The organism is Serratia sp. GW822-FHT06E05 (assembly GCF_058799445.1).
Map to the genome: position 1 here is coordinate 1 of NZ_JBXALM010000007.1, position 57,671 is coordinate 57,671.

Genomic DNA, 57,671 nt, shown 5'->3' on the forward strand with positions numbered 1-57,671 from the left:
TTGGTGGGTCGTGCAGGATTCGAACCTGCGACCAATTGATTAAAAGTCAACTGCTCTACCAACTGAGCTAACGACCCAATTTCCTTGCTGCTTTAACATCTTGCAAGATGTCTTGGCAACGGCGGCATATATTACTAATTTATCTTGGCAGCGCAACCTAAATTTTTGAACAAGGGGTTCAACTGCTTGTTCTTCACGCGAATGAGCCCAGAAAGCGGTCAAATCGACTAACTTCTGGGCTCATTATTTTTTCTGACTAACCGGCTACGCGACTTTTCGCCTGTTTGGCCGCCGCACTGGTTGGGTATTGTTTAATCACCTGCTGGAACACGGCTTTGGCTTTATCGGCCTGCCCTTTCTCCTGCATGATGATACCTACCTTGTACATGGCGTCCGGCGCCTTGGGTGACTTTGAGTAATTCTTCACCACGACCGCATAATAGTAAGCCGCATCGTCTTTCTTACCCTTGTTGTAATACAACTGGCCCAGCCAATAGTTGGCATTAGGCTGGTAAGTAGACTTTGGGTACTGTTTTACGAAGGTCTGAAAAGCAGAAATTGCCTGGTCATACTGTTTTTTTTCCAGCGCCAATGAAACAGCGGCATTGTAGTCGCTGTTTTCATCACCCTTGCTGGCCGGCGCTGCTGCTGTAGCGCCCGCAGACGCACTGTCAGCACCGTCGGAGGACGCAGCCGCTGCTGCTCCACCCGCGGCACCCGCTGCGGCAGCAGAGCTCTGAGCGCCGCCCTGGCTGATGCTATCCATCTGCTGATAGATTTGCTTTTGGCGTTCAACGACCTGATTCAGTTGATATTGGCTTTCCTGGATTTGCCCGCGGAGCGAGTCAATATCGCGCTGATTGTCAGAGAGTTGTTGCTGGAGTTGGTTTAAAAGCTGGCCTTGAGCATTGCTGATGCGCTCAAGCGAGGTGACACGGTCTTCGACCGAGCCGGAGCCGACATTACTGATTGGCGCTTGGGCAGTAGCGGCCCATGGGACCGCTACGCCAACCAGTAACGACAGACTCAACAAGTGACGTCTGAAGTTACTGTTCATGCGATTCTCTTAGTAAACCAGAACTGCACGACGGTTTTTAGCATAAGCCGCTTCGTCGTGGCCCAGTACTGCTGGTTTTTCTTTACCGTAAGAAACGATAGAGATTTGGTCAGCTGAAACGCCTTTACCTTGCAGGTACATTTTCACGGAGTTAGCACGACGCTCACCCAGGGCAATGTTGTATTCCGGCGTACCGCGCTCATCCGCGTGGCCTTCTACGGTCACTTTGTAAGACGGGTTGTTACGCAGGAATGCAGCGTGCGCGTCCAGCATCTGAGCGAACTCAGAGCTCACGTCATACTTGTCCAGACCGAAGTAAACAATGTTGTTCTTCTGCAGTTCTTGCATCTGCAGACGAGCTTGTTCTTCAGAAGACAGGTTGCTGCTGCCGTTTTCTGTACCAGTGCCAGCGCCCAGACCAGATTGGTCGTTGTTTGCGCTTTTGTTAGAACTACAAGCTGCTACAGCCAGGACTGGCAGTGCCAGCAGAAGCCCTTTCAGCACTTTGTTCAGTTGCATTTCTTTAATCCTTTTATAGTTTGCCATACATATTTACACATGCATCACAGATACGGCGACCAGGCAGGGAATTTGACCTGTCCATCAGTTGCCGGAAGACGCGCTTTAAAACGCCCATCAGTCGATACCAGTTGCAACACGGAGCCCATACCTTGCGTGGAGCTATAGATCACCATGGTGCCGTTTGGCGCAATACTAGGCGTTTCGTCCAGGAAGGTGCCGGTCAAAACTTGAACTGCACCCGATCCGAGATCTTGTTTGGCGATATGCTGAGCACCATTGTTTGAGCTCACCATCACCAGGAATTTACCATCAGAGCTGACTTCAGAATCCTGATTCTGAGAGCCTTCCCATGTCAGACGCTGTGACGCACCGCCACTGGCACTGACTTTATAAATCTGTGGCCGGCCACCCTGATCGGAGGTATACGCCAGAGACTGGCCATCCGGGAACCAGGTCGGTTCGGTATTGTTGCTGCGCCCGTCGGTGATTTGAGTGATCTGGCCAGAGCCCAGATTCATCACGTACAGGTTCAGGCTGCCGCTTTTAGACAGCGCGAAGGCCAGACGACTGCCGTCCGGTGAGAACGCCGGTGCACCGTTGTGGCGCGGGAACGAGGCGATCTGACGGATAGCACCGTTAGCCAGGGTCTGAACCACCAGCGCAGAGCGGCCGCTTTCAAAGGTCACGTACGCCAGTTTGCTGCCGTCCGGCGACCAAGCCGGGGACATCAGTGGTTCCGGTGAACGGTGTACCACAAACTGGTTGTAGCCGTCGTAATCCGCTACGCGCAGCTCGTACGGGAATTTCCCGCCGTTGGTCTGCACAACGTAAGCGATACGGGTACGGAATGCGCCCTTGATACCGGTCAGCTTTTCAAACACTTCGTCACTGGCGGTGTGAGCAGAATAACGTAACCACTGCTTGGTCACTTTATACTGGTTCTGCGCCAATACGGTGCCTGGAGAACCTGAAGTGTCCACCAGTTGATAAGAGATCAGGTAGCCGCCGTCCGCACCAGGTTGAACCTGGCCGACCACGACTGCGTCAATGCCCAATGCAGTCCAGGCCGCCGGCGTCACTTCAGACGCGGTGGTCGGTTGCTGCGGCATGCGCGCTACGTCAATTGGGTTGAATTTGCCGCTGTTGCGCAGGTCTGCGCCGACAATCTTGCCAATATCTTCCGGAGGCGTGCCTGGGCCAGCCCATTTAAACGGCACCACACCAATCGGGCGAGCGGAGTCGACCCCTTGGGTGATTTCAATGCGAACTTCCGCGTGAAGAACGGAGGCCCACAGTATTAAAAAACCTAACGCTACTCGAAATGCCTGCTTCATCTCATCTCCCTTATCCAGGCGGGATGCCTGCGATAAATTAGCAGAATTTTAACAAACCAACGCAAACAAAACTACATAATCCCTGTTGGTTACCTTAGTACATCCCTGCGATATGACTTAGCTAATCAACCGTTATTGTGGCTTAAATACAAGGGTCGAATTCTTAAAGTGCTGATAAACGGCATCGCTCGGTGGTTTCGGGATCTTCGCCTGATTCGCAGCAGCTACAGCCGCCTGGCACAGGGCAGGATCGCCACCTACCGATTTCACGTCAATCAAAAAGCCATCAGGCCCCAGCTTGATGCGTAGGTCACAGGTCTTACCGACAAACGAACTGGCATCATAAAACTTATTCTGAATTGCTGTGCGAATCTGCCCAGCATAGCCATCAATATCGGCACCACTGGCCCCTGCAGCCTTGGCATTGCCCTGACCGGCCGGTTTACCGTCACCCTTCGCTTTAGCCCCGCCGCCTTTCGGCGCGTTTTTACCGTCCGCCAGGTCGCCAAACAGATCATTGACGTCCGAAGACTGAGCTGCCGCTGCGGCAGCCGCTTTCTTCTTGGCGTCTGCGGCTTTCTTGGCAGCAGCTTTCTCAGCGGCCGCTTTTTCGGCAGCGGCGGCTTTTTTCTCAGCTTCTGCAGCCGCTTTCTTCTCGGCATCAGCCGCGGCTTTTTTCTCGGCTTCTGCTGCAGCTTTCTTCTCGGCTTCGGCAGCGGCCTTTTTCTCTGCAGCTTCGGCAGCAGCGGCTTTCTTCGCTTCTTCCGCCTGTTTCTTGGCGGCAGCGGCAGCAGCCGCTTCTTTCTTGGCTTCAGACTCCGCTTTCTTCTGCGCGTCGGCCTGTGCTTTAGCGACTTTATCTGCCTCGGCCTTGGCCTTGGCGGCGGCCGCTTCCGCTACTTTCTGCTGTTCTTTGGCTTTCGCCGCGGCGTTCTCGGCCGCTTTTTGCTGTTCAGCAGCCTGCTTTTGTTGCTCCGCCGCCTGTTTTTGCTGCTCTGCGGCCTGCTTCTGCTGTTCAGCCTGTTCTTTTGCGTCCTGCGCCGCTTTTTCCTGCGCAGACAAACGCTCTTTCTCCAGCTCTTTCAGGCGCTGTTGCTCCGCCGCTTGCTTCTGCTGAAGTTCTTCGGCTTGTTGTTCCGCTTTTTTCTGGCGCTGCTTTTCAGCACGCTGCGCGTCGTTACTCTGCTGTTGCTGGCGGTTGTACTGCTCCACCACTGCCCCGGGATCGACCATCACTGCACCGACGACAGAACCTTCGCCACCGCCGCCGGCACTGTTCATGTCGACGTTTTCTTGCAGCGATCCCCAAATCAGCAGGGCAATCAATACAAAGTGCAGAACGACCGAAACAATAACGGCGCGGTTCAGCTTATCGTTTTGCTCAGTTGCCTTTACCAAAATAGATTCCCAAAAACTGGTGTTGCTTATACGGGGTTCCTGAGCCAATGGCACAGGAACCGGGTTGCCACTGACCTTAGGGTCAGATTGGCTGGGTCATTAGCCCCACGGAAGCCACGCCCGCCTGATGGAGAATATTCAATGCCTTGATAATCTCATCGTACGGTACTTCCTTCGCCCCACCGATCAAAAAGACCGTTTTCGGGTTAGCCGCTAAACGCGACTTGGCTTCGGCGGCAACCTGTTCCGGCGGCAGCAGCTCCATGCGGTTGTGATCCACCACCAGGGTGTATTGACCCACGCCTGAAACCTCAAGGATCACCGGCGGGTTATCATCGCTGGACACCGTCTTGGAATCGGTGGCGTCCGGCAGATCAACCTCAACGCTCTGCGTGATAATCGGCGCCGTTGCCATAAAGATCAGCAACAGCACCAGCAACACGTCGAGCAACGGAACGATGTTTATTTCGGACTTCAGCTCGCGCCGATTACGTCCACGAACTCTCGCCATGCTACCTCCTACTTATTTGCTGTCGCTGGAGAAGGCCTGACGATGCAGAATAGCGGTGAACTCTTCCATAAAGTTGTCGTAATTCTGCTCAAGCTTGTTGACGCGCTGGTTGAGGCGGTTATAGGCCATAACGGCCGGAATAGCGGCGAACAAACCGATGGCGGTTGCGATCAGTGCTTCAGCGATACCCGGTGCTACCATTTGCAGCGTGGCCTGCTTCACCGCGCCCAGTGCGATAAAGGCGTGCATAATCCCCCACACGGTGCCGAACAGACCGATATACGGACTGATCGAACCCACGGTGCCGAGGAAAGGAATGTGGTTTTCCAGCGTTTCCAGCTCGCGGTTCATCGAGATACGCATGGCGCGTGACGCCCCTTCGATCACCGATTCCGGCGCATGGTTGTTAGCGCGGTGTAAACGAGCGAACTCTTTGAAACCAGAGTGGAAAATTTGCTCTGAGCCGGTCAGGCTATCGCGACGCGCCTGGCTTTCCTGGTACAGGCGAGAAAGCTCGATGCCGGACCAGAATTTGTCTTCAAAGGCTTCGGCGTCACGCGTGGCCGCATTCAGGATGCGGGTGCGCTGGATGATGATCGCCCAAGAGGCCACTGAGAAGCATATCAAAATCAACATGATAAGCTTAACCAGCAGGCTCGCCTTCAAGAATAAATCTAGGATGTTCATGTCAGTCACTGCTTAAACTCCGCGACAATAGACTTAGGAAGCGCTATCGGCTTCATTTGGTGTGGATCAATGCATGCAATCAACACATCGGCCTGACTCAAGAGAGTCCCGTCAGAATTGACAATGCGTTGGGCAAACGTGAGAGAGGCCCCGCGCATTGAGGTGATTTCACTCTGCACTTCCAGCTGTTCGTCGAGACGAGCCGGAGCCAGGTAATCCACCGTCATGCGCCGAACCACGAAAGCGACATGTTCACTGAGCAGCTGCTGTTGATGAAAGTTGTGATGACGCAGCATCTCGGTGCGCGCTCTTTCAAAAAAGGCGACATAGCGGGCGTGATAGACCACACCACTGGCATCGGTATCCTCGTAGTAAACGCGAACCGGCCATCGAAACAACGTATTACTCACTCTACTTCCCAGCAATGCAATTTAACGGTGCTACTATACGCAAGACAGATCGGGTTGGGAATGGGTTACAAGAGGGGAACGAAAATAATTATGGGCCGGAAGGGCCCATAACTCGGGGTTATAACGGAGATTATAAAGAAACGTAAAGTAATCCTGCGGCGAGGATCACAATTGCCGGAAGTGGCGCGAAAAAAGCGCGCCATAACGTCCGTTGCGGTTTGAAGCCAACGCCGTGAACCACCCCGGCGCAAACTGCCCAAATCAGCAGCAGCCCTTCCCAAATCTCCAGCGAGCTGGTCTTCGCCGCAAAGCGGGTCGGATCCCAAAAAATACAGCCCGCCAAAATCAACGCCAGCACCAGTGAAAGGGCCCGGACAGGGCCCTTGTCAGTCATGGCGTACAGCTTGTCAGTTAATGACGAACTCATCACTTACCGTCTTGCTGTGCTTTTGAATCTTCGTGGTGCTCAAGCGCCAGCGCCGTGATGATACCGAAGGCACAGGCAAGAAGCGTTCCGAGAATCCAGGCAAAATACCACATGGTTTAGCTCCCTATCCTTAATACAGCGAATGCTTGTTGTTCTCGACGAAGTTTTTGTCGAGACGGCCGAACATTTTGTAGTACGACCAGCTGGTGTACCCCAGAACGATAGGCACGAAGATCGCCGCGACAACGGTCATCACTTCCAACGTCAACAGACTGGAGGTGGCATCCCACATGGTCAGGCTGATGTTAGGCACGGTGCTTGACGGCATCACGAACGGGAACATGGTCACACCGGCAGTCAGGATCACGCAGGCAATGGTCAGTGACGAAGTCACGAACGCCAGCGCGTCTTTCGACATGCGGGAGAACAGCACCGTAAACAGCGGCAGCACCACACCCAGGGCAGGCAATGCCCACAGCAGCGGATACTTGTTGAAGTTGATCAACCAGGCACCGGCCTGATGAGCCACTTCTTTACGCATCGGATTAGACTCCGCCATGGTATCCAGCGCCGAGGTAATCACATAACCATCGATGCCTTTCACCAGCCAAATGCCACCCAACAGGAAGAACACCGCCATCACCAACGTGGAGATCTGCGCCGCGGCACGTGCACGCAGGTGGATCTCACCGCTAGTACGCATCTGCAGGTAGGTTGCCCCCTGGGTCACCAGCATGGTCAGGCTGACAACACCCGCCAACAGGCCAAACGGATTCAGCAGTTGGAAGAAGTTGCCGGTGTAGAACAGACGCATGTATTCGTCCATGTGGAACGGCACGCCCTGCAGCAGGTTGCCGAACGCCACGCCGAACACCACCGCCGGCACAAAGCTGCCGATGAAGATGCCCCAGTCCCACATGTTGCGCCAGCGGCTGCTCTCCAGCTTCGAGCGGTAGTCAAAACCGACCGGGCGGAAGAACAAGGCGGACAGCACCAGGATCATGGCGACGTAGAAACCGGAGAACGCCGCCGCATAGACCATTGGCCAGGCGGCGAACAACGCACCACCGGCCGTGATCAGCCACACCTGGTTACCGTCCCAGTGCGGCGCGATGGAGTTGATCATCACCCGGCGCTCGGTATCGGTTTTACCGATAATGCGCACCAGGATGCCGACCCCCATGTCGAAACCGTCGGTGACGGCGAAACCGATCAGCAGTACGCCAATCAGGACCCACCAGATAAATCGCAGTACTTCATAATCAAACATACGTGGACTCCTGTTTAGCGCGCTTCCTGCACGGCGGCAGTCGGTTGTTCAAAGTGGTAGCGGCCAGTTTTCAGGCTGCTTGGACCCAGACGTGCAAATTTGAACATCAGGTACATTTCAGCCACCAGGAACAGGGTGTACAAGCCGCAAATCAGCCCCATCGAGAACAGAATGTCGCCCGCAGTCAGTGAAGAGTTGGCAACCGCAGTCGGCAGCACCTCACCAATCGCCCAAGGTTGACGACCGTATTCAGCCACAAACCAGCCGGCTTCGATGGCAATCCACGGCAGCGGCAGGCCATACAGCGCCGCACGGTGTAGCCACTTTCTCTGGCCAATGCGGCCACGAAGCACGCTCCAGAACGACAGACCGATAATCAGTAACATCAGCACGCCACAGGCCACCATGATACGGAAGGCGAAGTACAGCGGTGCTACGCGTGGGATAGAGTCTTTGGTCGCCTGCTGGATCTGCGTTTCCGTCGCGTCGGTGACGTTCTGGGTATAGCGCTTCAGCAGTAAACCGTAGCCCAAGTCTTGCTTGGCTTTATTGAACTCGGCGCGAACCGCCGGATCGGTATTGCCACTGCGCAACTCTTCCAGCAGTTGGTAGGCTTTCATCCCGTTGCGGATACGCACTTCATGCTGCGCCATCAGATCTTTCAGGCCGGTGACCTGAGTATCCGTTGAGCGGGTGGCAATCAGGCCGAGCGCATAAGGAATTTGGATCGCGTAGGAGTTTTCCATTTTATCCTGATTCGGAATACCGAACAGGGTAAAGGAAGCCGGAGCCGGTTGAGTGTCCCACTCGGCTTCGATGGCGGCCAGTTTGGTTTTCTGCACGTCACCCATTTCGTAGCCGGATTCATCACCCAGTACGATTACGGACAGTACGGCAGCCATACCGAAGCTGGCAGCGATTGCGAAGGAACGTTTGGCAAAGGCAGTATCACGGCCTTTCAACAGGTAGTAAGAGCTGATACCCAGTACGAACATCGCACCACAGGTGTAGCCGGCAGCTACGGTGTGAACGAACTTAACCTGCGCAACCGGGTTGAGCACCAGTTCGGAGAAGCTGAGCATCTCCATGCGCATGGTTTCGAAGTTGAAGTCCGAGGCGATAGGGTTCTGCATCCAGCCGTTGGCCACCAGGATCCACAGCGCGGAGAAGTTTGAGCCCAGTGCCACCAGCCAGGTTACGGCCATGTGCTGCACCTTGCCCAGACGATCCCAGCCGAAGAAGAACAGGCCGACCAGCGTCGATTCAAGGAAGAACGCCATCAGACCTTCGATGGCCAGAGGGGCCCCGAAAATATCACCGACGTAGTGTGAGAAATATGACCAGTTGGTCCCGAACTGGAACTCCATGGTCAAACCGGTGGCCACACCCAGAGCAAAGTTAATTGCAAATAACTTGCCCCAGAATTTGGTCATATCTTTATAGATTTGTTTGCCTGACAGTACATATACCGTTTCCATAATTGCCAGCAAAAACGCCATGCCTAGCGTTAATGGGACAAATAAGAAGTGGTACATCGCCGTTAAAGCAAACTGTAAGCGCGACAGTTCGACAATATCAAACATCTTGACTCCTTGCTCCTCGCAGGAAGACTCCGACATGCGGTTATCGATATGACTTCGGGTGAAGCTACCGGTAACGCCCCGCAGTGAATGCCCTTAAACACAACAAAAATTTGATCCAGCTTCTCCGCTTTCAACCATGCATTCGACGCGGGCCGTACTGGCCAGTGTACTAAACACACCACTGAAAACCGACAACGGGTAACAAATGCAACAAGATCAACCATCCATATTCACCATGGATGATACTCGCCCAATCCCACACAATAAATAGGTTTTTACGTGATATGGGTTAGACTTTTGGTTACAGGTCAAATTTTAGCCCAAAGAGGTACTCAGCCCTAATTTGATCTGGAACAATTTAAGCCTATCTGAATTTTATTTCCAGATTCAGCTCACAATTTCTCATAATTATCTTGTGGTTATGTTACATAATGGTTTCGTAGTCTATCTAGGTACTTTTTGTGTTAAATAGATGTGATATTTAATGGTTATCTGTATTTAAATGAAGTCTCGAGTGTGAATGATGTTAACGCTTATTAACCTGCTAATAGGACAAGCTTAGCTTATTTTTTTACTCTGATAATTGTAGGCAATAAAAAGAATAATTATCGATAAAGCAGCGCTTAAATACGTCCGCCCATCCCCCCCCTTTAATTGATGCCGCTAACGCTCACCACGGCCACCGCAATGCCCTATTCCCTCTCGTGCAGGCAAAAAAAAACAGGGCCAGACACTTGGTCTGACCCTGCTTGAATACGGACTACCGCAGATTAAATTAGCGGTTCAGAACCGCTTTAACTGCCTCGCCGATGTCAGCCAGGCTGCGCACGGTTTTAACCCCTGCCGCTTCCAGCGCTGCGAACTTCTCGTCCGCAGTGCCTTTGCCGCCGGCAATGATGGCGCCGGCATGGCCCATACGCTTGCCTTTAGGCGCGGTAACACCCGCGATGTAGCCAACTACCGGCTTGGTCACGTGTTCTTTGATGTACGCCGCTGCTTCTTCTTCTGCGCTGCCGCCGATTTCACCGATCATGACGATCGCTTCAGTTTGCGGATCTTCCTGGAACAACTTCAGGATATCGATGAAGTTAGAACCTGGGATCGGGTCACCGCCGATGCCTACACAGGTAGACTGGCCCAGACCGGTATCGGTGGTTTGCTTCACCGCTTCGTAGGTCAGGGTGCCGGAGCGGGAAACGATGCCCACTTTTCCTGGCAGGTGGATGTGGCCTGGCATGATGCCGATTTTGCACTCGCCCGGGGTGATAACGCCTGGGCAGTTCGGGCCAATCATACGCACGCCGGCTTCATCCAGCTTCACCTTGACGGTCAGCATATCCAGCGTCGGTATGCCTTCGGTAATGGTGATGATCAGTTTGATGCCTGCATCGATAGCTTCCAGAATGGAGTCTTTGCAGAATGGTGCCGGTACGTAGATAACGGACGCCGTGGCGCCGGTCGCTTCTACCGCTTCACGCACGGTGTTGAACACCGGCAGGCCCAGGTGCTGAGTGCCGCCTTTGCCCGGCGTCACGCCACCGACCATTTTGGTGCCGTAAGCGATAGCTTGTTCGGAGTGGAAGGTCCCCTGGCTACCGGTGAAACCCTGACAGATAACTTTGGTGTTCTTATCGATTAAAATGGACATTATTTACCCTCCACTGCCGCAACAACTTGCTGAGCCGCATCAGTCAGGCTGGTCGCAGCAATGATATTCAGACCGCTGTCCGCCAGTTTCTTGGCGCCCAGTTCGGCGTTATTCCCTTCCAGACGCACCACCACCGGGACGTTAACGCCCACTTCGGCTACTGCGCCAATGATACCGTCAGCGATCAGGTCGCAGCGCACGATACCACCGAAAATGTTAACCAATACCGCTTTCACCTTGTCGTCGGACAGGATGATTTTGAAGGCTTCGGTCACGCGCTCTTTGGTTGCACCACCGCCTACGTCGAGGAAGTTGGCTGGCTCACCGCCGTGCAGCTTAACGATGTCCATAGTCCCCATCGCCAGGCCTGCGCCGTTAACCATGCAGCCGATGTTGCCGTCGAGAGCAACGTAGTTCAGCTCCCACTGTGCCGCACGGGATTCACGCTCGTCTTCCTGAGACAGGTCGCGCATTTCACGCAGCTCAGGTTGACGGAACAGTGCGTTACCGTCAGCGCCCAGTTTACCGTCCAGACAGATCAGATCGCCCTGCTTGGTCACCACCAGCGGGTTAATCTCAACCATCGCCAGGTCGCGCTCCAGGAACAAGGTCGCCAGGCCCATGAAGATCTTGGCGAACTGGCCAACTTGCTTGCCGGTCAGGCCCAGTTTGAAGGCCAGTTCACGGCCCTGGTAAGGCTGTGGGCCTGCCAGTGGGTCGATGGTCATTTTGTGGATCAGTTCCGGCGTTTCTTCCGCAACTTTCTCAATCTCAACGCCACCCTCGGTGGATGCCATGAACACTACACGACGGCTGGCACGGTCTACTACCGCGCCCAGGTACAGTTCTTTATCGATGTCGGTCGCGGCTTCTACCAGGATCTGGTGAACCGGTTGACCCAGCGCGTCAGTCTGGTAGGTCACCAGACGCTTGCCCAGCCAGGCTTCAGCGAAAGCGCGGATATCTTCTTTGCTGTTTACAACTTTAACGCCGCCAGCTTTACCGCGGCCGCCAGCATGAACCTGACATTTAACCACCCACGGGCCGGAGCCGATTTTGGATGCGGCTTCTTCCGCTTCACGCGGTGTGGTACAGGCGTAACCGGTTGGTGCCGGCATGCCATACCGAGCAAACAGCTGTTTTGCCTGATATTCGTGTAAATTCATGATGTTCTATCCATTCAGTTCTGAAGGTTTTAGCCGAGTCATTTTGGCGGAAAACCGCATGACTTTCGTCGGCCACATAGCACAGAGTGTGGGCGCGGCAATCTCTGTCATCCTTAAAGCTGCATCTTTGTTGGCTGCCTTCTCTCACCCCAGTCACATAGTTGACTATGCTCCTGGGGATTCGCTCCGTTGCCGCCGCGATGCAACTTCAATGATTTAAGATATACGCGCCCATCAGGGTTATACGTCCAGCAGCAGACGAGCCGGATCTTCCAGCATCTCTTTTACCGTCACCAGGTAACCGACGGATTCTTTACCGTCGATCAGGCGGTGATCGTAAGACAGTGCCAGATACATCATTGGCTGGATCACAACCTGGCCTTTAACCGCCATTGGGCGATCTTTAATGGCGTGCATGCCCAGGATGGCGCTCTGCGGTGGGTTGATGATCGGGGTAGACATCAGTGAACCGAATACGCCGCCGTTGGTAATGGTGAAGTTACCGCCGGTCAGCTCTTCCACAGTCAATTTGCCGTCACGGCCTTTAACTGCCAGCTCTTTGATTTTCTTCTCGATGTCCGCCATGCTCATGGTGTCTACGTCACGCAGTACCGGGGTTACCAGGCCACGTGGGGTAGATACCGCAATGCTGATATCGAAGTAGTTGTGGTACACCACGTCGGTACCGTCGATGGAAGCGTTCACTTCCGGGAAGCGTTTCAGGGCTTCAACCACCGCCTTGATGTAGAAGGACATAAAGCCCAGACGTACACCGTGACGTTTTTCGAAAGCTTCACCGTACTGCTTGCGCAGGTCCATGATCGGCTGCATGTTGATTTCGTTGAAGGTGGTCAGCATCGCAGTGCTGTTCTTCGCTTCCAACAGGCGCTCGGCCACGCGTTTGCGCAGGCGGGTCATCGGCACGCGTTTTTCGCTGCGGCTGCTCAGAGCAGGCTGCGGTGCGGCTTCGACGGCGGCAGCGGCAGGTTTGTCGGCTTTTTTGCCGTTAGCCAGGTGCGCTTCCACGTCTTCACGGGTGATACGGCCACCCACGCCGCTGCCTTTGATGGCGGCAGCATCGAGATCGTGTTCGGCAATCAGGCGGCGGATCGCCGGGCTGAGCGCGTCGTTGCTCTCTTCTTCCAGGCTGGCAGTCGCGCGCTGTGCAGGCGTGGCTTCTTTCTCCTGGCTCTTCTCAGCGGTCGGCTTGCCGGAGCTGTCGCCCGGGCGGATGCGGCCTAGCAGTTGGCGAGAAAGCACGGTTGCGCCCTCTTCTTCCACGATCGCATCGAGGATCCCAGCTTCACTTGCCGGAACTTCCAGAACCACTTTGTCAGTTTCGATTTCAACCAGAACTTCGTCACGCTGGACGCTGTCACCTGGTTTCTTGTGCCAGGTGGCTACGGTCGCATCCGCAACCGATTCAGGAAGGTCAGGTACCAGAATATCTACGCTACTCATTTAGCTTTCCCTTAATCTTTAACAATATTCAGCGCGTCATTAACCAGAGCCTGCTGCTGCTTCTGGTGTACGGACATGTAACCGACTGCCGGAGAGGCAGAGGCTGGACGTCCTGCGTAACGTAAAGAAGCCCCGAACGGCACCACTTCACGGAAGTTGTGTTGGCTGCAGTACCAGGCGCCCTGGTTCAGCGGCTCTTCCTGACACCAGACGAAATCATGCACGTGAGCATACTTCTCCAGCACCGCCTGAACGGCCTGATGCGGGAACGGGTACAACTGCTCGATACGGATGATAGCCACGTCTTTCTGGTCGTTCTTGCGGCGTTGTTCCAGCAGATCGTAATAGACCTTACCGGAGCACATGACCACGCGTTTGACCGCTTTCGGATCCAACTCATCGATCTCGCCGATAGCCGGCAGGAAGGTGCCGTTAGCCAGCTCTTCCAGAGACGAGGTTGCCAGCGGGTGACGCAGCAGAGATTTCGGCGACATCACCACCAACGGACGGCGCATACCGCGCAGCGCCTGACGACGCAGCATATGGTAGACCTGTGCCGGAGTGGAGGGGATGCACACCTGCATGTTCTGCTCAGCACACAGCTGCAGGTAACGTTCCAGACGCGCAGAAGAGTGCTCTGGACCCTGGCCTTCGTAACCGTGCGGCAGCAGCATCACCAGGCCACACATACGGCCCCATTTCTGCTCGCCGGAGCTGATGAACTGGTCGATCACCACCTGAGCGCCGTTGGCGAAGTCACCGAACTGCGCTTCCCAAATGGTCAGGGTGCGCGGTTCTGCGGTGGCGTAACCATATTCGAACGCCAGTACGGCTTCTTCCGACAGTACGGAGTCCCACACTTTGAACTCGCCCTGCCCGCTGTGAACATTGGCCAGCGGAACGTAGACCGAACCGTTTTTCTGGTTGTGCACCACTGCATGGCGGTGGAAGAAGGTACCGCGACCGGCGTCTTCGCCGGAAAGGCGAATCGGGATGCCTTCATCGACCATGGTGGCATAGGCCAGCGTTTCCGCCGCGCCCCAGTCGAACGCTTTGTTGCCTGCCGCCATCTCTGCGCGGTCTGCGTAGATTTTCGCTACGCGTGACTGCATTTCGATCGCTTCCGGCACGGTGCTGATGCGGCGGGCCAGTTCCTGCAGGCGCTTCATCTCAACCTTGCTTGGGTACTCTTCATCCCATTCGTGGTTAAGGTACGGCGACCAGGTAAAGCTATGCAGGTTCATCGGACGCCACTCTTCAACCACGCAATCGCCGCGGTCGAGTGCATCACGATACAGGTTGACCATTTCCGTGGCATCTTCCAGGCTGGCGACTTTTTGTTCGGTCAGCACGTCAGCATAAAGCTTGCGCGGCGTAGGGTGTTTTTTGATCTTCTGGTACATCATCGGCTGGGTTGCACTTGGCTCATCGGCCTCGTTATGCCCATGGCGACGGTAGCAGACCAGATCGATCATCACGTCACGTTTGAAGGTGTTACGGAAATCCAACGCCAGGCGGGTCACAAAGGCCACCGCTTCCGGATCGTCAGCATTTACGTGGAAGATCGGCGACTGCACCATCTTGGCGATGTCAGTACAATATTCGGTAGAACGCGCATCCAACGGGTTGGAGGTAGTGAAACCAACCTGGTTGTTGATCACGATACGCACCGTGCCGCCCACTTCGTAGCCGCGAGCCTGCGACATGTTCAGGGTTTCCTGAACCACGCCCTGGCCGGTAATGGCGGCGTCACCGTGGATGGTGATTGGCAGTACCATATTGCTGCGCGCTTCGTCCAGACGGTCACGACGAGCACGAACTGAGCCCATGACCACCGGGCTGACGATCTCCAGGTGCGACGGGTTAAACGCCAGCGCCAGGTGAACCATGCCGCCTTCGGTTTCTACGTCGGAGGAGAAGCCCTGGTGATATTTAACGTCACCGGTGCCGAGGTGCTCTTTATGCTTGCCGGCAAACTCGTCGAACAGGTCGGCAGGTTTTTTGCCCAGTACGTTGATCAACACGTTCAGACGGCCGCGGTGGGCCATGCCCAATACCACTTCGCGCGTGCCGTTCTTGCCAGCGTGACGCACCATCTCTTTGAGCATCGGTACCAGCGCATCGCCACCTTCCAGCGAGAAGCGTTTCGCCCCTGGGAATTTGGCACCGAGGTAACGCTCCAGACCTTCCGCTGCGGTCAGTTCGTTCAGGAAGCGGCGTTTCTCATCATCGGTAAAGCTGGCGTGCCCCACCACCGATTCAATACGCTGCTGGATCCAGCGTTTCTCTTCAGTGTTGGTAATGTGCATGTATTCCGCACCGATCGAGCCGCAGTAAGTCTGCTTCAGCGCGGCATACAGGTCGCCCAGCTTCATGGTTTCTTTGCCGATAGCGAAAGAACCCACGTTGAAGGTTTCCTGGAAGTCGGCTTCGGTCAGGTTGTGATAGGCGGGTTCAAGGTCAGGAACTTGCTCACGCTGCCACAGACCGAGCGGATCGAGGTTGGCATGCTGATGTCCGCGGAAACGGAAGGCGTTAATCAGCTGCAGTACCTTGACCTGTTTGGCATCGGTGTCTGGGTCGTTGATGGTGGTGTTGTAACGCGCGGAGTCTTTCGCCAGGCGGCGGAAGTAGTCACGCGTTTGAGAGTGAAGCTGATCGGGTTTTACACCCGCGGTTGGTAGCTGTTGAAAAATGGAACGCCAGCTATCTTCAACGGAGCCCGGATCGGTTAAGAAGTCTTCATAGAGCTGTTCTATGTAAGACTGGTTCGCGCCCGCCAGATAGGAGGAATCCAGCCAGGCCTTCATTGCGCCGTTCTGCATCATGATCCCTTAAGCTTTGAAGCTTTAGTTTTCGCCGTGGTTAACATAATTACCGTGATGGATACGGTTTGCCGTAGAAACGGTTCACTCGACGTACTTTTACGGTACGTTCTGCTATGGACCTTGCGGTCCCTTACAAGGAACCTCTAAAAACCGGCGGGCGAACCTGGCTGCATAGTGCCGCAGCCACGGGTCAGTTTTTAGAGGCTCCCTCCTTTGTGATGTGCGCCGGAAACTGCCCGGCGCAGCATCTCATTCCACTTATGCGCCGCGTTGCAGCAGCATAGACTTGATATGACCGATAGCACGCGTCGGGTTCAAGCCTTTAGGACATACACTGACACAATTCATAATGCTATGGCAGCGGAAAACACTGAAAGCGTCGTCTAGATCGTCTAAACGTTCTTCGGTTTCCGTGTCGCGGCTGTCAATCAGGAAACGGTATGCCGCCAGCAGGCCAGCCGGGCCAATGAATTTGTCCGGGTTCCACCAGAATGACGGGCAAGAGGTCGAACAACAAGCGCATAAAATGCACTCATAAAGTCCGTCCAGCTTGGCGCGCTGCTCTGGCGATTGCAGGTGTTCACGCGCCGGCGGGTTCTTGCCGTCGTTCTGCAGGTAAGGTTTGATCTTTTCATACTGGGTGTAGAACTGACCCATATCCACCACCAGATCGCGCACTACCGGCAAGCCAGGCAGCGGGCGGATCACAATCTTGTTGTTGCCTTTACGCAGCGACGAGATCGGGGTGATGCACGCCAGGCCGTTTTTACCGTTCATGTTGATCCCGTCGGAACCACACACGCCTTCGCGGCAGGAACGACGGAACGACAGGCTAGGATCTTTTTCTTTCAGCAGGATCAAGGCATCCAGCAACATCATGTCGCGACCTTCTTCCGCTTCCAGGCTGTAATCCTGCATGTGCGGAGCGTCATCAACATCCGGATTGTAGCGATAAATTGAAAATTCGAGTTTCATCAATCGATCTCCGCAATTAGTAAGAACGCACTTTCGGCGGGAATGCCGGGCGCAGCTTCGGTTGCATGTTCACTTCACGACGCGTCATGCTTTCCGATTGCGGCTGATACAGCGAGTGACACAGCCAGTTGGCGTCATCACGTTCCGGGAAGTCGAAGCGGCTGTGTGCGCCACGGCTTTCGGTACGGAAGTTGGCCGACACGGCGGTGGAAAACGCGGTCTCCATCAGGTTATCCAACTCCAGGCATTCGATGCGCTGGGTGTTGAACTCGCTGGAGGTATCGTCCAGACGTGCGTTCTTCAGACGTTCACGGATCACTTTCAGCTCTTCCAGGCCTTTCGCCATCGCATCGCCTTCGCGGAATACCGAGAAGTTGTGCTGCATGCAGGCTTGAAGCGCCTTACGGATTTCGACCGGATCTTCACCGGAACGGGTGTTGTTCCAGCGGTTCAGACGATCCAGCGACGCCTCTACATCAGAATCGCTGGCATCACGGCTTTCGCCCTGCTCCGCCAGAGACTCATGCAAATGCATGCCGGCGGCACGACCGAATACCACCAGGTCCAGCAACGAGTTGCCGCCCAGACGGTTGGCACCGTGCACTGAAACGCAGGCAATTTCGCCCACGGCGAACAGACCCGGGATCACCACGTCTTCGCCTTTTTCGTTCACGGTCAACGCCTGGCCGGTCACTTTGGTCGGAATACCGCCCATCATGTAGTGGCAGGTTGGGATAACCGGAATCGGCTCTTTCACCGGGTCGACGTGCGCGAAGGTGCGCGACAGTTCCAGAATGCCCGGCAGACGGGATTCCAGCACTTCTTTGCCCAGGTGATCCAGCTTCAGCTTGACGTGTGGGCCCCATGGACCGTCACAGCCGCGGCCTTCGCGGATTTCAATCATGATAGAACGGGCTACGACGTCACGGCCCGCCAGGTCTTTGGCGTTCGGCGCATAGCGCTCCATGAAACGCTCGCCGTGTTTGTTCAGCAGATAACCGCCTTCGCCACGGCAACCTTCGGTCACCAAGACCCCGGCGCCGGCGATGCCGGTCGGGTGGAACTGCCACATTTCCATGTCCTGCACCGGCACGCCGGCGCGCAGCGCCATGCCGACACCGTCGCCGGTGTTGATATGGGCGTTGGTGGTGGACTGGTAAATACGGCCCGCACCGCCAGTCGCCAGCACGGTGGCCTTGGCTTTGAAGTAAACCACTTCACCGGTTTCGATGCAGATAGCCGTGGTGCCAACCACTGCGCCATCCTGGTTTTTCACCAGATCCAGCGCATACCACTCGGAGAAGATAGTAGTGTGGTTTTTCAAATTCTGTTGGTACAGGGTGTGCAGCAACGCGTGACCGGTACGGTCAGCCGCCGCAGCGGTGCGTGCCGCCTGTGCGCCACCGAAGTTCAGTGACTGGCCGCCGAACGGACGCTGATAAATGCGGCCTTCGTCCGTACGGGAGAACGGCAGGCCCATATGTTCCAGCTCCAGAACCGCTTCCGGGCCGGTTTTACACATATATTCAATGGCGTCCTGGTCACCGATATAATCGGAACCTTTCACCGTGTCATACATATGCCATTCCCAGTTATCATCGTGGTTGTTACCCAGCGCAACGGTGATACCGCCCTGCGCAGACACGGTATGGGAACGGGTCGGGAATACTTTGGACAGCAGGGCACAGCTGGAGCCTGCTTGAGAAATTTGCAGTGCCGCGCGCATACCTGCGCCGCCTGCACCGATAACTACAGCATCAAATTCTCTGATCGGCAGTTTCATCTTATGCACCCCACACTACGATTGTTCCGTACAGTAAATAGACCAGCAACACGACAACAATCGCCAGTTGCAACACCAGACGTACCGCCAAAGGTTTGACGTAATCCGTCAATACCTGCCACAAACCGACCCAGGCGTGAACCAGAATCGACAGCAGCGTCAGCAGAGTGAACACTTTCGTAATAGAGGTGGCGAAGAAGCCGCGCCAGATTTCGTAGGTGAGATCCGGAGCCGTAACGAAGAAGCCCAGGATATACAGAACATACAGGGTGATGACGATAGCGGAAGCACGCAGTAACAACCAGTCGTGTACGCCGTTGCGTCCTAATGCAGAAACATTGTTTACCATACGAGGACTCCAGCCAGAACTGACAGCACGACGGTCAGACCGATCGCCACCTGGGCAGAACGGGTACCGGCAGCTAAACTCTCTTCGATATAGCCAAAATCCATTAACAAGTGGCGAATACCACCGCAAATGTGATAGGCCAGCGCCGTGAGGATGCCCCAGAATATGAATTTGACAACGAAGCTATTCATGATGGCGGCAGCCTGCATGAACCCCTCTTGGGAAGAGAGAGACAGGCCCAGCAGCCAGAGGAGGATACCCACGGCAACGAAGGTAATTACGCCAGAGACTCGGTGTAAGATGGACGCTATCGCAGTTACGGGAAACCGGATCGTTTGCAGATCCAGGTTGACAGGTCTTTGTTTTTTCACGTTTTTGCCCACACAGCTCTTATTATTTTCCTTCCTCCGGCCTGGGCGGGGATCAGACAGCGTTAAGAGCCAAAACCCTCACACGTCACGCGCTCAAACAACAACATCCTCTGTGCTTAAACGGCGCGTAGTTATAACGCTGGGTGCTCCTACTTCAGGGTATCCCGGAGACCTGGCGGCAGTATAGGAGGATCACATTCTGATTACAATTCCCATACAATCCCTTTGGTAACATTTCCCCCGAACAGTGATTTAGATCACGAATTTCACAATTGGCACAAAATTAATTATCTGATTTGACAAGAGATCAACAATTCCATTACATATAGGGGCACAAACGGTCCTATGATGCGCTATAGGTCAGCAGATACACTTCCCCCTGTGTTCAAGATATGCAACAGTGTATTTGGCAGAACCTATCCCAATGGCGGTTTTTGCCGGACATGTTTGCAGCAGTTCGCCGCAGATTAAACAAAATAAGGCATATAAAACAGTTTATTGGGATAGGTTCAACAACCCCCGAACACGTCGTAGGTAAGATTAACAGAATATAACGAATTCCGATGAATCGTTAACAACTGGTCACCCGCCTCGTTCGCCTGGTTAGCACTCTGTACCCTACCCGCGCATTTGCGCAGTCGCTCACAGAGTTAGCGTCCGCACCATTTTTTGCGGGCAACCTGAGGAGAATTAAGGTATTTCAGTTGTTAGAGGTTTTTAAAATAAGGCGCTAAGGAGACAGTAAATGACTGATAAGAAAGCGACGCTAACCATTAATGATGGTGAAGCTCCAATCGAACTGGGCGTATTATCCCCGACACTGGGCCCCGATGTCCTCGATGTCCGCGCCCTGGGCTCCAAAGGTTATTTCACGTTTGATCCCGGCTTTACCTCTACCGCTTCCTGCGAATCAAAAATCACCTTTATCGACGGTGACAAAGGCGTGCTGCTGCACCGCGGTTTCCCGATTGAACAGCTGGCGAAAGAGTCTTCTTACCTGGAAGTGTGCTACATCCTGCTGTACGGCGAGACCCCAACCGCAGAAGAGTTCGAAACCTTTAAAACAACCGTAACCCGCCACACCATGATCCACGACCAGATTACCCATCTGTTCCGTGGTTTCCGCCGCGACTCGCACCCAATGGCAGTACTGTGCGGCGTGACCGGTGCCCTGGCGGCGTTCTACCACGATGCGCTGGACGTCAACAACGAGCGTCACCGCGAGATCACCGCGTTCCGCCTGCTGTCCAAAATGCCTACCGTGGCGGCCATGTGTTATAAATATTCCCTGGGCCAGCCGTTCGTTTACCCACGTAACGACCTGTCCTACGCCGGTAACTTCCTGCACATGATGTTCGCAACCCCGTGTGAAGAATACGTGGTGAACCCTGTGCTGGAACGCGCAATGGATCGCATCCTGATCCTGCACGCAGACCACGAGCAGAACGCTTCCACCTCTACCGTACGTACCGCAGGTTCTTCAGGCGCTAACCCGTTTGCCTGTATCGCGGCCGGTATCGCCTCCCTGTGGGGGCCGGCACACGGCGGCGCCAACGAAGCCGCGCTGAAAATGCTGGAAGAGATCAAAACCGTTGAGCACATCCCTGAGTTTATCAAGCGCGCCAAGGACAAGAACGACTCCTTCCGCCTGATGGGCTTTGGCCACCGCGTGTACAAGAACTACGACCCACGCGCCACCGTGATGCGCGAAACCTGTCACGAAGTGCTGAAAGAACTGAACAAGAAGGACGACAACCTGCTGGAAGTGGCGATGGAGCTGGAACACATCGCGCTGAACGACCCGTACTTCATCGAGAAGAAGCTGTACCCGAACGTCGACTTCTACTCAGGCATCATTCTGAAGGCAATGGGTATTCCTTCATCCATGTTCACCGTAATCTTCGCCATCGCCCGTACCATCGGCTGGATTGCACACTGGAACGAAATGCACGACGAAGGCATCAAGATTGCCCGTCCGCGCCAGCTGTACACCGGCTATGCCGAACGCGATTTCAAATCCCAGGTGAAAAACAAATAACGCCGCTTTACCCTACATAAAGCAGCACAAGCCGCCCGATGGGCGGCTTTTTTTTGCTATTTCTGACAGCCTGGACACCAATAAAACGGCCGCGACGACAACGAGGTACGGACGATCAACGCGCCGCAACGTTCACAGGGTTCACCGCTGCGGTGAAACACCTTGAAACTGAATAACGCGCCGTGATGACGGTTCTCATCCACCTGCCCGCGAGTCTGGTAAGACAGCCTCGGTACCGCCAGCAGGGCCTTTGCCAGCCGTTGCAAAGCCTCCGGAGACAGATCCTGCGGCTTATGCTGCGGTGCCAGTTCGGCCTGCCAGAGAATTTCGGCGCGCAGGTAATTGCCCAGCCCGGCGAGAAACGCCTGATCGAGCAACATGCCACCCAGTTGCCTGCGACGAAACCTCGGCGACAACAGTCGCTGTTCTACCGCGTTTTCCGTCAGCGTCATATCCAGCACGTCGGGGCCGATACGTTGCAAAAACGGATGCTGTTCAATTTCTTCGCGCGGCCCCAGGGTAATATCTGACGCGCTGTACAACAGAATTGCCCGCTCCGCCGTTTCCAGCCGTACGCGCAGACCCCGTTTGGTTTCCGGCGTTTCCCCCGCGTTCACCACCTTCCACACGCCATACAATTGGTTATGGCTATAAAGCGTCAGCCCATTGGAAAAGTGAGTCAGTAACGCCTTGCCGCGCGGTTCGATAGCAATGATCCGCTCACCGATTAACCGGTCGCGATAGTGTTTAAGCTGGGGAAAGGCAAAACCGACGTCGGTCAACGGCTGGTCGATCACCGCCGCCGCCAATGCATCTGCCGCCCGGCGAATCTCCGGTCCTTCCGGCATAGAATCACTCCTGAGTAGCCCCGACGCGACAAACCGCGCCGGGGTAAAAACGGCGATTAATGCGTCGCGCCGCCGACGACTTTCAAATCGTGTTCAACCTGCAGCGCAATGGAAACGGCCAATTCCAGTGCAAACAGGACCGTGGCTGCCGCCATGCTGGGGGCACCAGGATGGGCAGCAGCCTGCTCCGGTAGATAAGGGATATGAATGAACCCGCCCTTGATCGCCTGCTGTTTGCTCAAACGGTGCAACAAGCCGTACATCACATGGTTGCAAACGTAGGTGCCGGCCGTTTGCGATACCGAAGCAGGGATACCCGCTTCACGCATCGCCTCGACCATAGCCTTGACGGGCAAGGTACTGAAATAAGCCGCAGGCCCCTTTTCAACGATAGGCTCGTCTATCGGCTGCTGCCCCTGATTATCCGGAATACGCGCATCGTCGATATTGATTGCCACGCGTTCCAGCGTAATGTCAGTCCGTCCACCGGCCTGGCCGATAGCTAACACCATCACTGGCTGCACGTCATCAATCGCCTCATTGAGCGCTTCCAGCGCCGCGCCGAATACGCAAGGCAGCTGGCGCGCAATAATGCGCGCGCCGGAAAGCTCCATATCATTGAGTTGCTTTACCACTTCCCACGAAGGATTAACGCGCTCGCCGCCAAAGGGCTCAAAGCCCGTGATCAATACCTTTTGCATGCGTTCTCCTTAAAGGAACATCAGGAAATAAAGCAGGAACACGTTCACCAGCAGCAGCAGCACCCCGGTCGGTACCTGAGCCTTGATCACCGCATTCTTGTCCGGCAATTCCAGCAACGCCGCCGGTACAATATTAAAGTTAGCAGCCATTGGCGTCATCAGCGTGCCGCAATAGCCGGAAAACATGCCGATGGCCGCCATCACCGCCGGGTTACCACCGTGTTGCAGCACCAGGATCGGAATACCGATACCGGCGGTGACGATAGGAAAAGCGGCAAAGGCGTTACCCATCACCATAGTCAACAGTGCCATACCGATGGCATAAACCGCCACCGCGATAAAGCGGTTATCCACCGCCAGATACTCTTGAGTCAGATGAGAGATGGCGGTACCGACGCCTGCGGTGGTAAACAGCAGGCCCAGCGTGGCGAGGATTTGCGGCAAAATAAACGCCCAACCGATGGAGTCCAGCAGGCGGCGCGCTTCCTGAATCGGCTGCAGCGCTTTCTCATGGGTCATTTTCACCGCAATGACCAACCCCAGCAAACAACCGACGGTCATCGAGAACAGAGTAATCAAGGTTGCGTGGTTACCGCTGCCGAATACTGCCGTTTGCAATGCCGGAATATTGTTGAACAGCAGCACGCCAATCACCGTCACCACCGGGATGGCCAGTGCCGGAATAAACAGCCGGTTACCCAGACGTTTCGCGCTCTCTTCGCGCTGCTGTGGGGTACGTTGATGATAGCTACCTAGACGCACACCGCCAAAGCCGGCGATCAACGCCATCACCACGACCACCACGCCGACGATAATATGCAGCATGCGTTTTTCGTTGCTGCCCTCCCCCAGCACGTCGCCCAACAGGCTATAGGTCCAGTCGCCAACCAGGAACACCACACCGTACAACGCCCAGAACAAACCGGTGGTAATACGCCGCGGGTTGGCGCGATCGCGGAACGACATCACGGCGACAATCAGCAGCACCACGCCAGCCAGCCAATAGAGATATTGTTGTTGGAAAGTCATTGGGCATCTCCTTTGGCCTGCAGTGCCGCCTGATTAAGCTGCGACAATTCAGCACTGAGCTGCTTATCCATCCGGTAAAGTCGAAACGCATGGATCAGGAAGGCGAAGATAGCGGTGGGAATGCCCCACAAGGCGATATGCAGCGGCTCGGTCTGGATACCGCCGGATTCCAGCATAAAGTTGTGCATGAAGATGATCGCGCCGAAGGCCACAAAAATGTCTTCGCCAAAGAATAACCCGACGTTATCCGTCGCGGCAGACATGGCACGCAGGCGGTGACGCGTACGCTCCGGCAGCTCACCGTAACGGTTTTCCGCAGCCCCTTCCGCCATGGGTGCCAGCAGCGGACGCACCATTTGCGGGTGCCCGCCCAGGCTGGTCAGCCCCATGGCGGCAGTAATTTCACGCACGAACAGATAGACGATCAACAAACGTCCAGCGGTGGCGCTTTTGATCTTGGCGATCCATGCCTGTGCACGCTCTTTCAAACCGTGGCGTTCCAGCAAACCGATCACCGCCAACGGCAGCAGCAGGATCAGCGGCAGGTTACGGGTATTCAAGAAGCCCTCACCGAGTTTTTCCAGGATCACATCCAGCGGCATCAATGCCGCCAGCCCGGTGATAATGCCGGCGACAATCACCACCAGCACGGGGTTAAAGCGTAAAACAAACCCGACCACGATGGCGGCAATGCCAATCAGTGGCCATAAGTTAACAACCTGTTCCATAGCGCCTTCCTTTTCCCCCTCGTCTTTCAAGCCACAGCGTTGTTAGCTGCATGGGCAAACGCCAGTCACTTACTTAAGTAAGCTCCTGGAGATTTCCCCCCTTGCTGCCTGGCGGTGACTCGAAATCCATTGGGTATTATTGTGTTGTGTGTTGTGTATATTTAATTATTTTTATTCTGCGCTGACGTTAATGCCTTCCACGGCAAAACGTTGGCGCAGCGTGCGCGCGTATTCCAGCGCATGTTCACCGTCGCCATGCAGGCAGACGGTTTCGGCCCGAACGGCGGCCCAGGTGCCGTCCAGAGTTCGCACCCGATGATGGCGTACCATTTCTAGCGTTTGCGCCAGCGCCAGTTCGTCGCTGGTAATCAAAGCCCCTGGCTGGCCCCGTGGTACCAGCGTGCCATCGGCCTGATAACCGCGATCGGCAAAGACCTCTTGTCGCGTCGCCAAACCTTGCTTTTCACCGGCGCGGATCAGTTCGCTGCCCGCCAGCCCCACCAGGCGCAAAGCCGGATCGACTGCTTTAACCGCGCGGGCAATGGCTTCCGCCAGCGCCGGCTCCACGGCCGCCTGGTTGTACAACATGCCGTGTGGCTTCACGTGCACCATTACCCCGCCTTCTGCACGGGCGATCGCCGCCAGCGCACCGAGTTGATACACCACCTGCGCATACACCGTTTCCGGCGGCAACTGCATGCGGGTACGACCAAAGTTCTCGCGATCGGGAAAACTCGGATGCGCGCCAATCGCCACGCCGTACTGCAGCGCCCAACGCACCGACTGGCGCATGGTTTGCGCATCTCCGGCGTGAAAACCGCAGGCGATATTGGCCGAACTGACCAATTGCAGCAGCGTCTGATCGTTAGCGCAGCCCTCGCCAAGATCGGCATTCAAATCAACGTTCATCTAACCCCCAGGCAATCTGTTGGATAAAGTGCTCCTGTTCGGCCTTGGCGCGCTGCGCCTGGGCCAGGGTACAGGGTACAAAGTGGATAGCTTCGCCCAGACGGATTTGCGCCAAATGATAGAGATCGGCTTCGATCACGCAGGCAATGCGCGGGTAACCACCGGTAGTTTGAGCATCGGCCATCAACACGATAGGCTGACCGTTATGCGGCACCTGCACCACGCCCGGCAACAGGCCATGCGACAACATTTCGCGTTCGGTGGTACGGTTCAGCGCGCTGCTGCCGTGCAAACGGTAGCCCATGCGGTTGCTCTGCGGGCTCAGTTGCCAGGCAGTACGCCAGAAAGACTCTTTCGCCTCTTCGCTGAATTCGTCATATTCCGGCCCCGGCAGGGCCCGGATACGGTTGTTGAACAACAGTTGTTTCACGCCGGTGCTTTGCTTTTGCAATTCGCGCCCCGCTCCCAACGGCAGGCAGTCGCCATCTCGCAGGTTACGCCCTTCCAGCCCGCCAAAAGCGGCTTTGTTGTCGGTGCTGCGTGAACCGAGTATTTCCGGCACGGCGATGCCACCGTCTATCGCCAGATAACTGCGCATGCCACGTTTTGGCATTTTCAACATCAGCTGTTGGCCCGCACTGACCTGATAACGCCAGCCGGTCCACAGCGGCTTGCCGTCCAGTTGCGCATCACAACCGGCGCCGGTCAGCGCGATCCAGCCTGGCCGGGTAAATTCGGCGCTAAATTGCCCGAGGGTGATTTCCAGCCCGGCGGCATTCGTATCGTTACCCACCAGCAGGTTGGCGATCCTCAACGCGGGTTCGTCGAGCGCGCCGCCCTGGCTGACGCCCAGACGACGGAAACCGTTACGGCCCAAATCCTGCACCGTGGTGTAAATGCCCGCACGCAGGATCTTCAGCATACGCCCTCCTTCTGTGGCACAAACCGCACGCTGTCGCCAGGGCGCAGCAGGGTGGGCGGCATTTCATAGGGATTAAACAGCGCCAGAGGTGTACGGCCGATTAACTGCCAGCCGCCGGGCGTCACCAGCGGATAAATACCGGTCTGACTGCCACCGATACCCACGGAGCCGGCAGCCACCGACAGGCGCGGTTCGGCACGGCGCGGCGTTGCCAACTTGTCCGGCATGCCGCCCATGTAGGAGAAACCAGGTTGAAAACCAAGGAAATAGACTACGTAATCCGCAGAGGAGTGGCACTCCACTACCTGCTGCGGAGTCATGCCGGTGTGGCGCGCGACCTCATCCAGATCGGGCCCGTCCTGGCCGCCGTAGATCACCGGAATATCCACCTGACGTGATTCCGGCACCAGGATCTCCTCGCTGTCCCATCCCTGTTGCAACAGCGCTAACATCTTTTCGGCGTCGGCCTGCGGCGTCTTCAGCAACAGCGTAAGGTTGTTCATGCCGGGCACCACTTCGCGCACGTCGGGATGATGATTCAGCTTTTCGGCCAGCGCCCAAATCCGCTGCTGGCTTGGCAGCGTCACCGGCGGCGACAGTTCAAGCACTACCGCGCGTTCACCTAACAGGTAACATCGTGCTCGTTGCACCCTTTTCTCCTTATTATTATCGCGATGAAAACACATCAGTTATGCGCGACAGCGCTCCGGCTGTCAATAGAACAACCTTCGAGAAAATAAGGGATTAGGCTATTAAAAGGATTCAGCCTCGGTATAAACCGGGCTGGATCCTCGGAGGGAAATCAGGCGGGATTCGGGATATCGATAAAGGTCACATCAAAACCATGCTGCTCGGCCAGCCATTCACCCAGCGCCTTGACGCCACCGCGTTCAGTGGCATGATGCCCGGCGGCAAAAAAGTGAATGCCCATTTCACGCGCGCTGTGAATGGTTTGCTCAGAAACCTCTCCGGTAATGAAAGCATCGACGCCAAATCGCGCGGCGCTGTCGATAAAGCCCTGACCGCCACCGGTGCACCAGGCCACACGGCGGATATGCGCCGGGGCGTTATCACCACAGTGCAGAACGGCCCGTCCGAGGCGGCTCTCAATACGTTGCTGCAGTTCAACGCCGGTCAGCGGCTGCTCGAATTCGCCATGCGGCACTAGTGGCTCCACTTCGCCAATCACCCGAATGCCAAGTTGATGCGCCAGCTGCGCGTTGTTGCCCAACACCGGATGCGCGTCCAGCGGCAGGTGATAAGCGTAAAGATTGATATCATTGCTCAACAGCGTTTTCAGCCGATTGCGCTTCATGCCACGTACCGAGGGTGCCTCGTTTTTCCAGAAATAGCCGTGATGTACCACAACGGCGTCGGCCTGGTGTTCCACCGCCGCATCCAGCAGCGCCTGACAGGCGGTAACGCCGGTAACGATACGCTGCACATGGGGCCGCCCTTCCACCTGCAACCCATTAGGGCCGTAATCCTGAAACGCGACGGTATTCAGTTCGGTGTTGATCAACTTTTCAAGATCGAGGTTACGCATAAAAATTCTCTCTTCAATTCAAAATGTCTGGCGGTCACCCTGTTCCATCAGGATAAATTTCACGCCCAGATCGTTGCCCTGTTCCAACTGTTGCTTGATGGTCGCCCGCACATCTTGGCCTTGCTTCAGGCTGGGTTTGATATGGCTGATCACCACCGGGAAATCCTTCAGCGATTCTTCTCCCCCACTGTACTGGGTCAAATTTTTCAACTCTTTCAACAACCATGCCGGCGTCAGGTGCCCGTAGAGATTTTTATCTTCAACCTCGTTGGGATAGGAGCTTTCGATGATCATGCCTTTCAGCTTTTTCTGCTCGATGAGCGGCCCCAACACGCGCCAGGCGCCGTCCAGATTGCGCGACTGCTCAAGCGCATCCGGGCCGGTATCGCCGAAATAGGCGAAAGAGCCGCTGCGATCGGAGACCAGCAGCATCGAAGAAGGATACCGATCGTGGCTGAGCGGATACATTACGCCGCTCAAACCGGTCACGCCCAGGGTCACACGCTGCTGCGGGCGCACGGTTTGCAGCCGGTAAGTCCCCAACCGCGATCCGTTGCCGGAATCGGTGAAGTTGGGCCAGGCCTTCCAGTTAAAGTAATGATTGCGCAGGGTCAGAATGGTATCGGCCTGGGCATAGATATTCTTCTTGCTGTCCTCCGGCGAACCGATTATCAACCCCGCCACGTGGTCCAGATGACCATGGCTGATAAAGTAAGCGCCGATCAGTTGGCGGAATACATAACCCTGCGGAGTATAAGGCGCCGCCAGTTCAGGGGTCACCTGCGGGAAACTCCCCTTCTCCAGCCCTTTAGCAATACCCGGTAACAACGAGCCGGCATCCAGCGCCAGATACTGCGGTTGGTTGTCGCTGCGGATCAGATAAGAGGTCAGATTGCCGTCGCTAACGCCGCCATCCACGCCCAGCGCCACCACGTCAAAACCGGCCAGCGCCAGGGCTGAATAGCCGCTCAGGCACAGGGCCAGCACCTTTTTCATCATTATTTCGCTCCTTGCTGTTGCCTTAATATTCCCCGCGCTTCGCCGCCTCAAAGGCCGCCAGCGTTTCCAGCCGCGCCTGCTTGTGGTCGACAATCGGCAGCGGATAATCCAGCACGCGCTGCTGTTGTTCTGCCCAGCGATGGGGTTGATGGATAGCATTGTCCGGTACATCCGCCAGCTCGGGCAACCATTTACGGATAAAAGTGCCTTGCGGATCAAAACGTTCGCCCTGAGTAGTCGGGTTAAAAATGCGGAAATACGGCGCGGCGTCGGTACCGGTGGAGGCCGCCCACTGCCAACCGCCGTTGTTGGCCGCCAGATCGCCGTCCAGCAGTTGCGACATGAAATAGCGCTCACCTTCGCGCCAGTCGATCAGTAAGTCTTTCACCAGAAAACTGGCGCTGATCATGCGTAACCGGTTATGCATCCAGCCGGTTTTATTCAATTGGCGCATAGCGGCATCAACGATCGGATAGCCGGTGGCGCCCTGCTGCCAGGCCTGCAGCAGCTCACGGTCGTTCCGCCAGCGTACCTTATCCGTCCAATCGATAAAGGGACGGTGCTTGCATAACGCAGGATAGGCCACCATCAAATGCCGATAAAACTCGCGCCAGATCAGTTCATTCAGCCAGCCAAAAGCGCCGCCGTCGGGATTTTCCAGCACCTGTGGGCATTCAGCACGCAGGCGGTTAAAGCATTGGCGCGGTGACAACACGCCAATCGCCAAATAGGGCGACAGGCCGCTGGTACCATCAATGGCCGGCAGATCGCGCTGCTGAAGATAGTCTTGCACCTGCTCCCGGCAAAAAGAACGTAATCGCTGCAAAGCCGCCTCTTCCCCGCTTGGAAAATCCCCGGTCGGCTCTGCCGGTGGATAATCGAACGCCTCGGGTACCGCAGGGGTGGGCAGTGCGCCACCAGCTCGCGGTTTAGGTGCGGGAACAGAGCGGATGTCGGATTCGGTCAGACGCTGGATAAAGGCTTTACGAAAAGGCGTATAGACCTTGTACATTTCACCGCCGCCGGTTTGCACGCTCCCCGGCGGCAGCAGCAGGCTGTCGTCGAAACTCTGGCAAATCACCTGCCCGACTAAACGCTGTTCCAGCCGTTGATCGCGCTGGCGCTCGTTGATTTCGTACTGGCGATTGTAAAACAGCGCATCCACCCGCTCCTGTGTGCAGTACGCCACCAGCCAATCCACTGCAGCTGAGAAGTCGTCGCATTGGTGATAGCTAAGGGGAATGCCGCGCTCGGCAAGGGCCTGCTGCACCTGCAGCAAACCCGCATGGATAAACGCCGCCTGACGTGGCGCCATTTGGTGCTGCTGCCATTGTTGCGGCGTGGCGATAAACACCGCCAGCACCCGAGCTTCGGGATCGCTACAGGCGGCGTGCAGGGCTTTGTTGTCGGTGATACGCAAATCGTTACGCAACCAGACCAGATGCGTGGTCATAAAACTCCTTGTCAATCAGTGGCCATAACGCAGGCGCAGCGCCTCGGGATAGGGCTCGAAATAGCGTTGGTCGGCCAGATAACGATCGGGGTATTCGGCCATGTAATGTTTGAGCAGGGTTATCGGTGCCAACAACGGCTGCACCCCCTGCCGATAACGATCGATCAACTGCGCCAGTTCCTGGCGCTGCGCTGAGCTCAGATGATTGCGGAAATAGCCCTGCACATGCATCAATACGTTGGTGTGGTTACGACGGGTAGCCTTGTGCGCCAGCAGTTTCATCAGGCGACTGCGGTATTCGAGGGTGAAGGCTTCCAGCGAATCCCATTTATCGATGCCCGCCACAAAACGCCCAAGCTCCCGGTATTCCTGCTGCGAATGCGCCAACAGCGACAGCTTATAGCGACTGTGAAAGGCGATCAGGCCGCCGCGGCTCAGGCCTTTACGCCACAGCATGTTTAACTCATACAGCGCATAAACGCGTTCGACAAAGTTTTCCCGCAGTGTGGCGTCGTTCAGCCGCCCGTCCTCCTCCACCGGCAGCCAGGGCATTTGCCGCAGTAGCTCGGCGGTGAACAATCCGACGCCACTTTTACGCGCGCCGCTACCGTTCTCATCATACAGACGGACCCGCTCCATGCCGCAGCTTGGCGAGTTGGCGCAAACAATGTAGCCGCACAGGTGCTGCAAAGCGGCGATTCGCTGCTCGGAAAACTGCTGCATGCGCTCGGTTACGTCAATGCTATCGTCATTGCTGTGGCGCAGTGCCACATGATGTTGTTTTTTGATCAACCGCAGCGCCGGGCGCGGGGTCGGTAAACCGATGGCCATTTCCGGGCAAATCGGCTCAAACCGCACAAAAGGGGCCAGTTGTTCCACCGCAAAGGCCAGCCGTTTATGGCCGCCGTCAAAACGCACCGTCTCGCCAAGCAGGCAAGCGCTGATACCGACTGGAATTTTGTCACTCATTGATAGGCTCCCGCAGCGTTGGATGTGACTAAAAGTGTAGAAGAATTCGCGCTATGACACGAACGCTATCGACACCATGCCCGAACCGCAGCCATAAAAAAACCCCCGCTGGAAAGCGAGGGTTTTCTTTGGGGCAAGCTGCGATCAGTAGAAATCGCAGGACGCCAGTTCCGCCTGTTGCAGCCAGACCGGCTTATCGCTGGTTTTTGACCAGACGCGGTGCAAATAGCTGTAAAAACGGGCGCGGTCGCTGCGGAACAGCATTACCGGTAAAGCCAACACACCTGCCAGGATCACTGCGCTGCGGCGCAGGAGAATCCGATGCAATGAATAAGCGTGATAAGTAGACATGCGAACCTCCTCAAAAACGCCTGGCCGTTGATTTACTGCGAAACAGCGCTGGCGTAAACAATAGAAACAAGACCATTTGGTAACTGGACAAAATTTTAGCGCAATTGATGAAAGTTTACTACTCATCCGACCACTGAATCGCACAAAAAATCGCAAATAATTCGCCTAATCCGTAATTTTGTTACATCAAGGTTAATAATTAACTAACCATTGGTTACATTGTGGTTATTTACGCCCTGTTTACGCAAACCTTCATCTTCACGCCCCCAAACAGGAGTCTAATCGCGCTACGCCCCCCAAAATCGAGGCTAAAAAGCCATTTTCTGCTGTAATTTCAGCCATTTTTATACTTTTTTTACACCGGCCAACGCTATTTTTTCATCTTCTTTCTACCGCCCTCTCTACACTCGCTCTATCAAAAACTACACCTCTGGAGGTGTCCCGTGAGTATCAGCGTTATTGGTGGTGCGCTGTTGGTTCTGCTGCTGTTGGGCTATCTGGTTTATGCCCTGTTCAATGCGGAGGATTTCTGATGGCAGCTTCAGCCTTTTTATTGATTGCCAGCTTCCTGCTGGTGCTTCTGCTGCTGGCGCGACCGCTGGGCGGTTTCCTGGCACGCCTGATTGAAGGAGAGCCGCTGCCGGCGCTGCGTCGGCTGGAAGCCGGCATTTGGCGTTGCTGTGGCACAACCCCCGCCGAAATGAACTGGTGGCAATACGCACTGGCGATCCTGTGGTTTAACCTGCTCGGTCTGGTGCTGCTGTTCGCGTTGCTGATGGCACAAGGCTCGCTGCCGCTTAACCCACAGGGCTTCCCCGGCCTGTCCTGGGATCTGGCGTTCAATACCGCGGTCAGCTTTGTCACCAACACCAACTGGCAAGCCTACAGCGGTGAAAGCACTCTCAGCTATCTCAGCCAAATGGCCGGCCTGGCGGTGCAGAACTTCCTGTCCGCCGCGACCGGTATCGCCGTGGCCTTCGCGTTGATCCGCGCCTTCACCCGTCGTTCCAGCGCCACTATCGGCAACGCCTGGATCGATATGTTCCGCGTAACGCTGTATGTGCTGCTGCCGATTTCGCTGTTGATCGCTTTGTTCTTCGTCAGCCAGGGCACGCTGCAAAACTTCCTGCCCTACCTGCACATCAACACGCTGGAAGGCGCGCAGCAGACGCTGCCGATGGGGCCTGTGGCCTCTCAGGAAGCGATCAAGATGCTCGGCACCAATGGCGGCGGTTTCTTCGGCGCCAACTCGGCTCACCCGTTCGAAAACCCGACCGTGCTGACCAACTTTGTGCAAATGCTGGCGATCTTCCTGATCCCCTGCGCGTTGTGTTTTGCTTTCGGTCAGGTTGCCGGTGAAAACCGCCAGGGCCACGCGCTGATCTGGGCGATGGCGCTGATCTTCGTGGTTGCCGTGGTGGTGGTGATGTTCGCCGAACTGGCGGGTAACCCTCATCTGGGCGAATTGGGCAGTGCCAGCAACATCAATATGGAAGGCAAGGAGTCGCGCTTTGGCATTCTCGCCACCAGCCTGTTCTCGGTGGTGACCACCGCGGCGTCCTGCGGTGCGGTCAATGCGATGCATGACTCCTTCACCGCGCTGGGCGGCATGGTGCCGATGTGGCTGATGCAGATTGGCGAAGTGGTGTTTGGCGGTGTGGGCTCGGGCCTGTACGGCATGCTGTTGTTCGTCCTGCTGACGGTGTTTATTGCCGGGCTGATGATCGGGCGCACACCGGAATACCTGGGCAAAAAGATTGACGTCTACGACATGAAAATGACCGCTCTGGCGATCCTGGTCACGCCGACGCTGGTGCTGTTGGGCACGGCGCTGGCCATCGCCACCGACGCCGGTCGTGCAGGCATCCTTAACCCGGGCGCGCACGGCTTCAGCGAAGTGCTGTATGCGCTGTCTTCCGCCGCCAACAATAACGGTAGCGCCTTTGCCGGCCTGAGCGTCAATACGCCGTTCTATAACCTGCTGCTGGCCTTCGCCATGTTCGTCGGCCGCTTTGGGGTGATCCTGCCGGTGCTGGCCATTGCCGGTTCGCTGTGTGCGAAGAAACGTCAGCCAGCGGGCAACGGTACTCTGCCAACCTACGGGCCGCTGTTTATCGGTCTGCTGATCGGCACCGTGCTGCTGGTGGGCGCATTGACCTTCGTACCGGCGCTGGCGCTGGGACCGGTGGCCGAACATTTGCAACTTTGGCTGGCCAAATAACAGGCGCATTCCCGTCGCCTTTCGAGCCGCAGCGTTGTTACCTGGCACTCGCTCACCCCAGTTACTTACTCAAGTAAGCGCCTGGGGATGAGCGAGTTGGGTGCCTAGCTGCAACTCGAAATCCATAGGGAATGAAATAAAGAGAGAGATTAAGAGATGACTCGCAAACAACGTGCGCTGTTTGAACCGGCACTGGTCCGTACCGCGCTGATCGATGCGCTGAAAAAGCTGGATCCACGCACCCAGTGGCGTAACCCGGTGATGTTCGTGGTGTATATAGGCAGCATCCTGACTACGGCCATCTGGCTGGCGATCCTCACCGGACAGACCGACGGCAGCGCGGCTTTCACCGGCAGTATCGCGCTGTGGCTGTGGTTCACCGTGCTGTTCGCCAACTTTGCCGAAGCGCTGGCCGAAGGGCGCAGCAAAGCCCAGGCGGAAAGCCTGAGGGGCACCAAGAAAACCAGTTGGGCGAAAAAATTGTCCGCGCCGCGCCGTGATGGTGCCACCGAGAAAGTGTCAGCCGAAAGCCTGCGTAAGGGTGACATCGTACTGGTGGAAGCCGGCGATACCATCCCCTGCGACGGCGAAGTGCTGGAAGGTGGCGCCTCCGTGGACGAAAGCGCCATTACCGGCGAATCTGCCCCGGTGATCCGCGAATCCGGCGGTGACTTCTCGTCGGTGACCGGCGGTACCCGCGTGCTGTCCGACTGGCTGGTGGTGCAGTGCAGCGTTAACCCGGGCGAAACCTTCCTCGACAGGATGATCGCCATGGTGGAAGGCGCCAAACGGCGTAAAACCCCGAACGAAGTAGCGTTGACCATTCTGCTGGTCGCACTGACCATCGTGTTCGTGCTGGCGACCGCGACGCTGTTTCCGTTCTCGCAGTACAGCGTGGACGCCGCCAACGGCGGTTCGGTAGTCACCATTACCGTGCTGGTGGCGCTGCTGGTCTGCCTGATCCCTACCACCATCGGCGGGTTACTGTCGGCCATTGGCGTGGCCGGGATGAGCCGAATGCTGGGGGCCAACGTGATCGCCACCAGCGGGCGCGCGGTGGAAGCCGCTGGTGACGTTGATGTGCTGCTGCTGGACAAAACCGGCACCATTACGCTGGGTAACCGTCAGGCCTCCGAGTTCTTGCCTGCGCCGGGCGTGAAGGAGCAAGATCTGGCCGACGCGGCCCAACTGTCATCCCTGGCGGACGAAACGCCGGAAGGCCGTAGCATCGTGGTGCTGGCGAAGCAACGCTTCAACCTGCGCGAACGTGACCTGCAGGCGCTGAACGCCACTTTCGTGCCCTTCTCCGCCCAAACGCGCATGAGCGGCGTCAACGTGCAGGACCGCATGATACGCAAAGGGGCGGTGGACGCCATTCGTCGTCACGTGGAGTCCAATCAGGGCCACTTCCCGCAGGCGGTAGACGAACTGGTCGCCAGCGTGGCGCGCACTGGCGGCACACCGCTGGTGGTAGCAGAAGGCCCGCGCGTATTGGGCGTGGTAGCGCTGAAGGATATCGTCAAGGGCGGCATTAAAGAGCGTTTCGCCGAGCTGCGTAAAATGGGCATCAAAACGGTGATGATCACCGGTGATAACCCACTGACCGCCGCCGCGATCGCCGCCGAAGCCGGGGTAGATGACTTCCTGTCGGAAGCGACACCGGAAGCCAAGCTGGCGTTGATTCGCCAATATCAGGCGGAAGGCCGCCTGGTGGCGATGACCGGTGACGGCACCAATGATGCCCCAGCGCTGGCTCAGGCTGATGTGGCGGTGGCGATGAACTCAGGCACTCAGGCCGCCAAAGAGGCGGGCAACATGGTCGATCTGGACTCTAACCCGACCAAGTTGATTGAAGTGGTGCACATCGGCAAACAAATGCTGATGACGCGCGGTTCACTGACCACGTTCAGCATCGCCAACGACGTGGCCAAGTATTTCGCCATTATCCCGGCGGCGTTTGCGGCAACCTATCCGCAGCTTAACGCCCTGAACGTGATGCATTTGCACTCCCCAGCCTCCGCCATTATGTCGGCGGTGATCTTCAACGCCCTGGTGATCGTATTCCTGATCCCGCTGGCGCTGAAAGGGGTGAGCTATAAACCGATGAGCGCCGCTGCACTGCTGCGACGCAACCTGTGGCTCTATGGCGTGGGCGGTCTGTTGGTGCCTTTTGTCGGCATCAAGCTGATCGACCTGATCCTGGTCGCCTTGCACGTCGCCGGTTAATCATTGAGAGGAAATGAAAATGTCTTATTTACGCCCTTCGTTGGTAATGTTGATCCTGCTGACGTTGATTACCGGTATCGCCTACCCGTTGCTGACGACCGGAATTTCGCAGCTGCTGTTTTCCGGCGCGGCCAACGGTTCGCTGCTGTATCAGGGCGATAAGGTGGTCGGCTCCGCGTTAATCGGCCAAAACTTTACCAAACCCGAGTATTTCTGGGGCCGCCCTTCTGCCACCGGCGATTCGGCCTATAATGCGATGGCGTCCGCCGGCAGCAACCTGGCCGCCACCAACCCGGCGCTGGATAAAGCCATCGCCGAGCGTGCCGCGCAATTACGTCTGGCCAACCCGACGATGAAGGGCCCGATCCCGGTCGATCTGCTGACGGCTTCGGGGAGCGGACTGGATCCGCAGATCTCTCTCGCGGCGGCGCAATATCAACTGGCCCGGGTTGCGGCGGCGCGCCAACTACCGCCGGAGCAAATCGCCAAGCTGATTGATCAAAGCACCGATCAGGCCACCCCCAACTTTATGGGCGAGTCGGTGGTAAACGTGCTGAAATTGAACCTGGCGCTCGACGCATTGAAATAATCCGTTGCGTGTTAAAGGATAAGTATCGGGTTAGGCGTGCCGAACCCGATATATATACCCAAAATAATTCGAGTTGCTTGTAGGCGGCAACTGAGTGAATCCCCAGGAGCTTACTCAAGATCGTTCCTGGGGTGAGTGAAGGCAGCCAACACCCAAGCAGCTTGCAGTATGACGGGTACATTGCTGCAAAAGGAACTCCGATGGTGGATGAGGAACAACAACGCCCTGACCCTGACAGCCTGCTGGCGCTGGCCAATGAAAAGCCCCGCGGCCGGTTGAAGGTTTTCTTCGGCGCCTGTGCCGGGGTGGGCAAAACCTACGCCATGCTGCAGGAAGCCCAGCGGCTGCGCAGCCAGGGGTTGGACGTGCTGGTCGGCGTGGTGGAAACCCATGGCCGCAGCGAAACCGCAGCGCTGCTGAACGGCTTGGATCTGCTGGCGCAAAAACGCATCCAGCATCGCGGACGCTTAGTGCAGGAATTTGATCTCGATGCCGCGCTGGCACGCCACCCGGCACTGATCCTGATGGATGAGCTGGCGCACAGTAACGCCTACGGTTCGCGCCATCCGAAGCGCTGGCAGGATGTGGAAGAGCTGTTGGACGCCGGTATCGACGTGCTGACCACCGTCAATGTCCAACATCTGGAAAGCCTGAACGACGTGGTCGGCGGCGTGACCGGCGTGCGGGTACGTGAAACGGTGCCCGATCACGTGTTCGACGAGGCCACCGAGGTGGTGCTGGTTGACCTGCCGCCAGACGATCTTCGTCAGCGATTAAATGAAGGCAAGGTGTACATTCCCGGCCAGGCCGAGCGCGCCATCGAGCACTTTTTCCGCAAGGGCAATCTGATCGCGCTGCGCGAACTGGCGCTGCGCCGCACCGCCGACCGCGTTGATGACCAGATGCGCGCCTTTCGCGATACTCAGGGCCGCGAGCGCGTATGGCACACTCGCGACAGCATTTTGCTGTGCGTGGGGCATAGCAGCGGCAATGAGAAACTGGTGCGTATCGCGGCGCGGCTGGCGGCCCGATTGGGTTGCCACTGGCACGCGGTATATGTAGAAACACCGAAACTGCACCGTTTGCCGGAGAATCAACGCCGGGCGATCCTGCGGGCGCTGCGGCTGGCGCAGGAGTTGGGGGCTGAAACCGCTACCCTGTCTGAACCTTATGAAGAACGTGCGGTGTTGCGCTATGCCCGCGAACATAACTTGGGCAAAATCATTATCGGCCGCCGCAGCGAACAACGCTGGAAACTGCGCGGCAGCTTTGCCGATCGTCTCGGTCGCCTGGGACCCGATCTGGATCTGGTGATCGTCGCGCTGGAAAACGACACCCCAGTGCCGCAGGGGAAAGAACATGATGGCCGCAACTTTACCGAAAAATGGCGCATGCAATTGCGCGGCTGCGCCGTGGCCGTTGCACTCTGCGCCCTGATCACCCTGCTCTCCCAATGGTTGTTGCCGGGCTTTGACCAGGCCAACCTGGTGATGGTGTATCTGCTCGGGGTGGCGATCGTCGCGCTGTTCTTCGGCCGTTGGCCCTCGGTACTGGCGGCGGTGATTAACGTCGCCAGCTTTGATCTGTTTTTCGTCCAGCCTGAATGGTCGTTTGCCGTCAGCGATATGCAGTATCTGCTGACCTTCGGCGTCATGCTGATCGTCGGTATCACCATCGGCAATCTGACCGCCGGCGTGCGTTATCAGGCGCGAGTGGCCCGTTATCGCGAGCAAAGAGCTCGGCACCTGTATGAAATATCTCGTGGGCTGAGCCAGGCGCTGACCACCGAAGATATCGCCAAAACCAGCCGCCACTTCCTTTCCAGCAGCTTCCAGGCCAAAACTGTCCTGCTGCTGCCGCAGGAAGACGGCAAGCTGCAGCAAATGGTTGGCGAAACGGGCGGGCTGCTGTCGGTGGATGAGGCTATCGCCCGTTGGAGTTTCGACAAGGGCATGCCGGCTGGCGCCGGTACCGACACCTTGCCTGGCGTGCCTTATCAACTGCTCCCGCTCACCACGTCGAAACAAACCTTCGGCCTGCTGGCTATCGAACCCAGTAACCTGCGCCAACTGATGGTGCCGGAACAACAGCGGCTGCTGCAAACCTTTGCGGTGCTAATCGCCAGCGCGCTGGAACGATTGCATCTGGCGCGCAGCGCCGAGGAAGCCAAACTGGACGCCGAACGGGAACAGCTGCGCAACTCGCTGCTGGCGGCGCTGTCCCACGATTTGCGCACACCGCTGACGGTGCTGTTCGGCCAGGCGGAAATTCTGACGCTCGATCTGGCCGCGGAAGGCTCCAACCATGCACCGCAGGCCAGTCAGATCCGCCAGCAGGTATTGAGCACCACCCGGCTGGTGAACAACCTGCTGGATATGGCACGCATTCAATCCGGTGGCTTTAATCTGCGAAAAGAGTGGCAGTCGCTGGAGGAGATCGTCGGCGCTTCGCTGCACATGCTGGAACCGCTGATGACCCAACACCAGATCAAGGTTGAGCTGCCGCCGGAGCTGATATTGGTTAATTGCGACGGCAGCCTGCTGGAGCGGGTTTTCACTAACCTGTTGGAAAATGCCAATAAATACGCCGGTATCGATGCTACTATCGGCATTCGCGCCCATACGCTGCCCGACTGGTTGGAAGTCGAAGTCTGGGACGATGGCCCAGGCATTCCTGAAGGGAAAAAACAGCTTATCTTCGATAAGTTTTCCCGCGGCAATAAAGAATCGGCCATTCCCGGCGTAGGTTTGGGGTTAGCGATTTGCCGTGCCATTATTGAAGTGCACGGCGGCCGCATTTGGGCGGAAAACGGCGCTAACGGCGGTGCCAGCTTCCGCTTTGTGCTGCCGCTGGAAAAACCGCCGGAAATAGACAGCGAAGCCTTTGATCTCTAACCAACTCCAGGGAGCCTTGTGAGCAGCACGCCAACCAATATTCTGATTGTCGAAGATGAGAAAGAGATCCGGCGCTTCGTCCGTACCGCGCTCGAAAGTGAGGGGCTACGGGTGTTTGAAAGCGAAACGCTGCAGCGCGGGCTGATTGAAGCCGGCACGCGCAAGCCGGATCTGATTATTCTCGATTTAGGGTTGCCGGACGGTGACGGGCTTAACTATATCCGCGATCTACGCCAGTGGAGCGCCATTCCGGTGATTGTGCTGTCGGCGCGTAATGCCGAAGAAGACAAAATTGCCGCGCTGGATGCCGGGGCGGATGACTATCTCAGCAAGCCGTTTGGCATCGGCGAACTGCTGGCCCGCGTGCGAGTTGCCTTGCGCCGCCATTCAGGCAGCCTGCAGGAGAGTCCGTTGGTCAGCTTTTCCGAAATCACCGTCGATCTGATCAACCGCCGGGTATTGCGCCAGGGTGAAGATCTGCATCTGACACCGATAGAGTTTCGCCTGCTGGCCGAACTGCTGGCCAACTCCGGCAAGGTAATCACCCAGCGTCAGCTATTAAGCCACGTCTGGGGACCGAACTACGTCGAACACAGCCACTATCTGCGAATTTATATGGGGCATCTGCGGCAAAAACTGGAAGCCGATCCGGCCCGGCCAAAACACTTGCTGACCGAAACCGGCGTCGGTTACCGCTTTATGCCATGAGGTGAAACGGCGCAGCATACGGTTAAGCTGATGCAAAATTCGATTAAACGGGTGCAGCATGTGGCACCCCTACACGTTTTGGCCTTTCTTCAGCCCCACCATAAATTCTTTGAACGCCTCGCGCAGCGGGGCAAACACCGGGTGCTTGCGGTTTTCGATCATCACTTCAGAGAACAGCTTCAAGCCGACGGCGAAGGCCGCGCTGTTATTCTCGCCAAAGTTCAGATCTTCGCGCGCTTTGATGCGCTCAACGATGCCAAGAATATCGTCGTGGTTTTCCACCTCAAAACTCAGTGGCGTTTTCTCAACGGGCTCGCCTTGGCGATCGCTCAGGGCTTCAACGGTAATGCGGAAACGGTGGCCAGGCATCAGTTGTTTTCCTTATCTGTATCTGTTGGAGCAATGTTCATTTCACTTTCAATTGCCGCCACCGCGGTGAGCAGCGCCGCATTGATGCGTTCGACCTGCTGTGGCGAAAGATCGGCGCGCATCACATTGCCACGCAACAAACTGCGCAGGCGGTTCATGGCGTCGGAGATGCCTTCCGCCAGATTGCCATGATGATGGTGGCCGCGACCGGCACCGGCCAAACGGGCCAGGATCACATCGACGACGGCCTGGTGTTTTTGTAATTCACTCTGGCCCAGCTCGGTGATCTGATAGCTTTTACGGCCGTTGCCGCTGGTGATCGGCTCGAGGAAATCCTGCTCTTCCAGCAGCGTCAGGGTCGGGTAAATCACCCCTGGGCTTGGCACATAGAGACCGGAAGACGCCTCGTCGATCGCCTTGATCAGTTCGTAACCGTGGCTCGGTTTACGCGCCACCAGCGCCAGCAGCACCAGCCGCAGATCGCCGTGTTCAAACATGCGGTGACGGCCGCCACGACCGCCGCGCCCTCCCCGGCCATGCTCTTCACCATGGTCGTCGCCAAAATGATGGCGACCGCCACGACGACGATGGTGATGTTCGTGCTCTTCTTCGCTGTCATGGCGGCAGCCGTGACGACGGTGTAAATCTAAACGGTGAAACATAGTCTGTACCTCGCATTGGATAATCAGTTGACGAGGTGATTTAGATATATCTAAGTCACTTCGATATATCTAATCTAGATCGATATATCTAAATGCGCAAGAGGGGAAGAATGAAAAAGATATATCTAAATTGCAGACATAAAAAAAGCGCTGTTTTTACAGCGCTTTTTTTCAAGGGAGAGAGGCCTTACTTGGCAGAAGCCAGCACTTCGCTGACGATTTCTACCGCTTCGTGCTCGATCTTTTCACGGTGCTCAGCACCGAGGAAGCTCTCACAGTAAATCTTGTAGGCTTCTTCGGTACCAGAAGGACGTGCCGCGAACCAGCCGTTGTCGGTCATCACTTTCAGGCCACCAATCGATGCGCCGTTGCCCGGTGCCGCCGTCAAACGTGCGGTAATAGGATCACCCGCCAGAGTATCGGCCTTGACCATTTCCGGTGACAACTTGGACAACGCCGCTTTCTGCGCAGAAGTTGCCGGTGCCTGAATGCGGTTGTAGCTCGGGGCACCAAAACGCTTGGCCAGGTCTTCGTAGTGATGCTGCGGATTTTCGCCGGTCACTGCGGTGATTTCCGCCGCCAACAGGCACATGATGATACCGTCTTTATCAGTAGACCACGGGGTAGCATTGAAACGCAGGAACGAAGCCCCTGCGCTCTCTTCGCCGCCAAAGCCCAGCCTACCGTCATGCAGGCCATCAACGAACCATTTGAAGCCCACCGGCACTTCCACCAGCTTGCGGCCCAAATCAGCTACCACGCGGTCAATCATCGCGCTGGAAACCAGCGTCTTGCCTACCGCTACGTTAGCACTCCACTGTGGACGATGCTGGAACAGATAGTTGATGGCAACCGCCAGATAATGGTTCGGGTTCATCAGCCCCGCAGGCGTAACTATGCCGTGGCGGTCGTAATCCGGATCGTTGGCAAACGCCAGGTCGAACTTGTCGCGCAGCGCCAGCAGGCCACCCATCGCCGGTTCTGAAGAGCAGTCCATACGGATCACACCGTCGTGGTCCAGGTGCATAAAGCGGAAGGTCTGATCGATAGCATCGTTCACCAGCGTCAGATCCAGCTTGTAATGCTCGGCGATACGCTGCCAGTAGGCGATGCCGGAACCGCCGAGTGGATCGACGCCCAGCTTCAGGCCGGCACGCTGAATCGCAGGCATATCAACCACGTCCACCAGCCCTTCAACATATGGCTGCACCAGGTCCTGTGCATGCACACGGCCGCTGGCCCAGGCCTTATCCAGCGATTGACGCTGAACGCCTTTCAGCTGCAGAGACAGCAATTCATTGGCGCGCTTTTCAATCACCGAGGTCAGATTGGTGTCCGCCGGGCCGCCGTTGGTCGGGTTATATTTGATGCCGCCATCTTCAGGCGGATTGTGGGACGGGGTGATCACGATGCCGTCGGCCAATGCCCCACCGTTACGGTTGTGGCACAGGATGGCATGGGAGACCGCAGGCGTTGGCGTGAAGCCGTTATTTTCCTGCACGATCACATCAACGCCGTTGGCGCTCAGCACTTCCAGCACTGAAATGAAGGCAGGCTCCGACAGCGCATGGGTGTCTTTGCCCACATAGCATGGACCGGTCACACCCTGCTGATGACGCACTTCGGCAATCGCCTGCGCGATAGCGAGAATGTGGGCTTCGTTAAAGCTGTGGCGCAGCGCACTGCCGCGATGGCCTGAAGTCCCGAACTTGACCGCGTGTGCGGCGTTGCCCGCTTCCGGTTGCAGTACATAGTACTGCGACGTCAGCTGGGCTACGTTGATCAAATCGCTTTGCTGAGCCGGCTGCCCGGCACGTGGGTTATTCGCCATCGACATATCTCCCTAATCCCTGTCCTGCGGCCTGGCAATATGTCGCTCACGGCCACCATGACGGGCTGTTCGCTAAATTAGATAGTGCCGCAAACTTTTTCAGTCAGTTCCGTCGGGAACTGCATAGCCTGCATGATGTGTTCAACCATGCTGCGTTTGCGACCGGTATTGGTATTGGTGATCACCCAGTAAGGCGTGCCCGGAACGTGCTTTGGCTTGGTGTGCGTTCCGTTCGCCAACAGGGTTTGCTGATCGCCGGCAAAATAGGTACGGGTACGGCCATGCAACGCATCGGTGGCGCTGGCAAAGCCGGCCGCATCGAGGGTATACAGGGTAGAAAGTACCAGCATAAAACGGTTTACCGCTTTGCTCTGTTCGGCGTACTCATCCGACAACAACAGTTCACGCACGGCACGCACGCGATCGCGCGGGCGCGATGCGGCAACGATTTTTTCCTGTTCTGCGCTCTGTGCGCTGGCGGCCGGCGCTGCACGTAACGGCTGGCCTGCGGTAAATTTCAACATACGGCGCAAAATATCGGACGCGCTCTCACCAATATGTTGCGTGTGGCTGGCAATATAGCGGTAGAGCTCTTCGTCGACTTCAATAGTTTTCATCTTTATCCAGTACTGTTTTTTTCTACTTAGAACCTGAAGCCAGATCCGGCATTCAAGCCATGGGATTATATGGTTAAAAGCGCAGAGGCGAACATAACAATGTGCCCCAATGCGGCAAAAGCAGACTAATACCTATAGCCCGCCGGACACCGGCGCTGCCAAACCTGCACCTTATCATGAAAAATCCACGTTTTATCCTATGGATTTTAAGTTGCAGCAAGTACAGCGAACAACGCTGCCGCTTGAAAGGCGACGGGTTTATTCATCGAGTGTTTTAATCATGATAACCTAATCTGAATCTCTCTCAGTATGAACTTCGCCATGAAATTACATTATCAACTGCTGGCCACCGAGTCCGATACACTGCCGGTGATCCTGATCCACGGGCTGTTTGGCAATTTGGACAACCTGGGCGTGCTGGCGCGCGACCTGAACCAGCAGCACAGCGTAGTTAAAGTCGATCTGCGCAACCACGGCCTGTCACCGCGTTCTGAGGTCATGACCTACCCGGAGATGGCGCAGGATCTGCTGACGTTGCTGGACGATTTGCAGTTGGAGAAGGTCATTGTCATTGGCCACTCGATGGGCGGCAAAGCGGCCATGGCGCTGACGGCAATCGCCCCGCAGCGCGTGGAGAAGCTGATCATCATTGACGTTGCGCCGGTGGACTATCAAACGCGCCGCCACGACGAAATTTTTGTCGCGTTGCAGGCGGTAAGCGCCGCGGGCATTACCCAACGCCAGCAGGCGGCGGAATTGATGCGCGGCTACCTGAATGAGGAAGGCGTGATCCAGTTCCTGCTGAAATCCTTCCACCAGGGCGAATGGCGTTTCAATCTGCCGGTGCTGATCGAAGAGTACGAGAACATCACCGGCTGGCAGGAAGTGCCGGCCTGGCCTCACCCGACGCTGTTTATCCGCGGCGGCCTGTCGCCTTACGTGCAGGACAGCTATCGCGAAGATATTGCCCGTCAATTCCCGCAGGCTCGCGCTCACGTCGTTGCCGGTACCGGACACTGGGTTCATGCGGAAAAACCGGAGGCGGTGTTGCGCGCCATTCACCGCTTTCTCGGCGAAGCCTGAGTCGCGCCAGGCCCGACAAATGGGCCGTTTCTCTCCCAAAGTCACCATCTGATGAAAAAACGCGCTAAAGATAACGGCTTAGCGCGTTTTCGGCTCAGTTAAGCATTGTCGTCGCTCTACCTGCTGGGGTAATATGGCGCGCTATAATTTTGCCGCCGTGCCGAGCGTGTTCGCTAACGTCAGGCTGGGGTGAATTTGGGTTAGGGTTTATTGGCCCGAAGTGTGTTAACCGAACCGTCCGGAAGCGTGTAAGCGCTTTTTGATGCAAACTCCCTTGCAGTACCGCTACCTATGGCAAAAGAACAAACGGATCGCACGACGCTGGATCTGTTCGCAGATGAACGCCGTCCGGGGCGCCCGAAAACCAACCCGCTATCCCGAGATGAACAGCTTAGAATCAATAAGCGTAATCAGCTTCGACGCGATAAAGTCCGTGGCTTACGGCGTGTGGAACTGAAGATCAATGCGGATGCGGTGGACGCCCTGAACAAACTGGCGGAACAGCGTAATATCAGCCGCAGCGAGCTTATTGAGCAAATGCTGCTGGCACAACTGGCGGACGAGCAGCCAGAACATTGATCATTGCAGCCGCACATGCGGCGCGGCGTTAAGGATGACGCCCGATCAACACCGCTTTATTCCACCCGGCATCGCATTAAAGTGATAAATACCCGGGGTAAATTTCTGGCATGATACGCACTTACCGGTAAGAGATAATCTCTTGCCATGGCATCATTTTAATCGGTGTTATCGTAGTCAACGCTAACATCGTGAATGCAATTTATTGAATTTAAAGGTTATACGCGATATGGCTAATGTAGGCATTTTCTTTGGCAGCGACACTGGCAATACCGAAAACATTGCCAAGATGATCCAGAAAATTCTTCAGCAGCAGTTTGGTAAAGAGGTAGCTGAAATTCATGACATCGCCAAAAGCAGCAAAGAAGATCTGGAAGCTTTCGATATCCTGCTGCTCGGTATCCCAACCTGGTACTACGGCGAAGCGCAGTGCGACTGGGACGATTTCTTCCCAACGCTGGAAGAAATTGACTTCAACGGCAAGCTGGTTGCGCTGTTCGGCTGTGGCGATCAGGAAGACTACGCAGAGTATTTCTGTGATGCGATGGGTACCATTCGCGACATCATTGAACCGCGTGGCGCCGCGATCGTAGGCCACTGGCCAACCAAGGGTTACCACTTTGAAGCGTCCAAAGGCTTGGCCAACGACAGCCATTTCATCGGCCTGGCCATTGACGAAGATCGCCAACCTGAGCTGACCAACGAACGTGTTGAAGGCTGGGTAAAACAAATCGTCGAAGAGCTGAGCCTGGCCGAAATCGTCGGGTAACGCCAAAGGTTGAACAAAAGCCCTGCAAAGTGCATAGTGTGCCGGCAGGGCCATCATTGGCAGTACAAATTACTGCAATAGAAGCTACAGATTTGTAACTTCCCACACCATCAAGGTAGACTGAGTTTTCGGTTTATCCCATTCATCAAGACGTTGCATGTATAACATGCAATTGTGCAATTATAGCTTTGTTAACAACCGGCGGTTTCCATTTAGAGCAACCGGTTCTATAATGAGACGCAATTAACTCTTTGTGCCGACCGATGCCAAAGGCGAGAACGCCTCAACTTGATTAGCATAGTAACAGGACTGAATCCGCATGACTGACAACAACACCGCATTGAAGAAGGCCGGCTTAAAAGTCACGCTTCCGCGACTCAAAATCCTGGAAGTACTGCAAAATCCGGAATGCCATCACGTCAGTGCGGAAGATCTGTACAAAAAACTGATAGATATGGGCGAAGAAATTGGCCTGGCTACGGTTTACCGCGTACTGAACCAATTTGATGATGCCGGCATTGTGACCCGTCACAACTTCGAAGGCGGCAAGTCCGTGTTCGAATTGACCCAGCAACATCACCACGATCACCTGATTTGCCTGGATTGCGGCAAAGTGATCGAATTCAGCGATGAGTCTATCGAAGTGCGTCAGCGTGATATCGCCAAACAACACGGCATCAAGCTCACCAACCACAGCCTGTACCTGTACGGCCACTGTGAGACCGGTGACTGCCGCGAAGACGACACCCTGCACGACAAAAAATAATGTCCTAACCGGCATTGAGAACCGCCTTAACGGCGGTTTTTTTGTGCCTGCGATAATAGGATAAAAAATCCCCGGACAGGCCGGGGAAAGTTCACAACGTTAAATACAACAATTGCAGCGGCACTTCTCTACAGCACTTCTCTCGCTTCCCACTTACACTCTCAGCACTCCCCCACCCGCCGACACGCGGATGAGCAACAGAGCTTGGTTCGGTATTAACAGGTACCGGCAATCCCGGAAAAAACGCACCCGATAGTCGAATTCATGTCCGATTACGCCGGACGCTGCCCTGGTCAAGTAACAACGGCCCGCCTGCGAACAGACGGGCCGTTGTTCAGGAGTTACACTTTCTCGGCGCGGCTATAACGCTTGCCGTCCGGGCTGACTGCACGGATCAGTACCTCACCGCTAACACTTGGCTTGGCCTTGGCATCGTAACGCTGCCACTGCTTGCCGCCGTCGGTGGAATATTCAATGCCCAGTCCCGGCAGCGAAATATTGGCTTCCAGCTTGCCTCCCACCACTCGGGCGCCTGGCACCGGCAACCGATAGTTCACACCACCTTTGTCCAGTTTTGCCAGCTCACGCTGACCGAGCAGGTTGGCAAAGCGCAGCCAATCGCGGTCCAGCTTCTTGGTATCGATGAAGTGGGTTTCGCCGCCTTTATACTCCCGGCCCGCCCGGTAATCCTGCTCCCACGCTGCCCGGTGCCATGCGCGCTCGGCCACCGACAGCGAACGAGGGAAGATCATGTACTCCATTTGCTCGTCGGTACGCTGGGTTTCGCTCCACATCTGCGCGGAAATACCGTAAGCCCCCGGCCAGGGCTTGTCGCTCTTGGCGGTAAAGTGATTACCATCGCGATCAACCGAGGTTTCGGCGTTTTGCGGCAGGTTGTTTGGCGCAAAGCTGAACATTTTCTGTTCATCGCTGAAACGCGTTCCCCAGTAGTAACCACGCTCGTCCGGGTTCACCTCATACGGGAAGTCCATGTAGACATAATCCGGGTTTGAAAGGATCAGTTCGTAGCCCTTGTTCGCCCAGTCATTGGCACTGTCGAACCCGCCCCAATACAGCGTATCCCAGAAGTTAACCCCGACACGCTGGGTAGCAAAGGCCTTGGCGTTTTTGGCATCTTTCAGGCCATCCTGCCAGGCTTGCATTCTGTCGATCCCATGCGCTTTCACCAATTGGCTGACTTCTACTCCGAAGTAGCTTGGCTGGTGCTCCATATCGGCGACCTTGCCATCTTTGATCATCGCCTGGCAGACCTGAGATTTTGCCCATGGCTTGTCTTCTTTGCTCTGATCGATGACGCCTTTGCCGGCTTCCGGCTTGTTCACATCGGTATAACCAGCACCTAACCGGATGTTTTTCGCCTCGTCACCGCCAAAGTGCCAGGTACTCAGCGACTGCCCGGCCTCTTTATGCATCTGGGCAATCTCGCCGATCACCTTGTCGACAAAACGTTTGGATGAATCCAGGCAAGGGTTGAGATAGCTTTGGCGGTTGAAGTACTGCACCGAGGTGGTGTTAGAGGTATCGGTTGGATCCACTAAACGGAACTCGTTGGCCTCTTGTTCTTTACCGGCGGCATGCAGTTTCTTATAGCGCGCTTCCATTGAGACCACCGCCGCACGGGCATGCGCCGGCATATCGATTTCCGGGATCACTTCAATCTGGCGCGCCTTGGCGTACTTGATAATGTCGATGTAATCCTGGCGAGAGAAGAAGCCGCCATAAACCTCCGGACCCTGACCATACTGCGGCAACAGGCAGGTGGTTTCGCTCAAGTCGTGGCAACGCTGCCCACCGACTTCGGTCAGTTCCGGCAAGCCCGGTATGGCGATGCGCCAACCTTCGTCATCACTCAGATGGAAGTGGAATTTATTGAGCTTGTACGCCGCCATTTGGTCCAGCAAGCGCAACACCGCATCCTTCTGGTGGAAGTTACGTGCGACATCCAGGAAGATGCCACGATACTGGAAGCGCGGCGCATCTTTGGCCTCCAGCATAGCGATTTTGGCGCTACCTTCGGTAGGCACTAATGACAAGATGGACTGCAGGCCATAGAACACCCCGGTCTGATCGAAACCAATGACTCGCGCTTCCTGCTTGCCGATGATCAATTCATAAGCGCCCGGTACCGCCAACTCGCCTTTGAATTTTCCCGGTTGAATATCGGTCTTGATCGGATAACCGGCTGCGTTACTGGTTATTCCCAACAGCGCGAAACGCTGGGCTACGGCGTCCGCCGCCGGTTTGGACAATGCGCTCAGCTCCAATGCAACGCCTTTGCTCAGATCAACATCCTGCGCATGCACTTTAACCTGCAACGGCGTTGGCACTATCTGACCACGTAACGACGCGGTGGGTAAGGTTTTTAGCTCGGCGTTTTTCGTAAAGCGCGAGGCCGGCGTCATCAGGATGTTATTGTCGTCTTTGGTACGCTTCCACTGGTCGCCGGTAAAGGGCGCAACGAACTGGTTCAGATCTTCGGTATCGGTATTGACCAGAATTTTAGGCTTGGCATCGCCCGAGGTGGCGTACCAACGTGGCACGAAGTCGGTTTTAAACAGTTGCCAATATTCAGTGATAATCGGGATCTCTACCGTTTTCCCCGCAGGGAAGCCGGTAAATTTGTCGGTAGGTTCCAGCTTGTACAGATCACCGGTCAGGTGAGATATCTTGAACTGGTCGTTATCCACACGCAGGGTCTGACGGGCGCTATGGAAGTAAATCGCCCAGTCCTGACCTTTGATCTCCTGATTGTCGTTGGTCAGGCCGATCAGCACCTTGTTGCAAGCCGCCCAGTCGGCACCCAGCTTGCCGCAATCCAGACCGTTTTCGGCTGCCCGGTTATCGACCATTTTCAAATTCAGTTTCAACTGGCTCAGTTGATCCACCAGCGGCTGATTGGCCATCGCGTTCCCCACGCTGCCAAATAACCCAATGGTTGCCGTCAGTGCGGCAAGCGCGCTCAATTTGAATTTATTCATTTTTATCATCGTCCTTAATTGTTGTTATCGCGGATCTCTTTCCAAATCTGGCCACATTTGGCGTCATAGGCCTGGCCGTTACCGCTATGAACTGCCTGAATGCAGTTTTGATAATCCATCACCCGCACCGTTTCTTTCTCGGCGAACTGTTGATGCTGTTTCTCTTGTTTCAGTACGTTCAGCACTGCCTGGCATGACTGCAATTTTTCCGGTGAGCCCTCCGCGGTGTTGATACAGGCGCTGTAGGCCTGTTTCAATTTGGCATCTTCCGGCGGTGCCGCAGGCTGTACACAGGCGCTCAACGTGGCTACCGCAGCCAACATCATCATGATTTTTTTCATCGTGTTATTCCCGTTAAATGACCCCGGCTCTGCCGCCGGGGAATATACCCGCCATCTTTCAAGCCGCAGCGTCGTTATCTGCACCAGCTGCAACTCGAAAGCTCTAGGTAGGTTTAGAAAATGGTGAATGGCGCGATAACCATGAATTTGACGTCTTTCTCGTCCTGGAAGATGTTGCCGTAACCCCCGCCCCAGCTTGGGATATTGGTGTGGTTGTCGTATTGGGTGTAGTGCAGTTTCAGCAGCGTGCCTTTGGCGCGGCCTTCCTGAATGGTGTACATGGCGTCCAGGCTCCAGGCGCTCTCTTTCAGACGCTGGCTCTGATCGTACATAGGGTTGGTGCTCGGTTTGGCGTCCCAGGCATAAACGTAAGAACCGCCCACCGCCATGCCCGGCAGGTTCCAGTTGCTCAGGTCATACATCACCCCGGCATAAACCGCTTTTTCGCCGTTGGCGTTAAAGTCGGAACGGTTATCCCACCACACGTCGAGACGGCCGTTAGAAGAAGCATAGGTTGGCGTCATACGCTGCAGGAAGTAGCCCTGGTTGCCTTCGGCCTTGACCATGGTCCCTTCCAGGCGCCAGTTGAACTGGCCAGTGGTGTAACCAAAGGTCAGTGCCTGCAGCCAGGCCAGGCCGTCGTAAATACTGTTCGGGTCGTTCTTGTCGTTAATGCGGTCTTCGGTGCCATAGAATTGGTAACTGGTGGTGAGCGGGTTGCCTACCAGATCGAATTTATAAGATGCCTTGGTGAAGTACTGATTCACATAGCCCTGGGCTTGGCCGAATGCCGCCTCCAGCACCAAATCGTTTTTGAAGTCGTATTTGGCACCCAGCGAGTGCAGATAGGAGACACCGGTTTTTTTATCGTTCTGGCGGAAGTCGTCCATCTCGATATGCCATGGCGCTTTATATTTATTGGTCCACATATAAGAGAAGCTCAACTCACCGGCATCGCCGTAGTCAAACTTGGCACCGGCCTCTGCACCCTGATAGGTGCCGGGCATAAAGCTCCAATGCGGCGCCAACAGAGTTTGGCCACTTGGCTGGATATAACCGCCACGTGCCCAGACGGGGCCATATTTGAATTTACCGGCGGCTTTATACAGGCTGATGCCGCCTTTGTCGCCGGAGTAGTCTTCATCGTAGGTACGGTTTTTGGAAGAGAACGCGATTTCATTCGGGTGGCCGCTGGCGCTGGATTCAGCCAGCTCGATGGCGGTAAAGGCGCCGACGTCCAGGCCGAACATGTCCCAGGCATAGCCCGAGGCAAAATCCAGGCTCAGGTTGGCCGTCGAATGCGACAAGTTGGTGGTGTATTTATTGTAATCGTCACTGGTCGGATTGAGATCTTTACGGTCACGCTCACGTTGCCAGTAATATACGCCGCCGGTCATCGTGGAATCATCGATAAATCCTGCGGCTTTCGCCTCAGGGGCCATGGCAAACCCTGTTCCCAACAGCGCACCCGCGACTGCGAGCGCCAGCGTTTTACGCTGAGCACCGTGCGTACCCATAATGAAATTCCTCTTTGACTTAACTTTAAAAGTTGCAGCCGCCCGTGTTCACCACTGCCCTGCACGACTGCCAATAAAAACCCAATCGGGTAAAAAAAATTGCTGACAGGGCTAAAACCCCACAGCACTTATTGCTACAGACAGACTATTTTTCGCGACGCGAATTATCAAATGAAATATCAGAGAGATTTGTCAAAGTATGACAAAGAGCACATATCGATGAGATTTTGTTACGCGGCTATGCAAGGAGATTGTCGAATAAAAAATTCAATAAAATCAGAATAAATAATGATATGAGGTCAATATAAGACGATTAATGGTTTCAGCCGAATCAAAAAAGTCAGCCAGAGGAAAAAATATGAGAGCGCTCTCCAGATGACATTAATTCGCATCACGAATATATAAGACAATGTTATATGAGTGATGATTTATATCAAGAAATTACAGATACAACGGCCAGATAAAAATTTAAACATTGATTGAGCGAACTACATCGCAACAGGAAAGGTAAATAACGGCGACAGACATAAAAAAAGCGCAACCGAAGTTGCGCTCTTATTGCGTTAACCACTTATCACTCAGGCACCGATTTTAGCCCAGGTGTCGCGCAAACCAACGGTGCGGTTAAACACCAGATGCTCTGCCGAGGAGTAACGATTATCGGCGCAGAAATAGCCCTCACGCTCGAACTGATAGGCTTTTTCCGGCTGTGCAGTTGCCAGGCTTGGCTCCACAAAGCCGTGCTTGATTACCAGCGACTCAGGGTTAATGGTGGCAAGGAAGTCCTCTGCCGCTGCCGGGTTTGGCACGTTGAACAGACGATCGTACACGCGAATTTCCGCCGGCAACGCGTGCTCGGCAGACACCCAGTGGATCACGCCTTTCACCTTACGGCCATCGGCAGGATCTTTGCTCAAGGTATCCGGATCGTAGCTGCAGAAGATAGTGGTGATCTCGCCTTCTGCGTCTTTCTCCACGCGTTCCGCTTTGATCACGTAGGCATTACGCAAACGCACTTCTTTCCCCAGCACCAGACGCTTGTATTGCTTGTTGGCTTCTTCGCGGAAGTCAGCACGGTCGATATAAACCTCGCGGCTGAACGGCACTTCACGGCTGCCCATTTCCGGCTTGTTCGGGTGATTAGGCATCGTCACCATTTCCACGCCGGAAGTCATATTTTCAATGACAATCTTAACCGGATCCAGCACCGCCATCGCACGCGGTGCGTTGTCGTTCAGCTCTTCACGGATGCAAGCTTCGAGCGCCACCATTTCAACGTTGTTATCCTGCTTGGTCACGCCGATACGCTGGCAGAATTCGCGGATGGATGCGGCGGTATAGCCACGACGACGCAGGCCGGAAACGGTCGGCATACGCGGGTCATCCCAACCTTCAACGATTTTCTCGGTCACCAACTGGTTCAGCTTACGCTTAGACATGATGGCGTATTCGAGATTAAGGCGTGAGAATTCGTACTGACGCGGATGACAAGGGATGGTGATGTTGTCCAATACCCAGTCATACAGACGACGGTTGTCCTGGAATTCCAGCGTACACAGCGAATGGGTGATCCCTTCCAGCGCATCGGAAATGCAGTGGGTGAAATCGTACATCGGGTAGATGCACCATTTGTTGCCGGTCTGGTGGTGTTCCGCGAACTTGATGCGGTACAGCACAGGATCGCGCATCACGATAAACGGTGACGCCATGTCGATCTTGGCACGCAGGCAGGCGCTACCTTCGGCAAATTCGCCGTTGCGCATTTTTTCGAACAGCGCCAGGTTTTCTTCCACGCTGCGACCGCGGTACGGGCTGTCTTTGCCCGGTGAGGTCAGGCTGCCGCGATATTCGCGGATTTGCTCAGGCGATAGCTCGTCGACGTAGGCCAGCCCTTTGTTAATCAGCTCTACCGCATACTGGTGCAACTGATCGAAGTAATCTGAGGAGTAGCGGACGTTGCCGCTCCACTCAAAGCCCAGCCACTCCACGTCGTGTTTGATCGACTCAACGAACTCGATATCTTCTTTTACCGGGTTGGTGTCATCGAAACGCAGGTTGCACTGGCCCTGGTAATCTTTGGCGATGCCAAAGTTAAGGCAAATGGATTTAGCATGGCCGATATGCAGATAACCATTCGGCTCCGGCGGGAAACGGGTATGTACCGACGTATGTTTCCCTGAAGCCAGATCTTCATCGACGATCTGACGGATAAAATTGGTTGGGCGGGCTTCAGCCTCACTCATTTCACTATTCCTCAATGCAAAGCGCTACACATAACCGCCTATGATCCAACAAGCCACGCCCGGAAACAACCGTTTGTTTCACGAAAAATGCGGGGCGTTGCACCACGACAGATCGCCGCACCACATCGGGGCAGCTTTCGTCACCTATCGCCCATAAAAAAGCGGGAAGAGATTGCTCTCTTCCCGCCAAAGGTAGGGTGCGTTCCGTCATGACTCGTTAAACACCCCGGGTACTACTCAGGTAAATCGGTTTACTTTTGGATCTCGAACAGTTTGGTCTGGCCTGCGACCACAGAACCGGTCGCCAGCGCCGACAGACCGGCGTAATCGTCAGCGTTGCTGACCACTACCGGGCTTATCATCGAGCGTGCGTTGGCGTTCAGGAAGTCCAGATCCAGTTCAAGGATTGGCTGGCCGGCTTTCACCTCAGCGCCCTCTTCAACCAGACGCTTGAAGCCCTGACCGTTCAATGCCACGGTGTCGATACCCATGTGCACCACAATCTCCGCACCCTTGTCGGTTTCCAGGCAGAAGGCGTGGTTGGTGTTGAAGATTTTCACGATGGTGCCGTCAGCCGGCGCCACGACGGTTTTATCCGTTGGGCGAATCGCCAGACCGTCACCTACCGCTTTGCTGGCAAAGGCTTCATCAGGAACCTGATCCAGCGCCACCACTTCACCGGTGACCGGAGCCACCAGCGACTCGAAGGCCACTTTCACCGCATTAGGCACCGCCTGTGCTTTTACTGCGGTCACACCGGCTGCCGGTGCCACTTCTGCCGCAGGAACCGGACCGGCTGCGATAACCGCACGCATACCGTCGGCAATGGCTTCCGCTTTAGAACCCACGATGACCTGAACGGTTTGCTTGTTCAGTTTCACCACGCCGGAGGCACCCAGACGTTTGCAGCTTGCATCAAGCACTTTCGAAGAATCTTTCACGCTCAGACGCAGACGGGTGATGCAAGCATCAATGCCGGTCAGGTTGTCTGAACCGCCGATGGCACCGATATAGCTGCGAGACAGCGCGCGCAAGCCTTCGTCGGTATTGCTGTTGGCTTCCGGTGCAACGATATCGTCAGACGCATCTTCACGACCCGGAGTTTTCAAGTTGAATGCACGGATAATGATGGAGAACAGTACGAAGTACACCGCGAAGGCGACCAGACCCATCACGACCAGCATCCAGACGTTTTTACTGGCGGCCGGCAGGTTGTACATCAACACATAGTCGATGGCGCCTGCAGAGAAGGAGAAGCCAGCGTGAATGCCCAGCAGGGTGGCTACAAACAGGCTGATACCGGTCAAAATGGCATGGACCAGATACAGCAGCGGAGCCAGGAACATGAACAGGAATTCAAGGGGCTCAGTCACACCGGTCAGGAACGCGGTCAGTGCCACAGACAGCAACATACCGCCAACCATTGGGCGACGCTCTTTCGGCGCAGCGAAATACATGGCCAGTGCCGCACCCGGCAAACCGAACATCATGATTGGGAAGAAGCCGGACATGAACATCCCGGCAGTGCCGTCGCCCGCGTAGAAGCGGTTGATGTCACCGTGGAAGATGGTGCCCGCGGCATTGGTGAATTCACCAATCTGGAACCAGGCGATGGTGTTCAATACCTGATGCAAGCCGGTTGGGATCAGCAGACGGTTAACGAAACCGAAGATGCCGGAACCCACAGCGCCCATGGACACAATCCATTCACCGCCGGCGTGGATGGCATTCTGAACCGGTGGCCAGATATAACCAAAGATCGCCGCAAGGATTAAACAGAAAAAGCCGGTTGCGATAGGAACGAAGCGTTTACCGCCGAAGAAGGAAAGGAACTCAGGCAGTTTGATGCCGGACCAGCGGTTATAAACCGCACCGCCCACCAGACCGGTAATAATACCGGCCAGCACGCCCATATTGATCGCCGGGTTGATGGTGACCATCGCTTTGGTCAGGATGAAGTAACCTACCGCACCCGCCAGTGCCGCTGAACCAGCATTGTCTTTCGACCAGGTTGCTGCCACACCGATAGCGAAGATCAACGCCAAATTATCAAAGATTGATCCACCGGCCTGTGCGATGAACGAAATATTGAGTAAGTCGGGCTGGCCGAAGCGGAGCAAGAGCGCCGCCACGGGCAGTACTGCGATTGGCAGTTGCAACGACCTGCCCAATCTTTGGAAAAAGCCGAGTATGTTCACCTTAATATTCCCCCTAATGCCCTTTTATGGGCTTTATCATATTTTACGCTAGCGCCATCACACACTGCGATTAACTCTGGACGAACGACAACAAAGTGGAGTGTAAAAAAATTATTTCGTATCGCAAATTAAAACCTCCTTTTTTGTGATTTATATCACCAAAAAGCAGTCTTAAGCTGCCACATTGCTAGCCATCACACAAAACTTATTTTATCATTAAAAAAATCATCGAACCTGACGCATCACGTGAGAATCATAAACCTGGGTTAGGCTTAAGACTCTCGTTCAGGCACGAACCAGTATAGCTTTAGTTTACTTACCCCAAGAGGTGTTAGATGAGACTTATCCCACTGAAAGATACTGCACAAGTCGGCAAATGGGCCGCACGCCATATCGTCCAGCGCATCAACGCATTCAAGCCTACTGCGGAGCGTCCGTTTGTGCTCGGCCTGCCAACCGGCGGTACTCCGCTGGAAGCGTACAAACATCTGATTGCGATGCACAAAGCAGGTGAAGTAAGCTTTAAGCATGTGGTGACTTTCAACATGGATGAATACGTTGGCCTGCCGCAGGAACACCCGGAAAGCTATCATACCTTCATGTACCGTAATTTCTTTGATCACGTTGATATCCCACGCGAAAATATCAACCTGCTGAATGGTAATGCACCGGACGTTGACGCCGAGTGCCGCCAGTACGAAGCGAAAATCAAATCCTACGGCAAGATCAACCTGTTCATGGGTGGCGTTGGCATCGACGGTCATATCGCGTTTAACGAGCCGGCTT

Annotated in this window: 52 protein-coding genes and 1 tRNA gene (1 of these 53 running past the window's edge); 12 read left to right on the forward strand and 41 right to left on the reverse strand. The window is 55.6% G+C overall.

Features of this window, described 5'->3' with window-relative positions:
- Nucleotide 1: 1 nt before the first annotated feature.
- The 20 genes from AC1RKC_RS16215 to sdhC all read right to left on the reverse strand — a co-directional run bounded on the left by AC1RKC_RS16215 (nt 2) and on the right by sdhC (nt 19,792).
- Nucleotides 2–77, reverse strand: a tRNA-Lys gene (locus AC1RKC_RS16215).
- Nucleotides 78–256: 179 nt separating this feature from the next.
- Entirely contained in the window at nt 257–1,057 is an 801-nt protein-coding gene (gene cpoB, locus AC1RKC_RS16220) for a cell division protein CpoB (RefSeq protein ID WP_020825687.1), read from the reverse strand.
- A 9-nt stretch (nt 1,058–1,066) separates the two neighbouring features.
- The gene (pal, locus tag AC1RKC_RS16225) at nt 1,067–1,576 is read right to left on the reverse strand and encodes a peptidoglycan-associated lipoprotein Pal (protein WP_308530185.1); all 510 of its coding nucleotides are present in this window, start codon (nt 1,574–1,576) and stop codon (nt 1,067–1,069) included.
- A 44-nt stretch (nt 1,577–1,620) separates the two neighbouring features.
- The gene (gene tolB / locus AC1RKC_RS16230; RefSeq protein ID WP_020825685.1) at nt 1,621–2,913 is read right to left on the reverse strand and encodes a Tol-Pal system beta propeller repeat protein TolB; all 1,293 of its coding nucleotides are present in this window, start codon (nt 2,911–2,913) and stop codon (nt 1,621–1,623) included.
- Nucleotides 2,914–3,045: 132 nt separating this feature from the next.
- Nucleotides 3,046–4,311, reverse strand: a complete 1,266-nt coding sequence (gene tolA, locus AC1RKC_RS16235; RefSeq protein ID WP_493092550.1) for a cell envelope integrity protein TolA — start codon at nt 4,309–4,311, stop codon at nt 3,046–3,048.
- Nucleotides 4,312–4,393: 82 nt separating this feature from the next.
- Nucleotides 4,394–4,822, reverse strand: a complete 429-nt coding sequence (gene tolR / locus AC1RKC_RS16240) for a colicin uptake protein TolR (protein WP_020825683.1) — start codon at nt 4,820–4,822, stop codon at nt 4,394–4,396.
- A 12-nt stretch (nt 4,823–4,834) separates the two neighbouring features.
- A complete protein-coding gene (gene tolQ / locus AC1RKC_RS16245) occupies nt 4,835–5,518 on the reverse strand; it encodes a Tol-Pal system protein TolQ (protein ID WP_039992358.1) in 684 nt (227 codons plus the stop codon).
- Nucleotides 5,515–5,919: a tol-pal system-associated acyl-CoA thioesterase gene (gene ybgC, locus AC1RKC_RS16250; protein WP_020825682.1), complete on the reverse strand. Its 405-nt coding sequence runs from the start codon at nt 5,917–5,919 to the stop codon at nt 5,515–5,517. Before ybgC ends, tolQ begins: the two co-directional genes overlap by 4 nt.
- Nucleotides 5,920–6,049: 130 nt before the next feature.
- The gene (gene ybgE, locus AC1RKC_RS16255; protein ID WP_020825681.1) at nt 6,050–6,346 is read right to left on the reverse strand and encodes a cyd operon protein YbgE; all 297 of its coding nucleotides are present in this window, start codon (nt 6,344–6,346) and stop codon (nt 6,050–6,052) included.
- On the reverse strand, nt 6,346–6,459 hold the full coding sequence (cydX, locus tag AC1RKC_RS16260; protein WP_004949761.1) for a cytochrome bd-I oxidase subunit CydX: 114 nt from the start codon (nt 6,457–6,459) through the stop codon (nt 6,346–6,348). Before cydX ends, ybgE begins: the two co-directional genes overlap by 1 nt.
- Before the next feature lie 17 nt (nt 6,460–6,476).
- A complete protein-coding gene (cydB, locus tag AC1RKC_RS16265) occupies nt 6,477–7,616 on the reverse strand; it encodes a cytochrome d ubiquinol oxidase subunit II (RefSeq protein ID WP_020825680.1) in 1,140 nt (379 codons plus the stop codon).
- A gap of 14 nt (nt 7,617–7,630) precedes the next feature.
- Nucleotides 7,631–9,199, reverse strand: a complete 1,569-nt coding sequence (gene cydA / locus AC1RKC_RS16270) for a cytochrome ubiquinol oxidase subunit I (protein WP_020825679.1) — start codon at nt 9,197–9,199, stop codon at nt 7,631–7,633.
- Nucleotides 9,200–9,974: 775 nt separating this feature from the next.
- On the reverse strand, nt 9,975–10,847 hold the full coding sequence (gene sucD, locus AC1RKC_RS16275; protein WP_020825678.1) for a succinate--CoA ligase subunit alpha: 873 nt from the start codon (nt 10,845–10,847) through the stop codon (nt 9,975–9,977).
- Entirely contained in the window at nt 10,847–12,013 is a 1,167-nt protein-coding gene (gene sucC / locus AC1RKC_RS16280) for an ADP-forming succinate--CoA ligase subunit beta (RefSeq protein WP_020825677.1), read from the reverse strand. Before sucC ends, sucD begins: the two co-directional genes overlap by 1 nt.
- A 240-nt stretch (nt 12,014–12,253) precedes the next feature.
- On the reverse strand, nt 12,254–13,474 hold the full coding sequence (odhB, locus tag AC1RKC_RS16285) for a 2-oxoglutarate dehydrogenase complex dihydrolipoyllysine-residue succinyltransferase (protein ID WP_020825676.1): 1,221 nt from the start codon (nt 13,472–13,474) through the stop codon (nt 12,254–12,256).
- An 11-nt stretch (nt 13,475–13,485) separates the two neighbouring features.
- The gene (gene sucA / locus AC1RKC_RS16290; RefSeq protein ID WP_493092549.1) at nt 13,486–16,299 is read right to left on the reverse strand and encodes a 2-oxoglutarate dehydrogenase E1 component; all 2,814 of its coding nucleotides are present in this window, start codon (nt 16,297–16,299) and stop codon (nt 13,486–13,488) included.
- A 261-nt stretch (nt 16,300–16,560) separates the two neighbouring features.
- Nucleotides 16,561–17,277, reverse strand: coding sequence for a succinate dehydrogenase iron-sulfur subunit (locus tag AC1RKC_RS16295; protein WP_020825674.1), 717 nt, complete (start codon nt 17,275–17,277; stop codon nt 16,561–16,563).
- 16 nt (nt 17,278–17,293) lie between these two features.
- Nucleotides 17,294–19,060, reverse strand: a complete 1,767-nt coding sequence (gene sdhA, locus AC1RKC_RS16300) for a succinate dehydrogenase flavoprotein subunit (RefSeq protein WP_020825673.1) — start codon at nt 19,058–19,060, stop codon at nt 17,294–17,296.
- Nucleotide 19,061: 1 nt separating this feature from the next.
- Nucleotides 19,062–19,409 (reverse strand): succinate dehydrogenase membrane anchor subunit, encoded by a 348-nt coding sequence (gene sdhD / locus AC1RKC_RS16305; protein ID WP_020825672.1) that lies wholly within the window; start codon nt 19,407–19,409, stop codon nt 19,062–19,064.
- Nucleotides 19,403–19,792, reverse strand: a complete 390-nt coding sequence (sdhC, locus tag AC1RKC_RS16310) for a succinate dehydrogenase cytochrome b556 subunit (protein ID WP_020825671.1) — start codon at nt 19,790–19,792, stop codon at nt 19,403–19,405. The genes sdhD and sdhC overlap by 7 nt, the downstream gene beginning before the upstream one ends.
- A 733-nt stretch (nt 19,793–20,525) precedes the next feature.
- Between sdhC and AC1RKC_RS16315 the strand changes: the two genes are divergently transcribed.
- Nucleotides 20,526–21,818 carry a citrate synthase gene (locus AC1RKC_RS16315; RefSeq protein ID WP_020825670.1) on the forward strand — a complete coding sequence of 431 codons (1,293 nt, stop codon included), beginning with the start codon at nt 20,526–20,528 and terminating at the stop codon, nt 21,816–21,818.
- A gap of 56 nt (nt 21,819–21,874) precedes the next feature.
- On the opposite strand, the gene nei is transcribed toward AC1RKC_RS16315, so the two are convergent.
- The 12 genes from nei to AC1RKC_RS16375 all read right to left on the reverse strand — a co-directional run bounded on the left by nei (nt 21,875) and on the right by AC1RKC_RS16375 (nt 32,273).
- Entirely contained in the window at nt 21,875–22,666 is a 792-nt protein-coding gene (gene nei / locus AC1RKC_RS16320) for an endonuclease VIII (protein WP_493092548.1), read from the reverse strand.
- A 56-nt stretch (nt 22,667–22,722) separates the two neighbouring features.
- Nucleotides 22,723–23,367 (reverse strand): pyroglutamyl-peptidase I, encoded by a 645-nt coding sequence (pcp, locus tag AC1RKC_RS16325; protein ID WP_493092547.1) that lies wholly within the window; start codon nt 23,365–23,367, stop codon nt 22,723–22,725.
- 9 nt (nt 23,368–23,376) lie between these two features.
- Nucleotides 23,377–24,396, reverse strand: a complete 1,020-nt coding sequence (locus AC1RKC_RS16330) for a DUF979 domain-containing protein (protein WP_046374264.1) — start codon at nt 24,394–24,396, stop codon at nt 23,377–23,379.
- Entirely contained in the window at nt 24,393–25,124 is a 732-nt protein-coding gene (locus tag AC1RKC_RS16335; protein WP_020825666.1) for a DUF969 domain-containing protein, read from the reverse strand. Before AC1RKC_RS16335 ends, AC1RKC_RS16330 begins: the two co-directional genes overlap by 4 nt.
- 171 nt (nt 25,125–25,295) lie before the next feature.
- Entirely contained in the window at nt 25,296–26,033 is a 738-nt protein-coding gene (pxpA, locus tag AC1RKC_RS16340) for a 5-oxoprolinase subunit PxpA (protein WP_493092546.1), read from the reverse strand.
- Nucleotides 26,023–26,955 carry a 5-oxoprolinase subunit PxpC gene (pxpC, locus tag AC1RKC_RS16345; protein ID WP_116691002.1) on the reverse strand — a complete coding sequence of 311 codons (933 nt, stop codon included), beginning with the start codon at nt 26,953–26,955 and terminating at the stop codon, nt 26,023–26,025. Before pxpC ends, pxpA begins: the two co-directional genes overlap by 11 nt.
- Entirely contained in the window at nt 26,949–27,605 is a 657-nt protein-coding gene (gene pxpB / locus AC1RKC_RS16350; protein ID WP_261286640.1) for a 5-oxoprolinase subunit PxpB, read from the reverse strand. Before pxpB ends, pxpC begins: the two co-directional genes overlap by 7 nt.
- A gap of 152 nt (nt 27,606–27,757) precedes the next feature.
- Nucleotides 27,758–28,501: a type 2 GTP cyclohydrolase I gene (locus tag AC1RKC_RS16355; RefSeq protein WP_048759466.1), complete on the reverse strand. Its 744-nt coding sequence runs from the start codon at nt 28,499–28,501 to the stop codon at nt 27,758–27,760.
- Between the two features lie 18 nt (nt 28,502–28,519).
- Nucleotides 28,520–29,500, reverse strand: coding sequence for an MBL fold metallo-hydrolase (locus AC1RKC_RS16360; RefSeq protein WP_493092545.1), 981 nt, complete (start codon nt 29,498–29,500; stop codon nt 28,520–28,522).
- Between the two features lie 22 nt (nt 29,501–29,522).
- Nucleotides 29,523–30,953, reverse strand: a complete 1,431-nt coding sequence (gene phrB / locus AC1RKC_RS16365; RefSeq protein WP_261138605.1) for a deoxyribodipyrimidine photo-lyase — start codon at nt 30,951–30,953, stop codon at nt 29,523–29,525.
- 15 nt (nt 30,954–30,968) lie between these two features.
- Entirely contained in the window at nt 30,969–31,922 is a 954-nt protein-coding gene (locus AC1RKC_RS16370) for a YbgA family protein (protein ID WP_020825659.1), read from the reverse strand.
- 144 nt (nt 31,923–32,066) lie between these two features.
- The gene (locus AC1RKC_RS16375) at nt 32,067–32,273 is read right to left on the reverse strand and encodes a YbfA family protein (RefSeq protein ID WP_020825658.1); all 207 of its coding nucleotides are present in this window, start codon (nt 32,271–32,273) and stop codon (nt 32,067–32,069) included.
- Between the two features lie 443 nt (nt 32,274–32,716).
- Here AC1RKC_RS16375 and AC1RKC_RS16380 point away from each other — a divergent pair, with 443 nt between their 5' ends.
- The 6 genes from AC1RKC_RS16380 (at nt 32,717) to kdpE (ending at nt 40,911) form a co-directional block, all read left to right on the forward strand.
- Nucleotides 32,717–32,806 (forward strand): K(+)-transporting ATPase subunit F, encoded by a 90-nt coding sequence (locus AC1RKC_RS16380; RefSeq protein WP_004949718.1) that lies wholly within the window; start codon nt 32,717–32,719, stop codon nt 32,804–32,806.
- Entirely contained in the window at nt 32,806–34,494 is a 1,689-nt protein-coding gene (gene kdpA, locus AC1RKC_RS16385) for a potassium-transporting ATPase subunit KdpA (protein ID WP_020825657.1), read from the forward strand. The genes AC1RKC_RS16380 and kdpA overlap by 1 nt, the downstream gene beginning before the upstream one ends.
- A gap of 156 nt (nt 34,495–34,650) precedes the next feature.
- Nucleotides 34,651–36,720 carry a potassium-transporting ATPase subunit KdpB gene (kdpB, locus tag AC1RKC_RS16390; RefSeq protein ID WP_493092544.1) on the forward strand — a complete coding sequence of 690 codons (2,070 nt, stop codon included), beginning with the start codon at nt 34,651–34,653 and terminating at the stop codon, nt 36,718–36,720.
- 19 nt (nt 36,721–36,739) lie between these two features.
- Nucleotides 36,740–37,309, forward strand: coding sequence for a potassium-transporting ATPase subunit KdpC (gene kdpC, locus AC1RKC_RS16395; RefSeq protein ID WP_493092543.1), 570 nt, complete (start codon nt 36,740–36,742; stop codon nt 37,307–37,309).
- Between the two features lie 200 nt (nt 37,310–37,509).
- The gene (gene kdpD / locus AC1RKC_RS16400; protein ID WP_261138610.1) at nt 37,510–40,203 is read left to right on the forward strand and encodes a two-component system sensor histidine kinase KdpD; all 2,694 of its coding nucleotides are present in this window, start codon (nt 37,510–37,512) and stop codon (nt 40,201–40,203) included.
- An 18-nt stretch (nt 40,204–40,221) separates the two neighbouring features.
- Nucleotides 40,222–40,911, forward strand: coding sequence for a two-component system response regulator KdpE (kdpE, locus tag AC1RKC_RS16405; RefSeq protein ID WP_020825653.1), 690 nt, complete (start codon nt 40,222–40,224; stop codon nt 40,909–40,911).
- Between the two features lie 69 nt (nt 40,912–40,980).
- Here the strand turns inward: kdpE and AC1RKC_RS16410 are convergent, their stop codons facing one another.
- From AC1RKC_RS16410 to seqA, 4 genes are all read right to left on the reverse strand, one after another.
- A complete protein-coding gene (locus AC1RKC_RS16410) occupies nt 40,981–41,280 on the reverse strand; it encodes a DUF3861 domain-containing protein (protein WP_020825652.1) in 300 nt (99 codons plus the stop codon).
- Nucleotides 41,280–41,942: a PadR family transcriptional regulator gene (locus tag AC1RKC_RS16415; protein WP_261135028.1), complete on the reverse strand. Its 663-nt coding sequence runs from the start codon at nt 41,940–41,942 to the stop codon at nt 41,280–41,282. The genes AC1RKC_RS16410 and AC1RKC_RS16415 overlap by 1 nt, the downstream gene beginning before the upstream one ends.
- Nucleotides 41,943–42,129: 187 nt before the next feature.
- Nucleotides 42,130–43,773: a phosphoglucomutase (alpha-D-glucose-1,6-bisphosphate-dependent) gene (pgm, locus tag AC1RKC_RS16420; protein ID WP_261138613.1), complete on the reverse strand. Its 1,644-nt coding sequence runs from the start codon at nt 43,771–43,773 to the stop codon at nt 42,130–42,132.
- Nucleotides 43,774–43,850: 77 nt separating this feature from the next.
- Nucleotides 43,851–44,390 (reverse strand): replication initiation negative regulator SeqA, encoded by a 540-nt coding sequence (seqA, locus tag AC1RKC_RS16425; RefSeq protein ID WP_116691007.1) that lies wholly within the window; start codon nt 44,388–44,390, stop codon nt 43,851–43,853.
- Between the two features lie 309 nt (nt 44,391–44,699).
- On the opposite strand from seqA, the gene ybfF reads away from it, so the two are divergent.
- The 4 genes from ybfF to fur all read left to right on the forward strand — a co-directional run bounded on the left by ybfF (nt 44,700) and on the right by fur (nt 47,587).
- A complete protein-coding gene (gene ybfF / locus AC1RKC_RS16430) occupies nt 44,700–45,473 on the forward strand; it encodes an esterase (RefSeq protein ID WP_371078353.1) in 774 nt (257 codons plus the stop codon).
- A 291-nt stretch (nt 45,474–45,764) separates the two neighbouring features.
- Nucleotides 45,765–46,052, forward strand: coding sequence for a LexA regulated protein (gene ybfE, locus AC1RKC_RS16435; RefSeq protein ID WP_004949692.1), 288 nt, complete (start codon nt 45,765–45,767; stop codon nt 46,050–46,052).
- Between the two features lie 229 nt (nt 46,053–46,281).
- A complete protein-coding gene (gene fldA / locus AC1RKC_RS16440; protein WP_048759474.1) occupies nt 46,282–46,821 on the forward strand; it encodes a flavodoxin FldA in 540 nt (179 codons plus the stop codon).
- Nucleotides 46,822–47,140: 319 nt separating this feature from the next.
- Entirely contained in the window at nt 47,141–47,587 is a 447-nt protein-coding gene (fur, locus tag AC1RKC_RS16445) for a ferric iron uptake transcriptional regulator (protein WP_020825646.1), read from the forward strand.
- Nucleotides 47,588–47,928: 341 nt separating this feature from the next.
- Here fur and AC1RKC_RS16450 read toward each other — a convergent pair whose 3' ends face one another.
- The 5 genes from AC1RKC_RS16450 to nagE form a co-directional block, all read right to left on the reverse strand.
- On the reverse strand, nt 47,929–50,586 hold the full coding sequence (locus AC1RKC_RS16450; RefSeq protein ID WP_493092542.1) for a beta-N-acetylhexosaminidase: 2,658 nt from the start codon (nt 50,584–50,586) through the stop codon (nt 47,929–47,931).
- A 14-nt stretch (nt 50,587–50,600) separates the two neighbouring features.
- Complete coding sequence (chiQ, locus tag AC1RKC_RS16455; protein ID WP_020825644.1) at nt 50,601–50,927, reverse strand: ChiQ/YbfN family lipoprotein; 327 nt, start codon at nt 50,925–50,927, stop codon at nt 50,601–50,603.
- Nucleotides 50,928–51,040: 113 nt separating this feature from the next.
- Entirely contained in the window at nt 51,041–52,444 is a 1,404-nt protein-coding gene (gene chiP, locus AC1RKC_RS16460) for a chitoporin ChiP (protein ID WP_020825643.1), read from the reverse strand.
- A 578-nt stretch (nt 52,445–53,022) separates the two neighbouring features.
- The gene (gene glnS / locus AC1RKC_RS16465) at nt 53,023–54,687 is read right to left on the reverse strand and encodes a glutamine--tRNA ligase (protein ID WP_020825642.1); all 1,665 of its coding nucleotides are present in this window, start codon (nt 54,685–54,687) and stop codon (nt 53,023–53,025) included.
- 251 nt (nt 54,688–54,938) lie between these two features.
- Entirely contained in the window at nt 54,939–56,885 is a 1,947-nt protein-coding gene (nagE, locus tag AC1RKC_RS16470) for a PTS N-acetyl glucosamine transporter subunit IIABC (protein ID WP_041414298.1), read from the reverse strand.
- 335 nt (nt 56,886–57,220) lie between these two features.
- On the opposite strand from nagE, the gene nagB reads away from it, so the two are divergent.
- Nucleotides 57,221–57,671 carry the 5' portion of a glucosamine-6-phosphate deaminase gene (nagB, locus tag AC1RKC_RS16475; protein ID WP_020825640.1) on the forward strand. 350 nt of this gene lie beyond the right edge of the window, so 451 of the gene's 801 nt are visible here — the first part of the coding sequence; its start codon is at nt 57,221–57,223; its stop codon lies off the right edge, out of view.

Bases quoted from the DNA above. Each gene is read 5' to 3' on its own strand.
- pcp (WP_493092547.1), bottom strand. From the start codon at position 23,367: ATGCAAAAGGTATTGATCACGGGCTTTGAGCCCTTTGGCGGCGAGCGC.
- cydB (WP_020825680.1), bottom strand. From the start codon at position 7,616: ATGTTTGATTATGAAGTACTGCGATTTATCTGGTGGGTCCTGATTGGC.
- AC1RKC_RS16415 (WP_261135028.1), bottom strand. From the start codon at position 41,942: ATGTTTCACCGTTTAGATTTACACCGTCGTCACGGCTGCCGCCATGAC.
- AC1RKC_RS16335 (WP_020825666.1), bottom strand. From the start codon at position 25,124: ATGGAACAGGTTGTTAACTTATGGCCACTGATTGGCATTGCCGCCATC.
- ybfF (WP_371078353.1), top strand. From the start codon at position 44,700: ATGAACTTCGCCATGAAATTACATTATCAACTGCTGGCCACCGAGTCC.
- odhB (WP_020825676.1), bottom strand. From the start codon at position 13,474: ATGAGTAGCGTAGATATTCTGGTACCTGACCTTCCTGAATCGGTTGCG.
- fldA (WP_048759474.1), top strand. From the start codon at position 46,282: ATGGCTAATGTAGGCATTTTCTTTGGCAGCGACACTGGCAATACCGAA.
- kdpA (WP_020825657.1), top strand. From the start codon at position 32,806: ATGGCAGCTTCAGCCTTTTTATTGATTGCCAGCTTCCTGCTGGTGCTT.
- pgm (WP_261138613.1), bottom strand. From the start codon at position 43,773: ATGGCGAATAACCCACGTGCCGGGCAGCCGGCTCAGCAAAGCGATTTG.
- seqA (WP_116691007.1), bottom strand. From the start codon at position 44,390: ATGAAAACTATTGAAGTCGACGAAGAGCTCTACCGCTATATTGCCAGC.
- AC1RKC_RS16450 (WP_493092542.1), bottom strand. From the start codon at position 50,586: ATGAATAAATTCAAATTGAGCGCGCTTGCCGCACTGACGGCAACCATT.
- AC1RKC_RS16295 (WP_020825674.1), bottom strand. From the start codon at position 17,277: ATGAAACTCGAATTTTCAATTTATCGCTACAATCCGGATGTTGATGAC.
- AC1RKC_RS16330 (WP_046374264.1), bottom strand. From the start codon at position 24,396: ATGACTTTCCAACAACAATATCTCTATTGGCTGGCTGGCGTGGTGCTG.
- phrB (WP_261138605.1), bottom strand. From the start codon at position 30,953: ATGACCACGCATCTGGTCTGGTTGCGTAACGATTTGCGTATCACCGAC.
- cydX (WP_004949761.1), bottom strand. From the start codon at position 6,459: ATGTGGTATTTTGCCTGGATTCTCGGAACGCTTCTTGCCTGTGCCTTC.
- fur (WP_020825646.1), top strand. From the start codon at position 47,141: ATGACTGACAACAACACCGCATTGAAGAAGGCCGGCTTAAAAGTCACG.
- AC1RKC_RS16375 (WP_020825658.1), bottom strand. From the start codon at position 32,273: ATGTCTACTTATCACGCTTATTCATTGCATCGGATTCTCCTGCGCCGC.
- pal (WP_308530185.1), bottom strand. From the start codon at position 1,576: ATGCAACTGAACAAAGTGCTGAAAGGGCTTCTGCTGGCACTGCCAGTC.
- ybgE (WP_020825681.1), bottom strand. From the start codon at position 6,346: ATGAGTTCGTCATTAACTGACAAGCTGTACGCCATGACTGACAAGGGC.
- cydA (WP_020825679.1), bottom strand. From the start codon at position 9,199: ATGTTTGATATTGTCGAACTGTCGCGCTTACAGTTTGCTTTAACGGCG.
- kdpC (WP_493092543.1), top strand. From the start codon at position 36,740: ATGTCTTATTTACGCCCTTCGTTGGTAATGTTGATCCTGCTGACGTTG.
- AC1RKC_RS16370 (WP_020825659.1), bottom strand. From the start codon at position 31,922: ATGAGTGACAAAATTCCAGTCGGTATCAGCGCTTGCCTGCTTGGCGAG.
- sdhD (WP_020825672.1), bottom strand. From the start codon at position 19,409: ATGGTAAACAATGTTTCTGCATTAGGACGCAACGGCGTACACGACTGG.
- nei (WP_493092548.1), bottom strand. From the start codon at position 22,666: ATGCCGGAAGGACCGGAGATTCGCCGGGCGGCAGATGCATTGGCGGCG.
- chiP (WP_020825643.1), bottom strand. From the start codon at position 52,444: ATGGGTACGCACGGTGCTCAGCGTAAAACGCTGGCGCTCGCAGTCGCG.
- glnS (WP_020825642.1), bottom strand. From the start codon at position 54,687: ATGAGTGAGGCTGAAGCCCGCCCAACCAATTTTATCCGTCAGATCGTC.
- AC1RKC_RS16355 (WP_048759466.1), bottom strand. From the start codon at position 28,501: ATGCGTAACCTCGATCTTGAAAAGTTGATCAACACCGAACTGAATACC.
- pxpC (WP_116691002.1), bottom strand. From the start codon at position 26,955: ATGCTGAAGATCCTGCGTGCGGGCATTTACACCACGGTGCAGGATTTG.
- pxpA (WP_493092546.1), bottom strand. From the start codon at position 26,033: ATGAACGTTGATTTGAATGCCGATCTTGGCGAGGGCTGCGCTAACGAT.
- sucC (WP_020825677.1), bottom strand. From the start codon at position 12,013: ATGAATTTACACGAATATCAGGCAAAACAGCTGTTTGCTCGGTATGGC.
- tolB (WP_020825685.1), bottom strand. From the start codon at position 2,913: ATGAAGCAGGCATTTCGAGTAGCGTTAGGTTTTTTAATACTGTGGGCC.
- AC1RKC_RS16315 (WP_020825670.1), top strand. From the start codon at position 20,526: ATGACTGATAAGAAAGCGACGCTAACCATTAATGATGGTGAAGCTCCA.
- cpoB (WP_020825687.1), bottom strand. From the start codon at position 1,057: ATGAACAGTAACTTCAGACGTCACTTGTTGAGTCTGTCGTTACTGGTT.
- sucD (WP_020825678.1), bottom strand. From the start codon at position 10,847: ATGTCCATTTTAATCGATAAGAACACCAAAGTTATCTGTCAGGGTTTC.
- ybfE (WP_004949692.1), top strand. From the start codon at position 45,765: ATGGCAAAAGAACAAACGGATCGCACGACGCTGGATCTGTTCGCAGAT.
- kdpD (WP_261138610.1), top strand. From the start codon at position 37,510: ATGGTGGATGAGGAACAACAACGCCCTGACCCTGACAGCCTGCTGGCG.
- sdhA (WP_020825673.1), bottom strand. From the start codon at position 19,060: ATGAAACTGCCGATCAGAGAATTTGATGCTGTAGTTATCGGTGCAGGC.
- tolR (WP_020825683.1), bottom strand. From the start codon at position 4,822: ATGGCGAGAGTTCGTGGACGTAATCGGCGCGAGCTGAAGTCCGAAATA.
- AC1RKC_RS16360 (WP_493092545.1), bottom strand. From the start codon at position 29,500: ATGATGAAAAAGGTGCTGGCCCTGTGCCTGAGCGGCTATTCAGCCCTG.
- sucA (WP_493092549.1), bottom strand. From the start codon at position 16,299: ATGCAGAACGGCGCAATGAAGGCCTGGCTGGATTCCTCCTATCTGGCG.
- AC1RKC_RS16410 (WP_020825652.1), bottom strand. From the start codon at position 41,280: ATGCCTGGCCACCGTTTCCGCATTACCGTTGAAGCCCTGAGCGATCGC.
- kdpB (WP_493092544.1), top strand. From the start codon at position 34,651: ATGACTCGCAAACAACGTGCGCTGTTTGAACCGGCACTGGTCCGTACC.
- chiQ (WP_020825644.1), bottom strand. From the start codon at position 50,927: ATGAAAAAAATCATGATGATGTTGGCTGCGGTAGCCACGTTGAGCGCC.